The organism is Acinetobacter sp. 161(2023), assembly GCF_037027805.1.
GTDB lineage: Bacteria > Pseudomonadota > Gammaproteobacteria > Pseudomonadales > Moraxellaceae > Acinetobacter.
This window is the reverse complement of record NZ_JAZEYD010000013.1, coordinates 57,672-115,342: the sequence shown is the minus strand read 5'-3', so window position 1 is coordinate 115,342 and position 57,671 is coordinate 57,672. Positions and strand designations below refer to the sequence as shown.

Sequence of the window (57,671 nt, the reverse complement as noted above, 5' to 3'; positions counted from 1 at the left end):
AATTAAAGATCATCCGGACGTTAACGTGATGCATAAAGCATTTGCTGAAAAATCATCTCGTCTTGTGCCATAGACGAGGCTGAAATATGACAATCTTTGCTGCAATCTGGTCGCATGCTTTAAAATTTGTTTTTTATTATCCATTGTTTATGTCATATCTATGGATGATTGGTGCGATCATTTTCTATTGGAAAGAACGTAAGGCTCCCCCTTACGATCAACCAGCTCCTTTAGAAAGTTATCCAAAAGTCGCTGTATTAGTTCCTTGTTTTAATGAAGGGGATAATGCAGAGGAAACCATTAGCCATGCCTTAAAACTGGACTATCCTCATTTTGAAGTGATTGCGATTAACGATGGTAGCTCAGATAATACAGGTGAAGTACTTGATCGTTTAGCAGAACAACATGAAAAATTGCGTGTTGTTCATCTCGCGCAAAATCAGGGAAAAGCAATGGGTCTACAGGCAGGTAGCCTGATGACTGATGCCGAATTCTTAATTGGTATTGATGGTGATGCTTTACTTGATCCACATGCAGCAAAGTGGATGATTCGTCATTTTCTTAAAAACCCAACGATTGCAGCGGTCACTGGTAACCCTCGTATTCGCACGCGATCAACTTTATTAGGCCGTATTCAGGTTGGTGAGTTTTCTTCGATTGTTGGCATGATCAAACGTGCACAACGTACTTTTGGTCGTTTGTTTACCGTATCCGGTGTAATTACGGCTTTTCGTAAAAGCGCTGTTCATCAAGTCGATTATTGGTCACCAAATATGTTGACTGAAGATATCGATATTACTTGGAAGTTACAGCGTGCAGGTTGGGATATTCAGTTTGAACCGAATGCTTTGGTTTGGATTTTAATGCCTGAAACCTTAAATGGGTTGTGGAAACAACGTTTACGTTGGGCAATGGGTGGGGCGCAGGTTTTAATTAAAAACATTGATGTGTTCACTAAGCCAAAATTGAATTTTTTATGGCCGTTAATGTTTGAGCTTTGCTTAACTTTAGTATGGTCATATTTAATGCTGGCAATGGCTTTGTTGTGGTTGGTACATTTTATTTTACCTGTACCCGCATTGGCTGTTGTGAGTTCCCCATTTTTACCGTATGGTACCGGTATTTTATTGGGAGCAACCTGTCTAATTCAGTTTGCTTTAAGCAAATGGATGGATAGTCGTTATGAACCAAATCTAGGAAAAAACTATTTCTGGATGATTTGGTATCCATTGGTCTTTTGGCTAATCACTATTTCAGCAACCATTGTAGCATTTCCAAAAGTCTTACGACGTGGAGATGGGAAACGAGCGCGTTGGGTGAGCCCAGATCGGGGCATTCGCTAGATGAAATGCAAAAGTCATGAGATTTTAAAGATCGTGTTGTATTGATGTCTGGGGAAAAACCACAGCACTCCGTTAGGTAAAGAGAGAAATGAAGACAAATTCGTTGATTATTGATTTACGCCGCCAACTACCATGGCATAAACGCTATGTTTCTACAACAAGCACAGCCATGATGTGGGGTGGTTGGTTGTTGTTGTGGCGTCCATTTTTATTTATTTGGGTATTGGCTGAGTTGCAAAAAACCCATTTGGTACACCGTTTATTTAGTGCATTTGGTGTAGGAATTGAACATGGCATTACAGCATTAATTGCATGTGCAATTTGCTTATTGTTATGGAGCCATTTGCTACCAGAGCGCCGTGTCGCTGGTAGTGCGCTTGACGCAAAACAAACTGATGATTATTCACGCTATTTTGATTTACCTGAACAAGAAATTGAACAGGGCCGTAGCCAAAAAATTACAGTCGTTCACCATAATGAATTTGGTAAAATCATTAGAGTTGAATAAACCAACTAATAAAAAGAAAGCCCACATCATGTGGGCTTTCTTTTTTGCATACTTACTCTTACAAAGTGATAAGTTTCAAACCATGAGTATAGTGTTTGAGTAGGTTTTATTTGCCTTTGAAATCAGGTGGACGCTTTTGTAGCATGGCAAAAACACCTTCTTGAACATCTTCTGTTGTCAGCAAAGGTCGCAGATGGTTTTGCAATTGATGAAAAGCAACCTCGTAGCCTTCATTAATAGCTTCACGTGCAGAGGCAAGGGTGGCCTTCACAGCAAGTGGGGCAGCTTGAGCAATATGTTCCGCAAGTTCTATTGCACGTTTAAGCTCCGTACCTTCTGGGCATATTTCTGTAATCAGGTTCATATCCAAAGCTGCTTTTGCATCAAAATGGTCACCTGTAAGCAAATAGCGCATGGCCTTGGCCCAACCTGCTGCTTGAGTAAAGCGTGCAGTTGCTCCACCAAAAGGTAATATGCCACGTTGGACTTCCATTTGAGCAAACTGAGTATTTTCACTTGCAATAGTAATATCTGCATTAAGAAATAGTTCAATACCCGCCGTATAGCAATAACCTTGCACAGCCACAATTAATGGTTTACTCAGTTTTCGGCCAACAGTACCCCACGGGTTAATTTCTTCATCACTAAAATCAAAAACACCTGTAGCAAGCTTAGGTTGTAATTCAACCAAATCTAACCCCGCCGTAAAATGGTCGCCATGAGCAAAAACAATCGCACAGCGCAGGTCATCGTTATTTTCATATTCGGTGAGTGCACGGGATAAATCTTTAATAAGGTGGCTATCAAAGGCATTGCGTTTTGCTGCCCGATCTAGACCAATTAAAAAGATGTGACCGCGAGTTTCACGGCTGACTTTTCCTTCTTGATTTGACATTTTCTCATGCTCTTTATTTGTCTTTAATTATCTTTTAACCAATCATTTAAAAACGATCAAATATAATTTGTTGATGACTTGGTAAGTAAAAATAAAAGGATGCTGCAAATAATAGATGGAAAGTACAACCTGACGCATAAATTTGTCAGGTTGTATAAGCTTATGCGGAGCGCCGTGAATACATCAATAGCCCTAAACACAACATAGTTAAACCTAAAATAAGATGTGAGCTAAGTTGTTCATGGTTAAACCATGTTCCCCAAAAAGTCGCTAAAACAGGGGTGATAATTGTAATAAGTAGTACCGTCGTTGGCTGTAGTACCTTAATGAGTTGATAGTAAAAAATCATGGCAAGTACAGAAGAAAAGACAGCACTATAGAAGACTGCTAGTGAAATTTTTAGACTTGGAAATTCAGTTGGAAGATGTGACCAAAAGAAAGGTAACAGGCATATATAACCGACCCATGAAACAAGAGTAGCACCTGTCATTTGTGTAATTGGCGGAATATGCGCACCAACAGATTTTACTGCAAAAGTCGATAATACATAAAACAGCATCGCAATCAGCTCTAATATAATACCGATACGGTTGAGCTGGAAACCTGATGAAGATAGTCCTAAAGTAAAGCTCATCCCGACAAGAGCAATACCAAGTCCAAGCCATTGCCATGATGAAAAACGCTCACGCCCTAAAACAAAAGAGCTAATGAGTCCCGATACTAAGGGAGAGGTACCGTAAATAATTGAAATAATAGCGGAGGGGACTTTATCTGCACCCATGTAGCAAAAGGCCATAGAACCAAATAACCCAATGGCGCCAGCGCAATAACTTAAAATAGCTTTTTTACTAAAGATGAGCTTTAAACGAAAAAATCTTAGACACAGCAAAGCAATTGGAATCGCTAAACTAAAACGAATAAATAACCCCCACGCCCAATGAAATTCTTGTACTGTCCAGACGGCTGCAAGAGGGGTAAGCGACCAAATAACAATGACAGCAATAAATTGGCCGGCTGTAGCGAGTCGAGTCGAAGATGCGGATAATGCTACAGCCGGCTGAATCTGTGGGCTGGATGTACTCTGTTGTTCAAATAACGGTTTCATATAAAGCTCCATAAAGTGTTGTTTTCTAGGGTGAACGGACATAAAAAAAGCCGCGTTTTTATGGCGGCTTCTTAAGAAAAATCAGAGAATATATTAAGTAAGTAACTTCTTGATTTTTTTATTCAAAGCGCCAATTTGTCTAAAATAAGGACGTCGCCAATTGACCACACAGAACTTAATCTCTGAGGCGTAGAATTGACGCGCTAGACAAGAATGGGCTTTAGATAAAAACATGATAAATATATTGAAAATATAGATGATATTTTTATAACATATAAATAGAAAAGTACAAATTAGATTCAAGCATGGAATATAGATTTTTTTGAATACGTTAAATTAGTTGTTTGCTTAGTCGCATATTTTTCTCATAATACCTCGTCAAATTAAACTCCATAAGCAGCTGTTCCTATGTCACCTCTAGAAATATTTGCGGTCTTGATTAGCCTCATTGGAGTTGGATTAACCGTCATCCGTAATATGTGGTGTTGGCTGTTTAATTTCTTTGCCTTTGTTTTATATGCCTATTTGTTTTACGAATTTAAGCTGTATGGCGAAACAATTTTGCAGTTCTTTTTTATGGTCGTAAATTTTTATGGCTTTTACTATTGGTTCAAAGGAAAGCAGCAAGATCATGACATTCGTATAGAACCGATAGCTCCTAAAGTTGCAATTTTTCAAATGATTATTGCTGCGGTAGGTGGCTTACTGTTTGGTTTAATTCTTAAAAACTTTACTGATGCTGCAGTACCGATGCTCGACTCACAGCTTGCAGCCTTTAGTTTACTTGCAACGTATTGGACCAGCCGAAAGCATATTGCGACATGGGTACTTTGGGTATTTGTCGATATTATTTATGTGGGCATGTTTATCTATAAAGATTTATTTTTAACAGCCGCATTATATGCAGCATTTGTTTTGATGGCAGCTTATGGCTGGTATCAATGGGAAAAAGTTAAAAAGAAACAGCTTTTAGCCTCTAACCAGCTTTAATTTGGAGAGTGAACATGTTGTTGAGCTTAGATGTTTATAAACAACAACAGTTTGATCTGATTGCTGCAAAAATAATGGCGGAGCCAAAACAGTATTGTGAATTTAGTTCAGTGTCAGATTTCTATAAGGCTGAATGGCTCAAAGATTTCCCACAAGGCAGCCAGGTTTGTGCTACTGGTTTAGATGATGGCGCTGAAGAGTTTTATGCGGTTGTTCAATTTAAACAGCAGTATTTAAAATTTGATATTAAAGAAAGCCTTTCGGCACTGATTTTTCAAGATATGAATGGGAACGTATTTAAGCGTAATTTTTAATTTAAGAAATAAAATCACAAAAAAAAGCGACTTAACGTCGCTTTTTTTAATAAATAAATTTGGAAATCTTATTTGCTGTTTCAACAACGAGGCTTGCGATATCTTCTTTAAATGTTCTTTCATCGTAAGTGGTAATTGGACAACTCACAGAGATAACAGCAACCATTTTCCCGTTTGACTGTTTAAAAATAGGTGCCGCACAGGCTGCCATATCATGATTGTAATGACCCCAGCTCACCATGGTTTTTTGGGTTTTTACATAGACTAATCTTTGTAATAGGTTTTTTAAATTGGTTGGAGTCAGTTCAGAAAAACTATCCCAATCATCAAAGTTACGATAACGCTGACGTACTTCAGTTTCAGGTAAATCAGACAATAGCATTTGACCAATGACGGTTGCATGAGCAGGCCAGCGAGTTCCTAAGCTAATGTTGCTCGTGAAGGTTCCCATCGACTGAATGTTATTTACAAAGACAATATGAGTACCTTCTAAAATTGAAAGGTGTACCGCAAGTTTGGTTTGGTCACGTAATTCTTTCATTAATGGTGTCGATAAATCGAGTAATGAAAGTTTAGATAAACTGTTAAAACCAAGCTCCATGACTTTAGAATCGAGAGCATAAGTTTTTTGAGATGCTTTTCTTAAATAGCCACAAGATTCGAGTGTATAAATCAGACGAAATGCACTAGAACGGTTCACTTCTAAAATTTCAGCAATTTCTGTAATGGTCATTTCTTGCGCTTGTTGGTTAAATGCTTGCAAGATAGCTAACCCCCGTACAAGTCCGGGTACTAAATAACGATCATCATTTTTTGTTGTTTCTGATTCTTGCGAATCTTCTTCAATTGCTATGCTCATTCGTGTCATTTTCCTATAAATAAAACATGATTCAATTTGGGGCATGCTGCTTTATTTTATAACTATTGTAATTGTTAAAAATGCATAAAACAATTTTTATATTTAAAACTTTGTTTCTTGTTTGAAACGTAACAAAATATTTAAAATTAATCAAATATATGAATTTTATGTTTATTTTTACTTTGACAAAAAATGATCAAGGAGATTATGCTTAGCTCATGTTTTGAAAATCAAATTATGTTTTGTATGTAAAACAAAATGAGGACGCAAGGTATGAGTTGGATCTCAATTTGTCAGCAGGGTGACGTTAGCGAAGATGAGCCGAAAGCCATCGAAATTGAAGGAAAGAAAATAGGCGTATTTTTCGTCGATGAAAATTACTTTGCTATCGAAAATGTTTGCCCTCATGCATATGCCTTATTAACTGAAGGATTTATCGAAGATCACACTGTGGAATGTCCATTGCACGAAGCAATTTTTGACATTCAGACAGGTGAGCTAAAAAGTGGACCCGGGTGTAGAAACCTATGTACTTACCCAGTTCGTGTTGAAGGACAGGATATTCAAATTCAACTCTAGTCCTCTCATGTACAAGGAAGCAGAACAATGAAGACATTTAATGAAAAGTTGGCAAGCTGGATTCATGCAACGCCAGCAACTGAAGCAGGCATCAACAATATTCAAGTTCCAGGTCAATCTGAATTGTTGGTTTGGCAAACACGTTATAAAGAACCAACCCTCTACGAACAAGATTTTGTAAAGAACTTGATTCAGGCATTTTCTGCGGGCGCAACAGAGTTAGATGACGTTGTTTCTGCACTTAATCAACAGGGTTTCCGCTGTGAATCTGGTGATGAATGGACTTCTGCAAGTTTTACAGAAGAAATGCAACGTTTAGGTTATTGAGTCAGGGAAGAATAAAATGAACGCAATCGTATCAGCTTCACAAAGTGCTGAAGAATATTTAGAACTTGGTTTACGTGATCAATGGCATCCAGTTTTAGCAAGTTGGGAAGTCGCTGCTAATCCAGTCGGAATTACTCGTTTAGGCGAAAATATTGTGGTTTGGCGTGATGCCGAAGGTCAGGTTCATGCACTTGAAGATCGCTGTCCACACCGCGGTGCTCGTCTTTCACTTGGCTGGAACTTGGGCGACCGAGTTGCTTGCTGGTATCACGGTGTTGAAGTTCGTGCTGATGGTGTAGTTGCTGATGTGCCAGCTGTTCATGAATGTCCAATGACCGGAACTAAATGTCTAAAGAACTACCCAGTAATTGAGCAACATGGCGCAATCTTCATTTGGTTTGGTATCGATGCAAATGAAGAACCAGCGCCGCTTGAGTTTCCAGAGCAACTTGCAAGCGAAGAGTGGAGTGCATTCCTTTGCCAAGCAGACTGGAAAGTAAACCATCAGTATGCAATTGATAACGTGATGGATCCAATGCATGGTAGTTATTTACATGCGACATCGCACTCGATGGCTGATGGTGATCGTACCGCCGAGATGAAGCACCGTACCACCGATAACGGCTTTGTTTTTGAAAAAGAAGGTCAAACAGGTGTGAACTTTGACTGGGTCGAATATGGTTCGACCGGTGCAAGTTGGTTACGTCTTTCAATTCCTTACCGCAAACAATTTGGCCCAGGTGGTGAATTTTGGATTGTGGGTTATGCAACGCCAATTGATGCTAATAATACTCGTGTATTTTTCTGGCGCTGCCGTAAGGTAAGTGGCTGGCAACGTAATGTATGGCGTTTCTTATATCGCAATCATTTAGAGCAGTTGCATTGGGATGTATTGGAACAAGACCGAATTATTTTAGAAAACCTTGCACCAAATGCGCGTGAAAAAGAGTTCCTCTATCAACACGATGTTGGTCTTGCACGTTTACGCCGTTTAATGAAAAAAGAAGCTGAAAAGCAATTAAAGAAAATTGCTGCACTCAATGCATCAAACCGTATCGAGATGCAGGAAGAAGCTCATGGCTAATATAGCGTTGTTGCAAGGCAAAAAAGTTTTAGTGACGGGTGCTGCACGTGGTTTAGGCCGAGATTTCGCTCAAGCCATTGCTGAGGCGGGTGCTGAAGTTGTGATGGCAGATATTTTATCTAACCTAGTACAACAAGAAGCACAAGCTTTACAGAAACAAGGGCTAAACGTTCATGCGGTCAGTGTTGACCTTGCCAATGCAGACTCTATTGAAAGTGCGGTTGCAAAAAGCGTTGAAGTATTACAAGGACTAGATGGCCTTGTGAACTGCGCGGCACTGGCAACCAATGTCGGAGGAAAGAATATGATTGATTACGATCCTGAACTATGGGATCGGGTCATGAATATTAATGTGAAAGGCACATGGCTAATCAGTAAGGCATGCGTTCCCCATTTAAAGCAATCGGCTGCCGGCAAGATCATTAATGTTGCTTCCGATACAGCACTTTGGGGTGCACCGAACCTGATGGCTTATGTGGCAAGTAAAGGTGCAATTGTTGCCATGACGCGTTCCATGGCAAGAGAGTTGGGGCAGTCCAATATCTGTGTCAACACATTGTCACCGGGCCTTACTCTGGTTGAAGCAACCGAGTATGTGCCTCAAGAACGTCACGATTTATATGTCAACGGAAGAGCGATTCAACGTCAGCAACTTCCACAAGATTTAAATGGAACAGCATTGTATCTACTGTCGGATTTGTCCTCTTTTGTGACAGGTCAAAATATTCCGGTCAATGGCGGTTTTGTCTTTAACTAAGGAGTAGTCAAATGATTACAGGGATCGAGATTTTAAAGTTTGGAGTTGAAGATAGAGCCGCTTCAAACAAGTTTTTGGCAGATTTTGGTTTAAGCCAAAGTGTTTCGGATATTGAAGGCACAGATTTATACCAAACCCAAAATGGCAGCAAGATTTATCTATTTAATTGTGATGATGCACGTTTGCCAGTTGCCATTGAGCAAGGTTCAACTTTACGTGAAGTCACGTGGGGTGTTGAAAGCACACAAGACCTAGAAGACTTAGCAGTACGTTTGGCCGATGTAGAAGGTTTTAAACGTACTGAAAATACGGTGCAGTGTCTTGACCCAAATGGCATGACCATTCGTTTTGAACAAAGTTTTGTTAAAGATGTGTCTGAACTCAAAACGGAAGGCATTAACCAATACGGCAATATTCAACGTGTGAATGCAGCAAGTCCTGTCTATGAAAAAGGTCAACCTGTTGCGATTGGACATGTCGTGTTCTTCACACCAGATTTAGTAGCAACGGAAAATTTCTATATTGAAAAAGTAGGCTTTCATTTGTCTGATGCCTACAAAAATCGTGGTGCATTCTTACGTTGCCGCGGTAAAGGTTATCACCATGATTTATTCTTGCTGAGTGTTCCAAATAAACCTGCTGGCTTAAATCACGTTGCTTTTGTAGTACGTGATATTCACGAGGTGATTGGGGGCGGTTTAAATATGAATCGTTCGGAATGGTCAACCTTTATTGGGCCGGGACGTCACCCAATTTCTTCTGCTTATTTCTGGTACGTCAACTCACCATTGGGTGGTGCATTTGAATATTACACCAACGATGATTATTTGACAGAAGAATGGCAGCCACGTGTAGAAGAACACCGTCTAGAGCTTTTCACAGAGTGGGCGATTGAAGGTGGTCTTGATGACACAACTCGCCGTCAGGTGAAGCCTGTTTAACAGGTATTGCTGAACAAGGAAGATGGCTATGGAAAAGATCGTAATTGTAGGTGCCGGACAGGCAGCAGGTTGGGCAGTAAGTACCTTACGTCAAAATGGTTATGTCGGCGAAATTCACGTGGTTTCAAATGAGAATCAAGTGTTTTATGAGCGTCCGCCACTGTCTAAGCAAGTACTTTCAAAAGAAGCAACTTATGAAAGTTTGAATCTGTTTTCTCCTGAGCAAGTTCAAGAATTCAATATTCACTGGCACAAGCCGGAAATTGCGACAAAAGTCGACCGTGAGCAAAAACAGGTTCATCTCGAAAGTGGTCAGGTTTTGCCCTATGACAAATTACTGATTGCAACTGGAAGTCGTGCACGTGTGCCAGTGAATACATGGCAGTTCATTCCAAATGTTGTGACCTTACGTAATGTCTATGACTGTGAACGCTTGGCTAAAATTTTAAAGAATGCAAAGAATGTTGCTGTGATCGGCGGCGGATGGATTGGTCTTGAAATTGCTGCAACTGCACGTAAGCAAGGTAAAGAAGTTCATATTTTTGAATATGGCGACCGTTTATGTGCAAGAAGTGTGAGTCCAGAAGTGTCTGCATTTTTAAAAAATATGCATGAAACTCAAGGTACACAAATTCACTTAGACAGCAAGAGCCTTCATTTAATTGAAGCACCAGATAAAAAAGTTGAAGTAGTAAACCATCCACAAAATAGTCAGTTATTTGACTGCGTTGTGGTAGGTGCAGGCGCTGAAATTGCCAAAGAGTTAGGTGTTCATGCTGGCCTCGATGTGAAAGATGGCATTGTGGTGAATTGTTTTGGGCAAACTTCAGATCAAAACATTTATGCCGCAGGTGATGTCGCAATTCATCCGAGTTTGGGTTATTGCATTCAGTCTTGGGCAAATGCACAAAATCAGGCAATTGCCACAGCGAAGTCGATGCTTGGAATTGAAACTGAATATACCGATATTCCATGGCTCTGGTCTGATCAATATCACTTCAATATTCAGATTTTAGGAACGTATCAGCCTGAAAAAACCAAAGAGTTAGTGATTCGCCAGGGTGGTGAAGATCAGGTGAGTTATTTATATCTGGACCATGAAAATCGTTTGCTGAATATGATTGCCATTAATGACTCGAAGCTAGTCAAACTGGCAAAACGTTGGATGCAAGCCAACACCGTTTTAGATCCAAAACTATTAGCAGATGCTGAATTTAATGTCATGAAGTTAAAACCGTAAACATTAAATCTGGTTCTCATTACCAAATCGAAGGAATGACACATGAGTAATGAAGAAAAAAGTGGATTGAAGCATTGGGTACCTGCTTTTGTCCTTATGGTGTGTGTGGTACTGGCGTTTTTCGACAAGATTAGTATTGCGGTTTTATTTTCAGATCCTCATTTTCAAAGTGCAATGGGAATTGCTGAAGATAAGGCCAAGCTTGGATGGCTCATGACAAGTTTCTTGCTTTCCTATGGTTTTTCATCAGTCTTTCTAAGCTTTTTGGGTGACATTTTTAACCCAAAGAAAATGCTGTTCTGGAGCGTGACCTCTTGGGGTTTACTCATGTTCTGCATGGGCTTTACCACCAGTTACTCAGGCATGTTGATTTTACGTGTGCTACTTGGTTTGGCAGAAGGTCCGTTATTTGCCTTGGCCTATGCCATTGTGAAGCAGACTTACACAGATCGTCAGCAAGCACGTGCTTCAACCATGTTTTTACTTGGAACGCCGATTGGCGCATTCCTCGGGTTCCCAATCACGGCAAATGTTTTGGCGCACCATGACTGGCATACCACTTTTTTTGTGATGGCCGGATTAACACTAATCGCTATTTTCAGCATTGTTTTTGGCTTGCGTAACTTGCAGCTCAAGAAAACTGTTGAAATTGATGGTGAGAGTAAACGTACCAATTTCAAAGGCCATATTACCAATACTAAATTGCTCTTAAGCAACAACGCATTCTGGTTGGTTTGTCTCTTTAACATTGCATTGATGACTTATTTGTGGGGCTTAAACAGTTGGGTTCCTTCTTATCTTATGCAAGACAAAGGATTCAATCTCAAAGAGTTTGGAATGTATTCAAGCTTTCCATTCATTGCAATGTTAATTGGCGAAATCATCGGTGCGTTCTTATCTGACAAGCTAGGCCGCCGCGCCATTCAAGTATTTAGCGGTTTATTACTCGCGGGCATCTTCATGTATGTGATGGTTCTTATGACCCAGCCATTATTGATTATTGCAGCCATGTCTTTAAGCGCGATGGCGTGGGGTTTTGGAGTAGCTGCCGTATTTGCCCTTCTTGCAAAAGTAACCACCTCAAATGTAGGGGCGACTGCGGGCGGAATATTTAACGGTTTAGGTAATTTTGCAAGTGCAATTGCGCCTGTTCTTATCGGTTACATCGTGATGCAAACACATAGTTTTAATTTAGGAATTACCTTCTTGGCTGCTGTCGCTGTCATTGGGTCGTTGTTCTTGGTTCCTCTTTTAAAACGTTATTAATTCACTGTATAGGAGTTTAAAAAATGACTACACAACAATTCGAATCGTGGGTACAACCAGAAAATGCTTCTTTAGAGGATTGGTTAAACACGCGTATTGCTCGCTTTGAGACACGTAAATATGACTTTGAGGCTTTGAAGTTCCAAGCCGATTACGACCCGAAATATCGCCGTGCACAAATGCGTTACATGGGTACGGGTGCAACAGGCGTTGCAAATGACGGCAACACCGTTCCAGCAGAAAACTTCACGTTTTCGACCATGGTGTTGCCACCACAGTGTGAAGGTCCTTTGCACATTCACCACGATGTTGAAGAAGTTTTCTTTATGCTCCGCGGCGAAATTGATTTGTTCATTGAGCACAACGGCGAAAAATTTGAGACCCGTTTAAAAGAGCGCGACCTGATTTCAATTCCACCGGGAATCTACCGTGGTCTGTTTAACCCAGGTCAAGAAGATGCCTTGATGTGTGTGATGTTGGGAACAGGTAAACCAACCATTCCAAACTATCCACCAGAGCATCCATTGTCTCAAATCAAACGTTAATTGTTTGATGAAGTGAATAAAGGAAAGAATTGAAAATGATGACACTCATTGAAAAGTTAGCAGAATTTCCGGTGAAAACCGTCACTGTTCAAGGCCAGCAGCAAGCCTATCGGGAAGCCGGTCAGGGTGAGTACCTTGTGCTGTTGCACGGCATTAGTTCAGGTTCTGCTTCATGGGTAAACCAACTTGAAGTGTTGTCTCATCATTTTCATGTCATTGCCTGGGATGCACCGGGCTATGGCAAATCAGATGAACTTTTAACTGATCAACCCAATGCTACCGACTATGCAAAGCGTTTGGCTGCGTTGTTTGATGTTTTAAAAATTGAAAAAGCAATTGTGGTCGGACACTCATTAGGTGCCTTACAGGCGAGTGCATTTGCTGCACTTTACCCAGAGCGAGTGGAACACTTGGTTGTCGCTAATTTAGCTCAAGGCTACCAACACCACGATGAACAGACACAAATTCAGGTTTTTGAAAAAAGACCAAAAATGTTGAAAGAGTTAGGTGCTAAAGGCATGGCCGAAAGCCGTGGACCTCATTTGATTTATAAACAAGAGCCACAAGCCTTAGCGTTAGTTTCAGAGGTGATGCAACAGTTGACCCTACAGGGTTTCACACATGCATCGTACTTACTCGCATATGACGAAATACGTAATTACTTAACTAATTTAAAAGTCCCATGCACAGTCATTGTAGGGCAGCAAGATCAAATCACTCCTGCGTTAGGTATACAAGAGCTTGCTCAGGAATTGCAGTTGGAACAGCGCTTCGTCATAGAAGATGCAGGACATTTAAGTTATGTCGACCAACCGCAAGCATTTAACCAAATTATGTTGACGATTCAGGAACAATCGTAAGAGAGATTAAGGATTATGAGCTTCCAAGTTGAAGGAAAAGTTGCAGTTGTTACCGGTGGCTCATCTGGGATCGGGCTGGCTGCTGTTGAAATACTGGTTGCAGAGGGTGCAAAAGTAGCTTGGTGTGGTCGCGATGAAGAACGTTTAAATACTTCTAAGCACTATATTTTAGAAAAATATCCGCATGCCAACATTTTTACCAAAGCATGCAATGTATTGAAAAAAGAAGAAGTTCAGCAGTTTGCTAAAGACGTCAAACTCAATTTGGGCAATGTTGATATGCTCATTAACAATGCTGGGCAAGGCCGTGTTTCAAATTTTGAAAATACACAAGATGAAGACTGGATGAAAGAAATCGAGCTGAAATATTTCAGTGTTTTACATCCGGTACGGGCTTTTCTTGACGACTTAAAACAGTCAGCAAATGCCTCAATTACCAATGTGAACTCGTTACTGGCATTGCAACCGGAACCGCACATGATTGCGACTTCATCTGCACGCGCTGCATTGTTGAATTTAACCCATTCTTTGGCGCATGAGTTTACTCAATATGGTGTTCGCGTGAACTCGATTTTACTTGGAATGGTCGAATCCGCGCAGTGGAAGCGCCGTTATGAAACTCGCTCAGACTTAAACCAGTCATGGGAAGAATGGACAGGCAATATTGCTAAAAACCGAGGCATTCCAATGCAGCGTTTAGGCCGTCCTGAAGAACCGGCCCGTGCTTTAGTTTTCTTGGCATCTCCATTGGCATCGTACACCACAGGTGCAGCACTCGATGTCTCAGGTGGTTTTAATAAACATTTATAAATATCAGGTGCTGTCATGAAAAAGTTGATGATGATTGGTTTCGGCGCAATGGCAGCAGAAGTGCATGCACACTTGCCTCAAGATTTGCAACTGAAATGGATTGTCGTGCCGTCTCGTAGCGTTGAAAAAGTGCAGTCACAAGTGTCTTCAGAGATTCAGGTGATTTCAGATATTGAGCAATGTGATGGTGCGCCAGACTATGTCATTGAGGTGGCAGGTCAAGCAGCAGTGAAAGAACATGCTCAAAAGGTTTTAGCGAAAGGCTGGACCATAGGCCTGATTTCGGTTGGAACTTTGGCTGATAGTGATTTTCTAATTCAGCTCAAACACACAGCTGAAGAAAATAATGCCCATCTGCATTTACTCGCAGGTGCCATTGCTGGCATTGACGGTATTTCAGCAGCCAAAGAAGGTGGCTTGCAAAAAGTCACTTACAAAGGCTGTAAAAGTCCAAAAAGCTGGAAAGGGAGTTATGCAGAGCAATTGGTCGATTTAGACCATGTATCTGAACCTACGGTTTTTTTCACAGGAACTGCTCGTGAAGCTGCAATTAAGTTTCCAGCAAACGCCAACGTCGCTGCAACGATTGCACTTGCTGGGCTTGGAATGGATGAAACCATGGTCGAGTTAACCGTTGATCCAACAATCAACAAAAACAAACACACCATTGTGGCAGAAGGTGGCTTTGGACAAATGACCATTGAACTGGTTGGTGTGCCGTTAGCCAGTAACCCAAAAACATCAACTTTGGCTGCGCTTAGCGTGATTCGTGCTTGTCGCAATAGTGTAGAAGCAATACAGATTTAAGAGGGATTTGATCATGGCAAAGGAAATTTATATTGCAGGTGAATGGCGTTTGGGCCGCGGTGCGGTCATCCAAAGCCTGTTTCCGGCAGATCAGTCTGTCAATGCCGAAATTTCGACTGCAACGCTTGACGATGTGAATGAAGCAATTGAAAAAGCTGATCAGGCTTGGCGTCAACCAAGCTGGAGAAACAGTTTGCCGCATGAGCGCGCACGTATTCTCTACAAAGTTGCAGACATTATTGAAGCGCGTGTCGATGAATTGGCAAAACTACAAACACGCGATAATGGTAAGCCTTTAACTGAAACACGTGGTTTGGTGATGAGTGCTGCGGCGACTGCGCGTTATGTTGCAGCGGCATGTGAAACGCTGAATGATGAGTTAACCACTCAACGTGCTCCAGATTTTATGACCATGAGCGTGCATGAACCTGTAGGCGTGGTAGCAGCAATCACACCTTGGAACTCTCCAATTGCGAGTGAAGTTCAAAAGCTTGCTCCAGCTTTAGCAGCTGGAAATGCTGTTGTGTTAAAACCAGCAGAAGCAACCTCACTGATTGCTTTAGAACTTGCCAAAATTTTTGAAGAAGCAGGTTTACCAAAAGGCTTACTCAGTGTGTTAGTTGGCCGTGGTTCTGTGATTGGTGATGCAATTGCTCAACATCCGTTGGTTCGTAAAATCTCTTTTACAGGGGGAACGACCACGGGCCGTCATTTGGCGCATATTGCTGCGGACAAACTTATTACCACTTCGCTTGAGTTAGGTGGTAAATCACCAACCATCGTTTTGCCAGATGCAGATGTCGAACTGGCTGCTAAAGGTGTCGCGTACGGAATTTTTAGCTCGGCAGGCCAAGCGTGTATCGCAGGTTCTCGCTTGTTTATTCATAGTAGTCTTTACGATCAGTTTTTAACGCGTTTGGTTGAAATTACCAAAGGCCTACGTGTGGGCCATCCGGAACAGGCTGGTGTGCATTTAGGGCCACTCGTAAATGAAAAACATTTGCAGTCGGTTGATCGCTATGTGCAGCTTGCTAAAAGCGAAGGTGGTCAAGTTTTGGTTGGTGGCGAAGCATTAACAACTGGTGACTATGCCAAAGGCAGTTATTACTTACCCACTATTATTACGGGTTTAAGTAATAGTGCCCAAACCTGTCAGGAAGAAATTTTTGGCCCTGTTTTAGTCGTCATGAAATATGACAACGAGCAAGATTTGATTGCCCAAGCCAATGATAGTTGTTTTGGTCTTGCAGCTGGCATCTGGACTGAAAGCTACCGTAAAGCTTGGCGGATTGCACGTGTGTTAGAAGTGGGAACAGTGTGGATTAATACCTACAAAAAGTTCTCGATTAGTGCGCCGTTTGGTGGCTTTAAAGACAGTGGGATTGGGCGCGAAAAAGGCCGTTTGGGCATTTTATCGTACATGCAACAAAAGAGTATTTATATGGGGCTGAATGAACAGCCTAACCCTTGGTGCGATTAATAGATTCAAGGACTGAAAACAAATTTTGAGGAACAGACATGACTGAACGTGTAAATGTAGGCGAAGCAATCGCAAGAGTTTTAGAAGCGCACCAAGTTGATAGTATTTATGGTGTTATTTCCATCCACAATTTACCTATTGCCGATGCGGTAGGTCGCCGTGAAAAAATGCGTTTTGTTGCTGCTCGTGGTGAAGCGGGTGCGGTCACCATGGCAGATGCACATTCACGCTTTAAAGGCTTAGGTGTAGCACTGACCAGTACGGGTGCTGGGGCTGGTAATGCGGTGGGTTCACTGATTGAAGCAATGAATGCAGCAAGTCCTGTATTGCATTTAACGGGTCAAGTTGAGCGTGAATATCTCGACCGTGATGCAAGCTTCATTCATGAAACCAAAGACCAACTTACGTTTTTACGTGCATCAAGCAAAGCAGCATTTCGTATTACCAGTCCAGACAATGCTGTTGGCGTGATTCGTGAAGCCATTCGTGTAGCAACCACTGTTCCAATGGGACCAGTAAGTGTTGAATTGCCAATTGATGTACAAGCCGCAGAAATTGATTTGCCACTTAATCTTGGGCCAGTGAAAGCACTTGAGTTGCCACAGGCAGAGCAAGCTGAAATTGATTTTCTTGTGAGTGAAATCAAAAAAGCAAAACGCCCGATTTTCTGGATTGGCGGTGGAACTTTAAATAGCGTTGCCGAAGTTAAAGCAGTTGCAGATTTAGGTATTCCAGTGGTGTCGTCTACACATGCTCGTGGTGTGTTGGCAGATGATCATCCACGTAGCTTAGGTGCTTTCCATAACTCGGCAGATGTTGAGCAGTTACTAAAAGATGCTGACTTAATGGTTGTGATGGGTTCACGTTTACGTAGTAATGAAACTAAAACCTATTCGGTTGAGTTCCCTGAAAATATTATTCAGGTGGATGCAAACCCAATGGCTCAGCAACGTAATTACAAAATCCGAAACTTCATTTGTGGCGATGCCAAAGATGTCTTAACACGTGTGTTAGAACAGCTTCAAGGAACTTCAAAAGTTGATGCTGATTACGATGCTGCTGTAGTAGCTGCTAAACAGGCTGCCATTGATGCACTGCGCAAACAAATCGATCAATACGCTTTAATTTGTGATCACTTGCGTGCAGCCTTACCGCAAGATGGCATTTTTGTACGTGACATCACCATGTCGGGTAGCACATGGGGCAGCCGTTTATTCCCTGTACAAGCACCAAACCAAAACATTCACTCACTCGCGGGTGCGATTGGTTTAGGCCTTGCAACAGCAATTGGTGCTTCGGTTGCTAACCCTGACAAAAAAGTAATTGGTTTAGTCGGCGATGGTGGCTTAATGCTTGGCATTGGCGAGATTGCAACTATGGTGCAAGAAAACACCAACATGGTCTTAATGATTATGAATGACGGTGGTTATGGCGTAATGCGTGGCATTCAAAATAACTACTTTGGTGGTCGTCAGTATTTCAATGAATTGCATACACCAGACTACAAACTTCTTGGCGAATCAATGGGTGTGAAGAGCTGGAAAGTCGGTAGTGCAGATGAATTTAAAACGGTTATTCAAGAGGCTGTCGCTTTTGAAGGACCAACTGTGATCGAGCTCGATATGAACTCGATTGGACCATTAAACTTCGCGGGCCCACCGCAAAAGAAACTGTATTAACCAGTTTGGATGGTTTAGTACATATGCGATGGGAGCTGCTAAGCCATCCTTTTTTTAGATAAAATTTTTTGTCTAAAAAACAATAAAAACTAAGTTTTACAGGTAAAACAAATAAAGTTCCAGCAGGACGCTGGAACTCAATCAAGGATGTAGAGATGAAAAAGACTTCATTGATCATGGCATTCATTGCACCGCTTACGCTGGGGGTAAGCGTCAATGCATTTGCAAAAGATTCATTGCTTGAATGGAAAAGTGATGATGGCACCGACTCATTAAAGTTAGGTGGGGTGGTTCGGTTAAACCAACGCTATGAAGATTGGGAAGGGCCTAACCGTGGTTTTGGTAAGCTCCATTTTGATATTTTCAGGGTAGACCTAAAAGGTAAGTTTGATGATGCCTACATCAACGCCAGTTATATGTTTCAAGACCAACAGAAAACGTCCATTGAAAAAGCATATGTCGGCTATAACTTAGATGCCAATAACAGTATTGAAGCAGGTCTGGTTTATAAGCCTTTCACGATTTATCCTTATCCACAAAATGGCTGGACCTATCACATTCCATTCTTTTTAGGTTATGGCAACAATATTGCACCGGGGATTAACTGGAATTATCACGACAAAGATTGGGATTTAAAACTCGGTTATTACCCGCAAATGTTAGAGACGAACTTGCGTTATTCACCTGAAAGTGCAACTTATGATGACTTGGCAGGAAACGCGTTTCCATCTCAAAAAGCCTATCAAAATGAAAAGCGCAATCAGGTAAATACCCGCATTGTTCGAAAGTTAGAAACTGATTTTGGTAAGCAAGAGTTCGGTGTATCGGGTGCAATTGCTCAGCTACATAATGATATTACCGATAAAGACGGCAAATATTATGCAGTCGGTTTGCATACTGAAAACAACTACAAACGCTTTAATTTACAAAGCTCGGTTATTCACTATCAATATGATGCTAAAAATCCATATGGTGTAAATAGTGATATGACTTTAATGGGGGCAAATGGCCTTACGCCTGCTTATTTCATTGCTTCAGAAGGTACGATTGCCAGTTTAAACCTTGCCTATACTTTGCCTGTCACCAATATGGGTAAGCTAAAATCCATTAAGTTTTATAATGACTATAGTTATCTCGATAAAAAACGTGATGATTGGTCCGATTCGCAAATGAACACCACAGGTATGATGTTTATTGCTTCACCCTTTATGGTTTGGGCAGATTATACGTGGGGTAAAAACTCCAACATTATTGGTGGCTCGACCAACTCAACAGGTTATACCTCGGCCACTTCGCCAAACAGTGATAAATGGCTATACCGCATTAACTTTAATATCGGGTTTACTTTCTAAAGTGAACAGCAATAAAAAACCACGCAACTGGCGTGGTTTTTTAATGAGTTAATATTTTTAATATCTAGATTTCTCAAACTTATTCCAAAATACAAATGCAGTCACAAAGGCCAAAATGGTGAGCGCAAAAATATAATACATCGCACCGATATCACTATATTGACTAAGCCAATGGACTAAAGGCAATGTCAAACCACCCACAATTGCATAAGATAAATTATAAGAAAATGAAATGCCTGAGAAGCGAACAGGTGCGGGGAACATTTTGACCATACTGCTCGACACCATGCCGACAGTACCTGAGCATAAGCCCAACAGCATATATAAACCAAAAATGGTTGAGTGTGCGGCGTGACCTAAACTGTTATAAAAAACTGATGCTGTGAGTGCCACGGCAAGCGCACCGACCATCATGACTTTGCCACAACCAAAACGGTCAGCAAAATAGCCTGCCAAAATACAACCGACCATTTGCATGACAATGGCTGCGCTTTGCATTTCAAAAGTCTGCGCGCGTTCAAAACCAAATGAACCAATCAATAAATTTGGCATGGCTAAAATCACCACCACCACACAGCCTGTTAAAAACCATGTAAATAACATGCCAATCGCTACGGCTGTTTTATGTGTTTTTAACACTTGCTTCACTGGCATTTCTTTAGAAATTTCTTTACGTGACTGCATGGCTTTAAACACAGGTGTTTCTTTTAAATAAGTTCGTAAATAAAGTGCGACTAGACCAAAAATACCGCCTGCAATGAAAGGAATACGCCATGCCCAGTCATGGATTTGCCCTTCACTAAAATTCAGTGAAATCCATAAAGACATCAGCGCGCCTAGTAAAATTCCTAAAGACAGTCCGGCAGTGAGTAAACCATTCGCCAGACCAATTTTTCTTTCAGGTACATGTTCAGACACAAATGTCCACGCGGCTGGAATTTCTCCACCAATCGCAATACCTTGCACCACACGCATGAGCAATAAAAGTAGCGGTGCCAAATACCCAATATTTTCAAAGGTCGGCAATATCCCGATAAATAGGGTAGGCAGTGCCATCAGCAAAATAGAAAGTGAGAATAGTTTTTTGCGTCCGACCAAATCACCAAAATGGGCCATGACGACTCCGCCTAATGGCCTAAAAAAGTAACCTGCTGCGAAAATACCGTAAGTGTTCAGCATGGCCCAAAATGGGCTAAGCGTGCTGGGGAAAAAGAGGTCGGAAATGATTTTGGCGTAAAACACATAAATCACGAAATCGTAAAATTCTAAAGCGCCGCCCAGTGAAGAAAGGGCAAGGGTTCGTTTATCTTCTTTATTAAGATAGTTCGCATCCTGCAAAGTTAAGTCCTGATCCATTTTTTTACTTAGTTGTTGTAATTGAAGTTTGGATATTAATGGAAAAGTGAAGTAAAAGTAAATGGAGGAAATTTGTTCTATGGGGACCTGATTAAGCCTAACGAATAAAAGACAAAATGCTTTAAAACAAAAAACGCATTAGATGAAACAAAAACAGATGTAGGAATGACTTTTCTTTTGAGCCGTTCAGCGACACAATAAAACTTGTCATAGCCAGTTAAATGAGAGATTCAAAGGATGAGTGTAGTTTTACCTGTGGCTAAGCGTGGTGAAGAAATTTTGACGTTGATTGCTGCTCCTGTCTCGGCAAATGAGTTAAACAGTAATTGGCTTTATCAGCTTGCTGATGCTATGCATGCGACAATGCTTGAGCGTAATGGGGTAGGAATTGCTGCACCGCAAGTTTATATTTCTAAACGCGTCATTATTGTGGCGTCTAGACCAAATCCACGCTATCCAAATGCACCTGAAATGGAAGCTGTGGTGATGGTGAACCCTGAAATTTTAGAGTTTTCGAGTGAAACGCTTTTGGGTGAAGAAGGCTGCTTAAGCGTGCCAGATGAACGCGGACAAGTTGAACGTGCAGAAATGGTAAAGGTTAAATATTCAACACTTCAGGGTGAAGTGGTTGAAACGATTTTTCACGGTTTTCCGGCTCGAATTGTTCAACATGAAGTCGATCATTTAAATGGAGTTCTATTTGTAGAAAGAATAATCTAATTTTCTATTTAAAGTTTTGAAAAACGTATAATGAGGTTGAAATAAATAAGTCAACGGAATTACAATACTTATATCGTGATTTTTATTTCACTCAAAAATTATAATTTTAATATTATCAGCGGATTGTGCTGAAAAATTGCTCTAAAGCGCAAATCTCCTCATTTAAGGTTACGGACCATGAAAACCCCTCTCCCAGATTATTTGGCAAATGTGATAGAAGCCTGTGAGGTAGATAATAGCGGGCATCTAGCTGACTATATTCCAGAGTTAGCAAATGCAAATCCAGACCGATTGGCTTTGGCAATGTCTACGGTAGATGGTGAAATTTATTCGATCGGCGATGATGATACTGAATTCACCATCCAGTCGATTTCTAAACCGTTTGTATATGCTTATGTTTTACAACAGCTTGGCATTGATGCGGTACTTGCTAAAGTAGGGGTGGAGCCTTCAGGGGAAGCTTTCAATGAAATTTCATTGGGGAAAGATGGTCGTCCTAAAAACCCGATGATCAACTCTGGCGCAATTACTGTACATTCATTGATTCAGGTCAAACATGGTCTACATAGTGCAGAAATTCTACGCCGTTTCATGAGCGAGCTTGCTGGTCGCGAATTAAGTTTTGATGAGTCTGTTTATGATTCGGAAGTCAAAACAGCCTATCGTAATCTTTCGATTGGCTATATGTTGCGAACAGTAGGAATTTTAGAAACTGATCCAGTCGATATTGTGAATGGTTACATTCGTCAATGTGCAATCATGGTTACAGTTAAAGATCTGGTACGTATGGGCAGTGTACTTGCCAATGGTGGGGTCGACCCTAAAACTGGAAAGCGTCTGTTGAACCGATCTGTGGTTAGACAAGTACTCAGTGTCATGATGAGCTGTGGTATGTATGATGCCGCAGGTGACTGGCTTTCAACTGTAGGTATTCCTGCTAAAAGTGGTGTAGCTGGCGGTATTTTGGGTGTGCTGCCGGGTCAGGTCAGTATTGCTGCTTTTTCACCTCGACTAGATGAGCATGGTCATAGTATTCGAGGTATCGATATTTTAGAGCGGTTGTCTCGTGACATGGGATTGCACCTTATGGAAGGTACACCTTCTGCACAAACCATTGTACAAAGCCATTACCGTACAGGAAAAGATGCGTCATTAAGTGTGTATGTGCTTCGAGGTGTATTGAAATTTACCGAAGCTGAAATGTTGTTGCGTATTTTACAAGACGAGACAACTGACCAAAGCACAATCGTGATTGATTTGACCCAGATTTCACTGATTCACGATGTGGGTAAGCGCATGTTCTTAGAAGGGGTAGATCGTCTAATTGATGATGGTCATACCCTTGTTTTGGTTGATCCTGAACAGCGATTAGATCATGCCAGAACTGGTAAAGATCGAGAACTTCATGTCTATCATGATTTCGATGATTTGCTCGAAAAGCATGACCTACCTGCAAAAAAAAAGACTTATAACGACATCGCCACACTTCTAAACTGCTGAGGTGTTTTTCCTAGGTGTCGTTTAAACATTGCACTGAAAGCACTGGGGTTGTTGTACCCCAGTGACTCGGAAATTTGAGCAATAGATTCACCATTCGCGATTTTACTCAAGGCAAGTGCAATATGCATTTGCTGGACCCATGCCCGATAAGACAGCCCAGTTTCTTTTTGGAACATGCGCATTAAAGTTCTCGAACTCGCACCAATATCATCTGCCCAATCTGTTAAATCTTTTGATTGATTCGGAGCGTGTAATAACGCTTGGCAAATTTTTAATAGTCGTTTGTCTTTTGGCCATGGAATCTGGATAGGCAACAAATTGGCTCGATGAATTTCTTCAAAAATCAGAATTTGCAAAGAACGCGAAAGCTCTTGAGAGGTCGTAATATTAGGTGATTCCTCTCGTTCAATTTCGTTTAAACGAATCAAAAGCTCATGCAAAAGATTGCTTACCCGAATAATAAAGCAATGTTGCCCCATTAAAGCAGCTGCATTTATTTCAACCAAAGCGGTATTTAATTTAACGTGACTGAGTGAAATCACACTGTGCTCGACATGAGCAGGAATCCATAACGCACACATGGGTGGCACAATCCAGACATTATTCGGTGTAAATACCTGAATGTTTCCTGTTGATGCATACAAAAACTGCGCACGTGTGTGCGTATGAGTCGGCGTGATTTCTCGGTAAGAATGCTCGGAAGATAGCCCAATCACAAGTTCAGATAAATCAGACTGAATAAGAGAATCGGACATAATCTATCCTAAAAATTGTCACTTATACGATGATTATTGGAAGATAACTTTATAAGCGACAATTTACAATAAGCACCTTACTTAAAATATTGGAGTTTTTCAGGTATGACGTCTTCAATACAATTGAAAGATGGTATTGCCAATACCGTTGCAAATGATCAGCCTCAAGGAATGATTATTAAAATTGTAGGCGCCGTGGCGGTCGCACATTTACTGAATGATTTGATTCAGGCAGTGCTACCAGCTATTTATCCAATGCTAAAAGCAAACTTTTCGCTGAGTTTTGCGGAGGTTGGCCTGATCTCGTTTGTATATCAAATTACAGGTTCACTGCTTCAGCCTTGGATTGGACTTTATACCGATAAACATCCAAAACCATATCTTCTCCCACTCGGAATGATGGTCACATTCTGCGGCATTATCTTGTTAGCATTTTCACCAAGCTTTACAGTGTTGTTGTGTGCGTCTGCACTTATTGGGGTGGGGTCTGCAACTTTTCACCCTGAAGCTTCGCGGGTGGCACGAATGGCATCGGGTGGGCGCTTTGGTACGGCGCAGTCGACTTTTCAGGTGGGCGGAAACACAGGTACTGCCATTGGCCCATTGTTGGCAGCTTTATTGATTGTTCCATTTGGGCAGCATGCAGTTGCGGGCTTAGTGATATTTGCACTTTTAGCGATTTGGGTTTTATTTGGCGTAAGCCGCTGGACGATTGGTCATGCTAAAAATCAGGTAGCTACACGTGCAAACCAAGCACAGAGTAAATTGCATGGCCGTAAGCTCATTATTGCTTTGAGCACGATTAGTGTGTTGATGTTCGCTAAATTTACCTACATTGCCAGCATTAGTAACTACTTTACTTTTTACTTAATTCAAAAGTTCCATATCAGTATCCAGACCGCTCAATTGCATTTATTTGCATTCTTAGCTGCTGTTGCTTTAGGTACATTTGCAGGTGGTCCAATTGGTGACAAAATTGGCCGTAAAGCTGTTATTTGGGTTTCATTTGTTGGTATGGCGCCGTTTGCATTAATGATGCCGTATGCAAACTTATTTTGGACAACAGTGTTTTCAATTATTGCAGGTTTGGTGTTGTCGTCTGCTTTTGCTGCAATGGTCGTTTATGCACAAGAAGCTGTTCCGGGCCGTGTCGGTATGATTGCAGGTTTAATGTTTGGCCTTATGTTTGGGGTAAGTGGTATTGCCGCAGCAGGGTTAGGGCATTTAGCAGATATTAACGGCATTGAATGGGTATTTGGTTTATGTTCATTCTTGCCATTACTTGGGTTTGCCACCGCATTTTTACCAAACACAAAAGTTAAATAAATGAAAAGACTCTCAGCCGAATATAACTGAGAGTCTTTTTAAGCTAAATATAGTTCCAATTAAAAATACTATTTTTCAATACCAAATTTAAATACGGTAACACTGTTATAAGTTTGATTTGGGTTCAATCGTGTAGACGGGAAAGTCGGTTGATTCGGACTATCTGGAAAATGCTGCGTTTCTAGTGCTAGCGCATCTGCTTGTCGATAGAGTACGCCATTTGCACCAGCAACATTTCCTAGTAAATGATTGGCTGTATACATTTGAACGCTTGGTTCTGTGGTTAAGACTTGCAGTGTCCGTTTAGATTTTGGATCAAAAACATGAGCTGCAAGATTTAACTTTCCTTGAGACTTTTGATTAAGTACCCAAGTTTGGTCATAGCCATATCCATAGGCCAATTGCTGATGATTCGCTCGAATATCTTTTACAATTGCTTTAGGTGTCCGAAAATCAAAAGGCGTACCTGCAACCGAAGCTATTTCACCTGTGGGTAATGAATTTTGATCGGTTACCAATACACGGTTTGCATTAAGTTGTACAACATGATCGAGCACACCATAAGGGTTGTTGCCAGCACCTGACAAGTTGAAATAACTGTGGTTGGTAAGATTGACGACTGTCGGTTGATCAGTTTTGGCTTTATATTCAATTTGGAATTCATTTTGATCTGAAAGACTATAGATCACCTCTACATCTAACTTTCCGGGAAAACCTTGATCTCCATTTGGGCTGGTTAACTTCAGAGAAGCTTTAACTGTTTCACCTTTAGAAACGAGGGGCTTAACTTGCCAAACACGTTTATCAAAACCCGGATTACCGCTATGTAATGAATTAGGTCCATTATTTTTTTCGAGGTTATAAGTTTTGCCTTCCAAGCTAAATTTAGCATTGCCAATACGATTCGCGTAACGACCAATTAATCCACCAAAATGAATGCCTTCCTTGGCATCAGTGACTTCATAGCCTTTTAGGTCATCGAAGCCTAAAACGATATTATTTTGTTTACCTTGTGCATCGGGAGTTAAAATCTGGGTAATTACACCACCAAAGCTAATAAAAGAAACTGAGACTCCTTTGTTATTGCTCATGGTGTATAGATCAACTTTTTGACCGTCTTGAGTCGTGCCATAGGGTTTTATATTTAGTGTTGCTGCATTTGTAATTTGCGCAAAGCTATAAAGGGTGAAACTTAAAATTACTAATTTTTTCATGTTTATACTCTATTTTTTAATCGTAGGATTGGATGAATATAAGATTGATTTTTCGTCTTTTTAAAGAGTTTTTTATTATATATAGTGTTAATGATGATTAGCGCTGTTAACTCTAAGTATTGAACAAACTGGCACTAATCCTATTAGTAAAAATCAACGGTAAGCTATTTTTATGACTCATTCCGACTCGGTTTTAAAGTTTTCGCTTGGTCTTAATGGCTTGTCATTTGACATAGATAATCAAAACATTCAACTCGAACAAGGCTTGGATTTCGTTGAGTCGAACAGTATTCGTCATGGCGTTATTGATGAGCTTGCTATCGAAAAGATGATTTATTTTATTGAAGAGATCATAGAGTCACAGCCACTCAGAAATCTAAAGATAAGTGGTGTAGCTGTTACGTCTGATGCAGCCATGACACAACTCAGTGAGTTATTTTTTAGTGCTAAAAAGCAAATCAACCGTATTGAGCTTGAGCATGGGTTTAATGATTTTATTGAACGTTTGAGCTACTACACAAGCCAAGTAGCCCCTGATCAGCTTTATGTTTTTACCTACTTTGTATTTGTTCGAGAAATGATGCATCACTTAAGAATTGAGGAAATTCAGATCATTTAAGAAATCACTTTCTCAATCTGCCAACTCATCATAAATCCAGTTTAAAAATAGCTCAATTTTAGGAATAAATTGATGGGTTCTTGGGTAAACCAAATGATGAGCAGAAATAGGAATTGTTAGTTCATCTGCAAAAACTCTAACCAACTTTCCAGAGTCCAAATAATTTTGAGTAAGCAAATTACTTTCTAAAACAAAACCTAGCCCATGTGTGGCTGCTTCAAGTGACATATAAGAGCGGTCAAAACTCAAAGTATAGGGAAATTCAGGAATGCTTAAACTCTGATGGGCAAACCATTGGGGCCAAGTAACCAAGGTTGAGCGCGATAAAATCAGTTCTTTTTTTAATAAATCTTGAGGTTTATTTACTGGACTACGTTCAAGTAGTTTGGGGGACGCGAGTACTTCTAGCTTTTCATTACGAATCGTTCTGATTTCTACCCCTGTCCAGTTGGGTAAACCATGACGGATATCAATGTCGATCTTGTCGCGGGTAAAGTGCAAATTTTCATAAGAACATGACAAGTTAACCTGAATCATTGGAAATTTTTCTTTAAATGATTCAAGGCGAGGCAGTAACCAGAGCAAACCAAAACTTGGGGATGAGTGAATATATAAACTGTCTTTCGGGCTTTTATCAGCAGCTTTTTCAGTGGCTAACATCAGGTTATGCAAAATGGTTGTAACGTCTTGAAAATAGCGTTCGCCAGAAGGAGTAAGCGTCACGCCACGGGCACCACGAATAAATAAACTCTGCCCAATCATTTCTTCAAGCTTGGCAATTTGGTGACTCACTGCCGAAGGCGTGAGATTTAAATTTTCTGCTGCCTTGGCAACATTGCCAAAACGGGCAGTTTGTTCAAAAGCTTGTAATGTTTTAATTGAGGGCATCTGGTTGAAATTGTTTTCACTACTATCCATGAAATTATCCGTTTTTCTCCCTAAAACTTATTTAAAAATAGCATAGGCATGAATTTTTTTCATGCCTTGTTGAATTCGAGATGATTGCTGGGCTTTGTGAAAAAAGAGATTCTAAGTCAGAACTCAGGAAATAAAGCGTAAAAGAGGATTGAACATGTTACTACAAGGAAAAGTGGCCTTAATTACCGGTGCAGCATCAGAACGTGGAATTGGGCGAGCAACCGCAGAAATCTTTGTACAACAAGGTGCCAAAGTCATTATTGTTGATTTAGATCTTGCTCAAAGCCAAAACGCTGCAAAGGCACTTGGTGAAGGACATTTAGGTCTTGCTGCAAACGTTGCAAATGAAGAACAGGTCAAAGCAGCTGTTGAACAAGCACTACAGCACTACGGCAAGATTGATATTTTAATCAACAATGCAGGCATTACTCAGCCAGTTAAAACACTCGATATTCAGCGCAATGACTATGACCGTATTTTAGATGTCAGCCTGCGCGGAACACTCATTATGTCGCAAGCCGTGATTCCATCGATGAAAGCAAACGGTGGTGGAAGCATTGTGTGCTTATCTTCAGTTTCAGCTCAACGCGGTGGTGGTATTTTTGGCGGGCCACATTATAGCGCTGCAAAAGCTGGTGTTTTAGGTTTGGCAAAAGCGATGGCTCGTGAGTTTGGTCCCGACCAAATTCGTGTAAATTCACTTACTCCGGGTCTAATCCATACTGATATTACTGGCGGTTTAATGAATGATGACCGTCGTCATGACATTCTTGCAGGTATTCCACTTTGCCGTTTAGGTAAAGCACAAGATGTTGCAAATGCAGCATTATTTTTAGCAAGTGATCTGTCAGCTTACTTAACTGGCGTAACACTCGATGTAAATGGTGGCATGCTGATTCATTAATCACTTGTCATTTAAAAACTAAAAATAGAATGATGGTCACAAGAGGATACTGTGGCCAAATGTAAAGGGATTCGCATGATGGATACAGTATTTTCATCTGAAGTAGATACGGTGGTTCGTAAATCAGCCTATCGAAAAATTGCATTTCGGCTCATGCCATTTTTAATGCTTTGTTATTTTTGTGCCTATTTAGATCGAGTGAATGTTGGTTTTGCCAAACTCCAGATGATGAGCGATTTACAGTTTAGTGAAGCTGTATATGGGTTAGGTGCAGGGATTTTCTTTATTGGTTATTTTCTTTGTGAAGTGCCAAGTAACATCGTACTTCACAAGGTAGGTGCAAGACGTTGGATTGCCCGTATCATGATTACATGGGGCATTTTGTCTGGCTGTTTTGCCTTTGTTGAAACTGAATGGCAATTTTATGCTTTACGTTTTCTGCTCGGTGTTGCTGAAGCTGGTTTGGCTCCAGGCTTATTGCTTTACCTCACTTATTGGTTCCCGTCTTACCGCCGTGCACGGATGACAGTTCTTTGGTTTATCGCGATTCCAATTTCGGGAATGATTGGTGGACCGCTTTCAGGCTTAATCATGGACCGAATGAGCGGTGTACATGGTTGGTTTGGGTGGCAGTGGATGTTCCTCATTGAAGCCATTCCTACTGTGTTTGTTGGCCTATTGGTACTTGCTGTTTTAAAAGATTCAGTGCAAGACGCCAACTGGTTAACTCAAGACGAAAAAAACTTGGTGAAGCAAGAGCTTGCTCAAGATAACCAGCACAAAGAAGGTCATGCTAGTGTTAAAGAGTTCATCGCTGATAAACGCTTATGGTTACTCGCAGGCATCTACTTTTGTGTAGTGATGGGCCAATACGCCATTACCTTTTGGTTGCCTACTCTCATTCGTAACTCAGGCATTAGTGATAATTGGCATATTGGGCTACTTACGAGTCTTCCTTATATGTGCGCGATTGTAGTTATGATTTTGGCAGGACGTAGCGGGGACCATTTTCAAGAGCGCCGCTGGCACTTAATTATCCCGATGTGTGCAGGCGCTTTAGCACTCACATTTGCAACTTTATTCGCTTCAAATCTAACGCTCTCTTTAATTTGCCTTTGCATCGCAGCCTCAGGTGTGCTGACGGCATCCTCTTTATTCTGGATGTTACCGACTAACTTTTTGGGTGGTGTTTCCGCAGCGGCAGGTATTGCGGCAGTGAATAGCTTTGCCAATCTTGCAGGATTTTGCTCACCTTATTTAATCGGTTGGGTCACTACTAACACAGGTTCAAATGCAATCGGCATGTTCTTAATCACAGCAGTATTAATTTTCGGTGCCAGTCTGGTTCTGCGTGTTCCGGCAAAACTGGTTAATCGTTAATAAGGAATAGTAAATGACAATGTTAAATATTGATAAAGCAGGCCAAATTGCCGAGTTGCAACAACGTGCCTACCACATTCGCCAACATGCTTTACGTATGGGGCAAGTACAAGGCCAAGGCTATGTTGGACAAGCTTTAGGTGCAGCAGATCTACTAGCAGTATCTTATTTCCATGCCATGAAATATCAGCCTGAAAACCCTGAATGGGAAGACCGTGACCGTTTTTATCTTTCTATTGGGCACTATGCAATTGCACTCTATGCAGCCTTAATTGAAGCAAAAATTATTCCGCTTGAAGAGCTTGAAACCTACGGTGCAGATGACAGTCGTCTACCAATGTCGGGTATGGCTTCATATACACCGGGCATGGAAATTACAGGTGGTTCATTGGGGCACGGTCTTGGAATAGCAGTAGGCGCATGTTTAGGACTGAAACAGAAAAAGTCGGATGCTTTTGTCTATAACTTACTGTCCGATGGTGAGTTAAATGAAGGTTCAACATGGGAAGCAGTGATGTCTGCTTCTCATTGGAAACTAGATAACCTAATTGCCATTATTGATGTGAATAATCAGCAGGCAGATGGGCACTCATACGAAATTTTAGCGTGTGAACCCATTGTAGACCGTTGGCAGTCATTTGGTTGGTACACCCAACGCGTAGATGGCAATGACATGGAAGCTTTACTTACGGCATTCGACCAAGCACGAAACCATGAGGGAACATGCCCACGTGTCATTATTTGTGACACCAAAATGGGTAAGGGCGTGTCGTTCTTGGAAAGCCGCGAAAAAACTCACTTCATTCGTGTTGATGAACATGAATGGGATGACGCTTTAAATATTTTGACCCACTACGGACAGTAAGGAATACACCATGAGCCAGTTAGCCAATCCACCTAAGAAAAAACTAACCACTTCGGCAATGATTGCTTCTATTGCTGCCGAGGGCCAACCGACCAAACCAGCTCCATTTGGACATGCACTAAATGCCTTGGCAAAAGAGCGTGACGATATCGTAGGTTTGTCAGCAGATTTATCAAAATATACTGATCTGCATATTTTTTCTAAAGAAAACCCAGACAAGTTTTTCCAAATGGGCATGGCAGAACAACTTTTGATGAGCGCAGCAGCAGGACTTGCTCGTGAAGGGTTTGTTCCCTTTGCAACAACTTATGCCGTATTTGCATCACGCCGTGCCTACGATTTTATTTGTATTGCGATTGCGGAAGATAATCTGAATGTCAAAATTGTGGCGGCACTTCCGGGCTTAACTACGGGCTACGGTCCAAGTCATCAGGCAACGGATGATATTGCCATTTTTCGTGCAATGCCGAATTTGATGGTCATTGATCCATGTGATGCCTTAGAAATCGAACAAGCGATTCCACAAATTGCTGCTCATAATGGCCCTGTATATATGCGTCTATTGCGTGGTCAGGTTCCATTAGTGCTCGATAAATACAATTACCAGTTTAAGTTGGGTAAGGCACAGGTGATTAAACCGGGTAAAGACTTACTCATCATTTCCACTGGATTACTGACCATGCGTGCGCTTGAGGCAGCCGAAGAGCTTGAAAAAGAGGGCATTGAGGTTTCGGTGCTGCATGTGCCTACTATTAAGCCGCTAGATGAACAGACTATTTTGGATGAAGTCGCTAAAGGTTGCCGACCTGTTTTAACTGCCGAAAATCATTCAGTCATTGGTGGGTTAGGGGAGGCTGTCGGCTCATTACTTCTAAGAAATGGACAACATCCTCGTTTTGACATGATTGGTTTGCCAGATGCATTTTTAGATGCAGGGGCATTACCCACTTTGCATGATCGATATGGTATTTCAACTGAAGCAGTTAAAGAGAAGGTTAAGTCACATTTGAAGTAAAAGTAATGTGTACTTGATATAAGTAGTATTGAAATAGATTCTTTGAAATCTCTCAATTTATAAAAGTTAAAGGGCTACTGAAAAATAATCCTATTAATAGGTTTCATTTTAATATTTATATATTAAAAATTTAGGCTAGATTTAATATCTAGCCTAAATTTTAGGCCTAAGCTGACATAGGTAGTAAGTATTTATTTAATGATAAATACCCTATAATTTGATTCTTTATTAATTTGAGCAGAGTTTGTATAGAGTTTTTGATTTCTAAATATTCTGGATAAGTCCATCCATTTTTCTTACTACCATGAGCAATATTATTTCTAAACTCTAATAATTTATTTAAATTGCTAAGATCACTTTCAGAAATACATGTATGATCAAATCCTAAACGGAAAAAAATTTTTTTGAGTACGGGAGGTTTTAGATTAGACTCTACATCAACTATTTTATCTACTTTTAGCTTTACTTTAGTCAACATAATATTCTGTATCACTTCAATGAATTCAGTTCTGCGACAAAGTTCTTTAAAATCAGGATCATATTCTTTATTGAATAAAGGGTGTTTTTTATCAGGATTTTTTAATGCTCCAAATGTAGAGTCCAAGGAACTAGCTACCAAATTTGGTATGGTTTTTGAACAATCTAGATCAAGCGAGTTTATTTGGTTAGCACATTTTGTGAGCATTAATTTTGCATGCCCTTCAAAATGAGAATATAAAAGTAAAATTAAGGGTTTTGTTTTAATCATTTGTAAAGACTCATCTTGAGTTTTATTTAGATCATTTTCGAAAAAACGTAATTCTGTTTCTCTCCAAGATAAGTCTTGTTCAAACTCTGATAAAGTTTCATCTAAATTAATCAAAATTAATCTCCAGTAATCTTGATGAAACAAAATCAATACGTTCATTTAATTTGTTTTTTGTATTTTTACCACCACCTGTAGTGATAGGCTTAAAATCTTTATTTAACTTAATGGATACTAATTTTTCGCTAATTTTAGCTAAATGATCGGGGTTCTCACAATCAACCACGTTAATAATCTTTTGTAAAGCTAAGCTGATACTTTCATATTGATAAATAGAAAAGTTTTCATGAATTGAATCGAAATTTTTTGAAGCTTGTCCAAATACTTTTGAACCCAATGTCTTATTTAATATTTTGAAGGTTTTAGCAAAAATAGCCTTTTCAATATTGTAATCAAATTCTATAAAATGTATGTCAGAATCAGGTAGTGATACACGCTCCATATATTCATCAAGAAAATCTGCAATATCATGAGTATAATATTCTCTGAAATTTTTAAATGCTAAAAATCTTAATATAAGTTCTTGTTTGTAAGCATTTATAGTTTTAGCATCAGATATATTGAATGTCGTATCTTGAAAATCCTGATTCTCAACTACTTCATTAAGAAAGTTAGGAAAACTTTCATTTAGAATTCGAATAGTACAATTTCTTAGTTCTTGATCTTCTAAACCTTCTCCACCAGTATTAAGACGCTTAAACATGTGATATCGAATTAATTTATTGCTTTCTTTGCGAATTACTTCCATTCTTATAAATGATCGCTTTAATCTAATTTGATAAGAGGTAGGTAATTCATCAAAAGTAAAACCATTTAATTCTTCGATAACATCACAATCAGATAATTTTAATTTGTCTTTATCTTCAATATTATTATGTGTTGCACCTACTAATTCTCCTCTTAAATGTAAATATGAGGAAATTCTTTGTAAACCATCGATTAGTTCATATTTACCATCTTCAAGCTCAATAACATAAATAGGCGGTACAGGCATTTCTAAAATAAGAGATTCAATAAAGCGTGATTGCTTACCGTTTGACCATCGAAATAATCGTTGAAAATCAGGTGAAATATTTAACTCATTACTTTGATACATATCAAGAATTTCATTAAAAGACACATCCAAATGTGTTGTATGTATCTTGGAAACTTTTTCTTCAATTATCGTTACTAGTTGACTTGGATTAATTTTCATATATGACCTTCTATTTTTTTAAGATAATTACACTTTCAAAATTTTGTTTTTTAGAAACATATTTTGAAGAATTTTTGTTAATATTGGATAAAGATCGAATTGGAAAATCCTCACGCTTAATAAGATTGAAGCCAATATTAATAGACATTTCACTTAAATGAGTTGCGATATCATTAAAAACCTCTTTATAGTAAGAGTTTTGTACAACTAATATAAAAGTTCCATTAAATTTTAATACTCTATATATTTCTTCCAAAGAATTAAACATATTGGAGAAGTATTGAATATGATTTTTATAATAATATGTATTGGATGCTCTAGATTCATGGTTTTTTATTAAATTAATGAAATTATTGCAACTATTACCCCATATAATATTAGGATCGGATATTTGTTTATCAACGGTTGTTGTTCCAATAATACTTCTTCTCAAGTCCTTAAATTCATAATTTAGACGATAGTTTAAAATTGCTAGCTCCGGCTTCATTGAAACTGCATAATCTATTCTTGTGCAGTAAGGAGGTGATGTTAATACAAAGTCGATAGATTGATTTGTTAGTGGGAGAGATGTGGATGAACCTATATAAAAATTTGTATTAACATTAGAAATTGAATTGCAGTTAGATTTTTGCTTTTTAATATATTTTTTAAGTAATTCACTATATTCCTTTAGAATATAGTGTTTATCAATATTTATTTTGTCTTCTTCAAATTTTGCAATTTTAATCCATGTTGGATTAGATGAAGAAAAATTTTCTTTAACTATTTTTTTTGTTAAAAGAAATAAAACTGTTAAATAAAAACACGTTTCTTCAGAATAGTAATTTTCTGGGTGTAGAAGTTTATCGTATGCTAAAGTTATCTCCCTTTGTAAATTTCTAAATATTTTACATGTATCTTCATGAAACCATTGTTTAAGCGGTTCCTCTTCATCAATACTTTTATTAAAATCAATTGTATGTAAAAAATTATCATTAATATTGGTTAGATTTTCACAAGTAACCAAAGATGCTCTACTTATAATAGTCATAACTGGATTAATATCTATTCCAAATGACTGCAAATTTAATGTATTTGCAATTATATTTGTGATTCCAGTTCCAGCCCAAGGGTCTAAAACAACAGAATTTTGTGAATCTATACTTTCTAGAATAGATTTAACAAAATATTTAGAAAAGCCAGCATAGTAAGGGTACAAACCTGCACCCTCAATTTGCTCATGTGAATTAAGTTTAGCTGTATTTAAATTCATAAATTATACAATCGAATCATCTAAATTTGGCCCTAACCAACGCTTCGCTTCATCAAGTGTCCACCCTTTACGTTTTGCATAATCTTCAAGTTGGTCTTGAGAGATTTTGCCCACGTTAAAATATTCACTTTGTGGATGAGAATAATAGAAACCACTTACCGAAGATGGCGGCATCATTGCAAAGTGTTCAGTCAGTTTGGTGCCGATTTTGTCTGTAGAACCTAACCAGTCAAACAACACTGCTTTTTCAGAGTGCTCTGGGCAAGCTGGGTAACCCGGTGCAGGGCGAATACCGACATATTTCTCTTTGATCAGTTCTTCATTGCTGAGCTGTTCATCAGCTTTATAACCCCAGAACTCTTTACGAATGCGTTCATGTAAGTGTTCGGCAAAAGCTTCAGCAAAACGGTCTGCCAACGACTGTACTAAAATTGCAGAGTAGTCATCACCTTTAGCTTTGTACTCATTTGCCAATTCTTCTGCACCAAAAATCGATACAGTGAATCCGCCCAAGTAGTCCTGTTGCTCACGGTCAGTACGAATGTAATCTGCTAAAGACAAGTTTGGTTTACCTGTGACTTTGTCAGATTGCTGACGTAAATGTTCAAATGTGTGCGTAACATTTTGACCAGCTTCATCAAATACGCTGACAGTGTCTGCATCAGTGCGCTGAGCAGGGAACATACCAAATACAGCACGTGCATCAAAAAGGTTGTTGTCGATAATATCTTTCAACATTGCTTGAGCTTGGTTGTACAAATCTGTTGCAGCTTCACCAACCACTTCATCTTCTAAAATTTTCGGGAACTTACCTGCCAAGCTCCAAGAGATGAAGAATGGTGTCCAGTCAAAATATTCTACAAGTGTTGCAAGTGGGTAATTGGTGAGGACTTTTGTTCCCAAAAGATTTGGTTTGGCAGGAACGTAACTCTCATCAATTTTAAAGCCGTTTTTAACAGACTCTGCATAAGTTAGCTTGGCAGCTTTAGGCTGTTTATTGGCTAAACGCTCACGAATTTTGACATATTCAGCACGGTGCTCTTCAATGAACTTTCCACGCATTTCTTTTGAAAGCAGGGTAGTTGCAACGCCTACAGCACGTGAAGCATCGGCAACATAAATCACCGCATCGTTATGGTACTGAGGATCAATTTTTACTGCTGTGTGTGCTTTCGATGTCGTAGCACCACCGATCAATAAAGGAATGTCAAAGCCTTTACGTTGCATTTCTTTAGCAACAAACACCATTTCATCTAAAGACGGAGTAATAAGACCTGACAACCCGATGATGTCACATTTTTCATCAATCGCAGTTTGCAAGATTTTCTCACAAGGGACCATCACACCAAGGTCAACAATGTCGTAACCATTACAGCCGAGTACAACACCCACAATATTTTTACCAATATCGTGTACGTCGCCTTTAACAGTTGCCATCAGGACTTTACCTTTAGATTGACTACCTGTTTTTTCAGCTTCAATGTACGGGTTGAGCCAAGCCACGGCTTGCTTCATGACACGTGCAGATTTCACAACCTGTGGTAAGAACATTTTGCCCGAACCGAACAGGTCACCGACCACGTTCATGCCATCCATCAAAGCGCCTTCAATCACATCTAATGGACGTTTAGCTTTCAGGCGAGCTTCTTCGGTATCTTCATCAATGTAGGTGGTAATACCTTTGACCAACGCATATTCAAGACGTTTTTCTACAGGTTCGTTACGCCATTCAAGGTTTTCTGCTTCGCGTTGAGCACCACTATGACCACGGAATTTTTCAGCGACTTCAAGTAGTTTTTCGGTCGCAAGTTGACCAGATTCACCTTGGTTCTGGTTTAAAACAACATCTTCAACTGCATCTTTGAGTTCTTTAGGAATATCGTCATAAATGGCCATTTGTCCGGCATTTACAATACCCATAGTCATGCCTTGTTTAATGGCATGGTACAAGAACACAGAGTGAATCGCTTCACGAACAGGCTCATTACCGCGGAATGAGAACGAAACGTTCGATACACCACCAGAAATCATGGCATGTGGTAAGTTTTGTTTAATCCAACCTGTGGCCTCAATAAAATCGACGCCATAGTTATTGTGTTCTTCAATACCTGTTGCTACCGCAAACACGTTCGGATCAAAAATAATATCTTCAGCAGGGAAGCCTACATCGTTAACCAAAACATCATAAGAACGTTTACAGATTTCACGCTTACGTGTAGCAGTGTCGGCCTGACCAGTTTCATCAAAGGCCATCACAATAATCGCAGCACCATATTGGCGACACAAGCGAGCTTTTTCGACAAACTCGTCATAACCTTCTTTTAACGAAATCGAGTTAACAACGGGTTTACCTTGTACGCATTTTAAGCCTGCTTCAATGATTTCCCATTTCGATGAGTCAATCATGATTGGCACACGTGAAATATCTGGCTCAGAGGCTACAAGATTTAAGAAATGTACCATCGCATTTTGCGAATCGAGCATCCCTTCATCCATGTTAATGTCGATAATCTGGGCACCAGCTTCTACTTGTTGCTGTGCAACTTCTAAAGCTTCGGCAAAGTTTTCTTCACGAATAAGACGTAAGAATTTTTTTGAACCCGTAACGTTAGTACGTTCACCCACGTTAACGAATAATGAGTCATCATAAATATTGAATGGTTCTAAACCACTTAAGCGGCAAGCTGGCTTAGTTTCAGGAATTTGACGAGGTGCAATGTCTTTTACAGCATTGGCAATCGCACGAATATGGTCTGGTGTCGTACCACAGCAACCGCCAGTAATATTAATCAAACCACTTTCTGCAAATTCTTTTAAGAAGGCAGCAGTTTGCTCAGGTGTTTCATCATATTCACCAAAAGCGTTTGGTAAGCCAGCATTTGGATGGGCAGAAATGAAAGTATCAGCAACATCAGACACAGTTTTAACGTGAGGACGCATGGCATCTGCACCAAGGGCACAGTTGAAACCAATTGAAAGTAAATCACCATGACGCACAGAGTTCCAGAACGCTTCAGCTGTTTGACCTGTTAAGGTACGACCTGAGGCATCGGTAATGGTCCCTGAAATCATGAGTGGTAATTCATAACCAAGTTGCTTAAAGACTTCTTTCACCGCAAAAATTGCAGCTTTACAGTTTAATGTATCAAAAACGGTTTCAATTAGAAGGATATCTGCACCGCCTTCGATCAGCGCATGAGTTGCCTCAATATAGTTTTCTTTTAGCGCATCAAAGGTAATGTTACGAAAAGCAGGGTCATTTACATTAGGTGAAATTGAACAAGTACGCGATGTTGGACCGAGTACACCCCCTACAAAACGTGGTTTATCTGGAGTTGAATATTTTTCACAAGCTGCTTTGGCTAAACGCGCTGCTTCACGGTTAATCTCGGGAACAAGGTCTTCCATGTGGTAATCAGACATTGAAACACGCGTACCGTTAAAGCTGTTGGTTTCGATAATGTCTGCACCAGCATCAAGGTAAGCCTCATGAATGCCTTGAATGATTTCTGGCTGTGTCAAAACTAAAAGGTCATTGTTACCTTTTAAGTCATGTGCCCAATCAGCAAAACGCTCACCACGGTAGTCGGCTTCTTCCAATTTATGGCGCTGGATCATCGTTCCCATTGCACCATCAATAATCAGAATGCGTTTAGCAAGAAGCGCTTTTAGGGTGGCAAGCGTAGACATAGAAAACCCCGATCTTTTATATGAATTTAAAAATGCGGCGCTATTGTAACAGAATAGCAGCACAATTGATGATCTATGACGACCCACCATTCACCGTAAATTAGTCGTAAAAAAAAGTGTTTTCGAACAAATAGAGACTGTTTTTTCATCAAATATTCATAAAATGATCATGATATTGAAATATTTCATCTCCAATATTCCGTTTTATGACAATTATGCTGTTTAAAAAATAAGCATTCGGGTAATTTTATATATATTTTTGCTTTAAAAATAGTCATAAATAAGGAAGATATAAATTGATTTAAATTATTGTATTTTAATAAAAAAATAAATTGGATTGAGGAAAGGTGCATCAACTGAGGTCAAAATATGAAAAATTGACTTCATCAGGCGCCGCTTTGTCATATAATTGTCATAATTTAATTTAAGAATACAGAGGATTTTTTTATCCTCTTACCGTCTGCATGAATTCTAATCTACCCCCTGTTTCGGATTCAAAACTTGCGGCAAACCTGCAAGTCAAATCGACGAATGTACATGTCCCGACACCTAAGTTTTTTATGCCGGTGTTTCTGACGATTATTGTTGCAACACTTATTTATATTGGATTTCAGGTGAGTGCTGATTTAGCACATGTACCACCTTTGAGTCTTTATTCGGTTATCCTTTTATCTACTGCACTCTTGATTGCTTTAGGCTTTGAGTTTGTAAATGGCTTCCACGATACTGCAAATGCAGTAGCAACAGTGATTTACACCAATGCTTTACCTGCACCAGTTGCAGTCATGTGGGCAGGTTTTTGTAATTTTCTTGGGGTAATGGTTGCAAGCGGCGCAGTCGCTTACGGCATTATTGCATTGTTGCCTGTTGAACTGATTATGAACATGGGTAGCGGTGCAGGTTTCGCAATGGTTTTTGCGCTTCTAATTGCTGCGATTCTCTGGAACTTAGGTACTTGGTTCTTGGGTATTCCTGCTTCTAGTTCTCATACTTTGATTGGTTCAATCTTGGGTGTGGGCATTATGAACCATCTGTTGAGTGCATCGACTGGCGTAACGACCAGCGGTGTTGATATGGATCAGGTGATTAAAGTCGGTAAGGCCTTATTATTTTCGCCTTTAATTGGTTTTGCTTTTGCAGCAATTGTATTCTTGTTGGTTAAAACTGTTTTTAAACGCCAATTAGAATTATTTCAGCCGCCAGAAGGTAATAAACCACCACCAGCAATCATTCGTGCAATTTTAATCTTTACCTGTACAGGTGTAAGTTTTGCACATGGTTCTAATGACGGTCAAAAAGGTATGGGTCTCATCATGCTGATTTTGGTTGGTCTGGTGCCGTTGGCTTATTCATTAAATAAAAACCTTGATACACAACAAGTTCAATCATTCCATCAGCTTTCTTCTCAAACTGCCGTATTTTTGAATCAAAATCAGCCAGAATTAACTGATGAAAAAGCACGTCTTATTCTGACTAAATACATTCAAACTAAACAGAAAACTCCAGAAGTAGTGCCTGCATTGGCAAGCATGACTGACCACTTGGGTGAGCGTGTTTCTAGCTATAGCAACTTAAAAGATATTCCAGAAGCTGCAATTAGCGAAATTCGTAATGACATGTATTTAAGCACCACTTCGTTTAAGCGTTTGGATAAAGCGAATGCATTACCAAAAATGGATCAGTCACAAGAAAAACTTGTGAAAGAATACCGTAGTAGCTTAGATTCATTCTTACAATACATTCCAACTTGGGTGAAAGTAGCAGTTGCTTTGGCACTTGGCTTAGGCACCATGGTGGGTTGGAAACGTATTGTTGTGACTGTAGGTGAGCGTATTGGTAAGCATCATATGACTTATGGTCAGGGGATGTCTGCTGAGCTTGTAGCAATGAGTACAATTGCAGCTGCTGACGGTTTAGGTATGCCTGTTTCAACAACACACGTTTTAAACAGTGCTGTTGCAGGTACTATGGTCGCGAATAGATCAGGCTTAAACTTCAATACAGTTAAAACAATTTTATCTGCATGGGTATTTACACTTCCTGCAACAATCTGTTTATCAGGCGGTTTGTACTGGTTATTCTTGCAGTTTGTATAAAAGCATTTAAAACATTAAAGCCACTGTAAACAGTGGCTTTTTTATTTGTTTCTTTTTAAAGTTCAGTCTATTTTCATGTACATTCAATTATAAATTAACAAGTCGTTATAAGGCGTCAAACAGCTTTAAAAGCTGAGCTTAAACTTTTTATATCAGGATAGATTATGGATGCGGTTCAAATAGATCAGCTAAAACAACAATTTCCACTTATTGAGACACTGCAAGCCTATCAAGAGACATTTTGGTTTACACCTCATCGCTATCCTTTAACACAAGCTTTAGAAAAAGTTGGACTCACAGTAGACGATGTAAGTGACGCGGAAGCAAGGCTAGCGCGTTTCGCACCTTATTTGGCAAAGGTATTTCCTGAAACTCAAGCACAACATGGAAAAATTGAATCAGATATCGTTGAAATTCCGAAAATGCAGCAAGCACTTTCTTCAACAGAACAAGTGCAACTGAGTGGAGCATTCTGGCTAAAAAAAGATAGTCATTTACCTATTTCAGGTTCAATTAAAGCGCGTGGTGGTATTTATGAAGTCTTAGCTCACGCTGAAAAATTGGCAATTGAGGCAGGGCTTCTCAAGTTGGAAGACGATTACAGTAAGTTAGATCAAGATTCATTTCGCACGTTTTTTTCTAAGTACCAAATTGCAGTGGGTTCGACAGGTAACCTAGGGCTTTCGATTGGCATTATGAGCGCTAAACTGGGTTTTAGAGTCACAGTTCATATGTCTGCCGATGCCAGACAATGGAAGAAGGACAAACTGCGTTCATTGGGCGTCAATGTTGTGGAATATGCCAGTGACTATGGCGTAGCGGTTGAAGAGGGAAGAAAAGCCGCAGAGCAAGATCCACACTGCTTTTTTATTGATGATGAAAACTCAAAAACATTATTTTTAGGCTATGCCGTTGCAGGAATACGCTTAAAACAGCAATTTGAGCAAAAACAAATTACAGTCGATGCAGAACATCCATTATTTGTTTATTTGCCGTGTGGCGTGGGTGGTGGCCCTGGTGGGGTGAGTTTTGGGTTGAAATTGGCTTTTGGTGAGCATGTACATTGTATTTTTGCTGAACCCACACATTCGCCTTGCATGTTACTTGGTGTCCACACAGGCTTGCATGATCAGATTTCAGTAAATGACATTGGCATTGATAACGTTACAGCCGCAGATGGGCTTGCAGTAGGTCGTGCTTCAGGTTTTGTGGGGCGTGCTATGCAACAGCTAATTGATGGCTATTACACTATTCATGATGAACGTTTGTATGAACTAATAGCACTTTTAAATCAAACTGAAAATATTCAGCTTGAGCCTTCTGCGGTGGCAGGAATGATGGGACCATATTATGTTCAGACGAGTTCTGATTATTTGGCATTACATCAACTATCAGCCGAGAAATTAAAACAGGCAACCCATGTGGTATGGGCGACAGGAGGTGGTATGGTGCCGTCTGACGAAATGCAAAAATATCTATCACACTTTCAAAATAAATAAACACAGAAAAAAGCCCAATTCTAGAATTGGGCTTCAATCAAATTACTTTTTAGATGATTTTCCAAAAGGTAGTTTTTCAGTTGCAAAGCCATAGATTGCAGCAAAAGGCAGGGCTGTACGAGCCAAATAAGCAACACGCCACAATCCGCCGTGGTTGGCACCTTCCATCATCAACTCTAGAGGGTGATCGAGTATGGTTTCAGGGTTCGCGACAGAAGATCCATTTCTTAAGTCATGAATCCAAAGTGCTGCCATAATCGCATTGGTGGTTTCTGGACTAAATGCTTCTACATCAAAAATTTCCGCGCCATTAAAAGCAGCTTTAAGGAGTGGGTTTTTAGTGACCGAATGAGTTGTGGTAGACGGAGCAATATTAATGCTTACATGTTGGCCTTGATGACGGGCAAGAGTTGCACGCCATTGCTGAATACGTTTTGCCAATGCGTAGTTTGGCCCTTGTTCAACGACCAGACAGTCTGCAATACCATAACTTTTACCATTTTCGCTGGTAATTAAATCTTGATACGGCGCTTGGAAGAAACGTTTGAGCGAGAGAGCAGAAACCCCTTTTGCCGCCATTTTTTGTAGCTGTGAACGAGATTTAAATTTCTCTTGAGCAGCCTCTGCAACCTCTTTGGGTACTGCGTAGACGTCGGTTGGAGTACACATAAACATTAAGCTTGTCTCAGGTTTATGTTCACTCACATATTGCATAATACTGTCCATCGCCATTGAGACACGGACATGTTTTTCCCCATCTAAATAAGCAATAGCTGCTAAATCTAACTTTTGTGGAAATTGAACTAACCACTGCGCAATTTCTGGTAATTGAGTTAATAAATTAGCACCTAATTTATCTCTTAATTCGGAGGCTTTTGCTGATGGGTCAACTGATTCAATCGTAGGTGCAATAAGCGTCGCATTTCCTTGCTGAATTGTATGTAAAATTTTGCCCCAAACTCGTGGGTTCGGCAAATCTACGGCAACAATATTCGCTTTCCACTTTGCTAACCAAGGTAAGGGGCCAGCTTCTGATGCTGCACCAAACAGGACCATGGTGCGGTCAGATAAATCAAACCATTCAGGATGAGTAGCAGCCTCACGTAAAGCCTTTGCATGGCTTGGTTCAATAATGCCTGTATTTTCCCATTTTTGAATTTGGTCAAGTAAGCTTTGTCCGTTCAGTTTTTGTCCTTTATATGGAACATACCATTCTGGTACAGCTTCACTTTCGCCTTTAAACCTTACTGTATTTAAAGGTGTCGAAGAGGTGATGTGAAGCGCATCTTTTAAAAGATAGTGCTTACCATCGCGAAAATAGTCAAAAAGATGATGAGCCTTATGCAATCCCTGTTTTGCAATGGTAATTGGATTGTTGTTATTAGAAAGTCCATGTTGAACAAGTGATTTAAAGTAAGTTGGATAATTTTTACGCCAGTTTTTTTCAGTCAAAATCTGTTGAGCAGTTTTATTATCTACAATAGATAAAGCTTCAGACAAAATCTCTTGGCCTGTGCGAGAGGTACTTTGTTTTTTTGTTGAAGCGTGTACTGGGAATTGTAGACCTTCGTCTGGACTCTGGCTGGACATAACATATCTCACTTGTACGGTAGTATTAATATACAGGTGTATACATTATCTATGCCAATTAAAAGAAACGAGTGGCAATAACTGACAAAATGAAAATTAAATTATTTTTGTGACAGAGATTGTTTGAGTGGATATTTATGATAATTTGATCTCATTTTCACCCCATTTTTTTTCACATTTTTAGAACATTTTTATAGACTTACGTTACATAAATGATTATTTTGTATGAAGCAAATACATCAGTTTTAAGCTGAAGATAAAATGTTCAAAATGTATCAATAAAAAAGATACGATGATGAGTAAAAACTAGACTTTTTTATTAAAAGATAAGAAAAGTCGGATGGAATAAGAAAGAATTGGGGTGAAACTAGATGGAAGACAACATAAGATTGTCTTTTAAAAATTTTGGGGATATGGTGATTTTTTTGCACCATAATTTTCTAGTTTCATCCCATCTATTTTTGGGTTGGAATCCACCATTTTCGAACTCACTTTATCATTCAATTAAACTCTATTTCTTTAACGTAACTTCAAAATTACTTTAAAAGAAACTATCTCTAACAACGGCCTTTCTTGGCTTGGCCTGGTGGACAAAAGTCTCCGGGATGATTGTGATAAGGTGAATCTGGATCAATCACAATACTACCTTCCCGTGTATGAACTGCACAGGCTGATAATGACATTGTGAAAATTGCTGCTATACAGAGAAATAATGCTTTCATCATGTTCTCACTTTTTTATCATTCTCCTTTGTACTATAGAAATATATTGACTATTTTTCGATCTACTTTTCGTTAAAAATATATTTACTAATTCCAATTAAAAGAAACTAATCAGATCTTAAAATTGTTCGAAAGCCAACATGGGTTGCTGCTAAATCAAAGTCTTGCGGATAACGACTACTGTTTCGATAACGTGAACAATAATTTTGAGCACACAGAAAAGATCCGCCTTTAATTACATATTGTGTACTCGCAATTTGTTGTTGTCTTAAATCAGAATAATTTCCCATATGTTGGTCATGAGCCCCTTGATAAGGAGAGGATGTCCACTCCCATACATTTCCAATCGTATCAAATAGTTTGAAATCGTTTGGCATAAAACATCCAACGGGTGCTACATCTTTAAAGTGATCTTGATTTAGGTTTTGAAAAGGGAAGTCGCCTTGCCAATAATTTGCTTGTGGATGTTGGTGTTCATCGGTAGGAGCTTGATGTAAGGGCGTATCAGTTTTTGAATTGGCCTTAGCTGCATATTCCCATTCTAGTTCCGTTGGTAAGTCATGTCCGAGCCAGACTGCATAATGTTCAGCATCGTTTTTACTTACATATCGCACAGGCTCATTTGGATTAGCTACAGCACCATTACTGCCATTTGGCGTTTTCCATGTATAACCTGATTTTAGCTGCCACCATTGCTGTGGATGATGAGGGTCTGGTGAGAAAACAGCAGCCTGCTTTTGTTTTTCGGCATCGGTAATATAGCCTGTTGCTTTCACGAAACTTGCAAATTGAGCAACGGTAACTTCAGTCTGATCAATCCAGAATCCTTTGACTTCTCGTTGTTTCTTTCCAAAATTCAGTTCATCGGGATAGGCTTTCTCAGAACCAAAATTAAAATGCCCATCGGCAATTAAAACCATTCCAGCTGTAGGCTGTTTGAGCCAACCTTGGGGTAGTCCAGAGTAGTTTTTACACTTTTCAATAGAACCTAGGTCAGCTAAAGATGTTGGCTGTTGAGGCGAGGGTGCTGATTCAGAAACTTGTGAAGATTGGCTACAGCCCGTCATAAAAGACAGGCTGATTGTGGTAACTAAAAATAGTTTTAATCTCATTTGGCGTTATATTCCTGAACACCATTTTTCTCAGTATATTTTTGATAGACTGATAACAGCTCTTGTACTTTTGCTGGGTAAAGCTGAGCAACATTGTGATTTTCTCCACGATCAGTGGCAATGTTATACAACTCCCAAGTTCCTGTACCTAATTCAGGACGTCCTTGAACTGCAATTTTCCATTCTCCTTGTTTGGCATATTTACTGCCATGTAATTCATCGGCAAAACTAAAATTTGTAGGGCGAATGGTAGTGGTTTTATTTTCAAGTAAAGGTTTCCATGAAATACCTGATGGCGTATTAATGGTACGGCCATTGTATTGGCCTTGAGGTAATGGAATATGAGCGTATTCTAGTAAAGTTGGGAAAACATCGAGTACTGATGCAAAACTGTGGTTGGTTTCTTCTGCTTTTTTCTGGTTCGGTAATTTCACAATAGCAGGCGCTGTGGTTGCACCTTCGCCAGCGGTATCTTTCCATAAATGAAAAGGTGCCGCGCTGACCTCGGCCCAACGTGGTCCAATATAGTGATACGAAGTCGGTGTACCCACATTTGCTACAGAGTTATCAAAACCAGATTCACTGCCATATCCACCACGAATAAAACCTTCGGCACCATTGTCTGAAACAAAGAAAATTAAGGTATTGTCATAAAGATTATTTTGTTTGAGGTATTGAATAATTCGGCCCACATTGGCATCGAGATTTTCTACCATACCTGCATAGATTTCCATTTTACGGGCTTCTAGTGCTTTTTGTTCGGCTGTTAATTCATTCCATTTTCCATATTTTTGTGGAGCATTTTGAGTTGCAATCGGTTCGGCTGCTTCAAAGTTTGCCGGGATAATACCAAGCTGTTTTTGGCGTGCGATACGCGCATTACGAATTGCATCGTAACCAACATCGTAAACTCCACGGTATTTTTCACGGTATTCAGCAGGTGCCTGAATTGGCCAGTGAGGCGCCGTATAGGCAGCATAAGCAAAGAACGGTTTGCCACTATTTTTGCCTGAGTCTAAGTAGCTCAGTAATTTATCGGTAAAATAATTTGTCGAGAAAAAGTCATCAGGCAAAGCTGAAACAGGAATAACTTGACCATCTTCTGTATAAGTTGAATTTCGCTTGAAGGCACTTGGGGCTTGCTTAAAGTGATGATCTAGACCTTGTAATAAGGTAAACGAATGATCAAAACCTTTTGCGTGTGCATTTGTTTCAGGAGTTAGCCCTAAATGCCATTTACCGCTGATGTACGTGCGGTAACCATTATCTTTAAGTACTTGAGCGATGGATAGAGAACGGTCATTTAAATATCCCTCGTAGCCTGGTTGTCCTTTCAAATGTTCTGGTGTGAGTTCAGCCATTGCCCCAATGCCCGCTAAATGGTGATCAGTACCAGAAATGAGTTGAGAGCGTGTTGGAGAACAGGTCGGGGCAGTATGATAATCCGTTAAAAGGCGACCTTCTTGAGCCAAACTATCAATATGAGGGGTGTGAATTTCACCACCAAAAGCCCCTAAGTCTGAATAGCCTAAGTCATCAGCCATAATAAATAAAATATTCGGTTGCTTAGGCGTGCTTACGACATTTTCTTGATTATCGTTGTCATTACATGCAGCCAAAGATAAGCTAAATAAAGCAATGGAAAGGCTAGATAAAATTGCTTTGTACTTCATTGTATCATCTGAATTATTAAAAGAATTGGCAAGAGTTTAATCAGATGGTTTTTGCAATCAAAACAAAGAAATGATCAAAGATAATCAGAAAAAAGACTGAGAATTTATAGTAATAAACAAATGAGAAAAAAAGAAAAGCCCACAAGGGGCCATTCTTTAATTTATTTTGTTTAGAAAGGAAGGCGAGTAAGTTGGTCTAAGAAATGCGGAATAACTTTTGGTTCAAGTAAAATTGTTACGATGACACCATAAGCTGCACCCCACAAATGCGCACTATGGTTGATATGACTATTGCCGCGTTTACCAGCCCAAATGCTGTACGCTATATATAAAATTGCAAAAATAATAGCGGGTACAGGAATGAAAAATACGAAAATCAGCTTCCATGGCTGAAATAGAATATAAGCAAATAAAACAGCCGAAACAGCACCCGAAGCACCTAGACTGGCCCAATTCGCATCATTTTTATGTTGTAGGTAGCTTGGTAAAATTGCGAAAATTAAACCACCTAAATAGAACAACACAAAACCCATGTCATAAAAATATTGGCGATAAAAACTTTCAATAATACTGCCAAAGAAGAATAGGGTAATCATATTGAAAAGTAGATGTGTTCCATCGGCATGGATAAAGCCATGGGTAATGAAGCGATCAATTTGTCCACGTTGCATTGCAGGTGGCCAAAAAATCAGCCGGTTCATCACGTTTTGGTTGCTAAAAGCAATTAAAGAGATAATGACCGTAATAATAATAAGAGTAACTGTATGGTTAAATGGCAAATGCAACATAAGAAATATTTAAAAAATGATCAATACTGGTTCAATAATGCCATTAAAAACTTAAGTTGAAACCCTGTTGTGTATAAATCCGACAAATTTAGTTGATTTTTTTTAAATCCACCTCATCTTCGGTTAATATAAAGGCATCAGCTTGAGGAATATTGTTATGTCGACTGAGAACACCAACACTGCTGTTGCAGAAGAAATTCCAAACCTTTTGATTACACCATCTGCACAAGAGTATTTGCACGATTTATTAACGAAGCAAAATACTCCGGGAATTGGCGTTCGAGTTTTTGTTGAACATCCGGGTACGCCACGTGCAGAATGTTGCATGGCATATAGTGCGCCAGAAGAAGTGATCCCAACGGATTATAAACAGGACTATCCTGATTTTCCTGCCTATATTGATGCACCATCTATTCCTTATCTTTTAGATGCTGTAATTGATTACAACAAAGACCGTTTTGGTGGTCAGCTTACTTTCCGTGCACCAAATTCTAAGGTTCCACGTGTTGGTCCAGATGCATCAATTGAAGAACGTATTACTTACATTCTTCAAGCAGAAATTAACCCAGGTCTTGCAGGGCATGGCGGAAATTGTAGCTTGGTAGAAGTACAAGATGATGCAGAACATGGTTTAACCGCTGTATTGAAATTTGGTGGTGGTTGCCAAGGCTGTTCTGCAATTGACGTGACCTTGAAACAGGGCGTTGAAACTACATTAAGAGAGCAAATTCCTGAGCTTCAACGTGTGGTTGACCAAACTGACCATACGCAAGCTGAAGGTGCTTATTTCAAATAATCAAATTATTTGAAAAGTGACATAAAAAAGCCTCGCAATGAGGTTTTTTTATTATTCAATATAAATAATGATAATTATTATCAATATCATTTGTAATTTTATTTAGATTTGTTACAATGCCGAACTTAAAATGAGAGATGTTTAATAAATCAATATATTGGGAATACTTATGTCGAAGCGTATTATCCAGTCAGTGCTTTCTGTTTCAGTACTGGCAAGTATGATGTCTATGGCTTATGCTGCACAAAATGAGCAAGAACAAGCTGAACAAGCATTAGAAAAGCCTGCTGAACCTGTGAAATTGGAAACAATTTTCGTAACAGCTGAAGAGCAAGTGAAGCAATCGCTCGGTGTATCGGTTATTACCAAAGAAGATTTAGAAAAACTACCAGTTCGTAATGATATTTCTGACTATGTACGTCGTATGCCGGGTGTTAATTTAACAGGCAATAGCGCAACGGGGCAGCGTGGTAATAATAGACAAATTGATATTCGTGGAATGGGTCCAGAAAATACGCTTATTTTAGTGGATGGAAAACCAATTAACTCTCGTAATTCAGTTCGTTATGGCTGGAAAGGAGAGCGTGATACACGAGGTGATTCAAACTGGGTACCAGCCGAAGCAATCGAATCAATTGAAGTTTTACGTGGACCAGCCGCAGCTCGTTATGGTTCGGGTGCAGCAGGTGGTGTAGTCAACATCATTACTAAAAAAGTGACGAATGAAACCCATGGCTCAGTAGAGTTTTATACTTCACAACCTGAAGACTCAAAAGAAGGTTCATCAAATCGTGTTGGTTTTAACGTAAGTGGACCACTGATTAAAGATGTTTTGTCATATCGTTTATATGGTAATTACAATAAAACAGAAGCTGACGATGTCGATATTAATAAATCAATAGGCAGTAACGCAGCTGGCCGTGAAGGCGTTAAAAATAAAGATATTTCAGGACGTTTAGCTTGGCAAGCAACAGACCAACAAACTGTCTTGCTCGATGTCTCTTCTAGCAAACAAGGTAATATTTATTCTGGTGATTCTCAGTTAAATGCAAATGCTGAAGCCGATGCGATTCTTTCGGAACTTATTGGTAAAGAAACCAATACCATGTATCGCGATAGCTATGCGCTAACGCATGAAGGGGATTGGTCTTGGGGTAAGAGTAAGTTAGTTGCTCAATATGATAAAACTCACAACAAACGTCTTCCTGAAGGTCTGGGTGGTAGCACAGAAGGAAAAATTAATAATCTGGATAACAAAGTCACTTCACGCTTAGAGACTCTTCGTTTAAATGGTGAAGCCAATATTCCTTTTGAATATTATGTACCACACGTATTAACACTCGGTACTGAATGGGTTGAGGACAGATTTAAAGACAATGTTTCAACAAATCAGGGTACAGACAGCAGCGGTTCAGGTTATGGCGATCAATTAGCTAAAAGCAATCGCAGTAAAATGGAATCACGTATTGCTTCTGCGTATATCGAAGATAACTTAAAACTTACCGACAGCACCGATGCCGTATTAGGTTTGCGTTTCGATGATCACAGCAAATCTGGTTCTAACTGGAGCCCAAGCTTAAACGTTACTCAACGACTCAATGATTATTTCACTTTAAAAGGTGGGGTAGCAAAAGCTTATAAAGCTCCAAACATGTATCAAAATGCCGAAGGATACTTACTCAGTACGAACGGCAATGGTTGCCCAGCCAATATTGAGTCACGTTGCTTGTTGCAAGGTAATGGTGATTTAAAACCAGAAACTTCGGTAAACAAAGAGCTTGGTATCCAGTTCCAAAAAGACATCGTGAATGCGAGCTTAACGTGGTTCCGTAACGACTATAAAGATAAGATTGTGGCTGGTACAAATGTTGTTGGAACAGTTGATGGTTCAAGCACCAATGCAAATACAGGAGCTGTAACTAATACCAAGTGGAATATCTTACGCTGGGAAAATACGCCTAAAGCATTAATTCAAGGTTTTGAAGGAAGTCTGGGGTTAGACTTTGGCGACATTCGTTGGACCAATAACTTTACTTACATGATGGACTCTAAAGATAAGCAAACGGGTAACCCATTATCTTTAGTTCCAAACTATACGATTAACTCAATTTTTGATTATGACATTACAGATCAGTTAGATGTAAATTTTGTCTTCACTCAATATGGCCGTCAAAAATCTCGCCAGTTTGCTGAAAATAGACTCGAATTGGGCATTGGTTCAGGTGGAACAAATTCTGCGATTAAGCCAAGTACTGTAAAAAGCTATAGTACTGCTGGAATTAATGTTGGTTATAAATTTTCAGACAATATTAGTACGCGTGTTGGCGTAAGTAACTTGTTTGATAAACAAATTTTAAGAGACAGTAATTCGATCAGCCAAACCTACAATGAGCCAGGTCGAGCTTATTACGCTTCTTTAAAATATTCTTTCTAATCAAGATAAATAACAAAGGCGCTTTAAGCGCCTTTGTTATTTAAAATATCTAATGCTTTTTCAGAATAATAAAATTTTTCTAGGTAAACACGAGCACGACGTCTTAAATGTCCCGTTGTAACTAATTGCTGTAATACAGGCACAAGCAACTGAGTCAGTTCATGTTGTACTAGGCTTTCATTAATATTGAGATCACGCAGTAATAAGTCAAAATTACGTTCCTGATTACGCACATACCAAGTGTAAATACCATCATGGACTTGTTGTTTCAGGTAATCAGTTTGGCGAATGTGATCCCAAATCTCGTGTCCTAAACCTACAGTTTTTGATAAATCTTGAACTTCTACATAATTTTTCAAAACAGAAAGTGGCATAGATTTAACTTTATGCCAAACATTTGCCTGAAAATGATAGAGCTTATCATTGTCAAAATGTTGGTTTAAAACGCGCTCACTCATTTGACTCAGTTTTAAAATATTCTTTTGCAAATAATGATTAATCGTGTCGTCTAGATTTGAATCAGTCACTGTTTCTAGAACAGATTTCCCCATTTTCATAAAACGACCTACACCCGGCACACGTTTTGACATAGATTCATCTAAGTAATCATGCATCGTTTGTTGAATCAGTTGAGTCAAAAGCGCTGAAAATGCAGGATTATTAACAATCGTTTTAATAATTTTTTTACGATGCTGTTCTTTACTTGCAACATATTGCGCAATTCCGTCAATTGTTAAAACAGGAATAACATCTTCAATTGTTGTATTTTCATTGGCTGGATGAATTAGTGCAAAGCGAATATGTTCTGCAATTTGTTCAAGCAAAAAATCAGAAGCAGGAGTTTCTAAAATCTGTTTTTGAATGAGGTGCTGAATTTGTTCAAAGGTCCAGAGGTGTTGTAGTTGCCGACTACCCAACCAATGATAAAATTGCTCAAATTCTTGTTGAATGATTTGGGGCTGAGCAAATTCCTCATCTAAAAAATCAAGATGAGCTTCAATGAGTTTTTCTATAAGCGGTTGGGTAGACATAAGGTCTCACAAGTCCGAAGTTTTATTTAAGGTGTGGTCGTTTTTGAAGTCTGATTTGTTTCTACTTTAAGTAAAAACGGTACATATTGTTGAATAACCAGCTGCTCAGCTTCCAATATTGGCATATGGCCGACATTTTCTAAAATAACCGGAGGCTGGGCATTCTTTAAAAGTCGTTTTAGTTCACTTGCTACTTCTACGTTAATAATCTTATCTTGCTTACCCCATAGAATGAGTGTCGGTGCATCGATTGTTTTCGTGAGCACTGCAAATGAATCGGGCGTGTAGACTTTATTGAGTGCAATAAGCTGATCAACCAGTTTTTGCGTTTGAGGCGCTTGATTAATCATGAGCTTTTCTTGAGCTTCCAGAAACTCTTTAGGGATAAATGGCGGGTTAAACATGGTTTGCTTTAACAAATAGTTAAAGTCTCCCTTTTTAGACACTAACAGCTGTTTTAAGTAGACAGGATCTTTTAAATAAATTGTATTTGCAGAACGGAAAATACCACCACTATCAACCAAGAATAGACTTTTGGTTTCAAATGGATATTGTCCAGCATAGAGTAGGGCAATTGAGCCACCAAGTGAGTGGCCAGCAATATGGATTGGACCTTTTAAATTTGCGGCTTCGACAAAACGTCGTAATTTTTCAGCAAGATTAGGAACTGAATAATCAAAGTCTTGCGTAACAACAGTTTCACCACTGCCAGGTAAATCTGGAATAATTACATGATAATTTGCTGTAAGATAACGGGCGACACGGTTCCAGTTATCACGACTCCCACCTAATCCATGGATGAGTAACAAAGTAGGTTTAGTGGTAGAGCCACCTTCACTATATGACCATTTTACATCGCCAACTTTTAAATTTTTACTGTGTAAACCTGCCCAACTGCGCTCTTGCTGCAAAATATTCTGAAAGTTTATATCCATCGTATCAGCTGCTTGCGTCTGAAAAACACCTGTTATTGTTGTAAGGCTACAAGCCAAGGCAATTGCCATAGCTGTTTTCTTTATGGTCGTTTTGGTTGATACAAACAGCGTCGTCATAAGATTTCATCCTTGAGACATAAGCGAGTTTAAGAATTATTGAAAAAACTTGCTAATGAGTCATTTGCCAAATGATCAAAAGGAGAAAAATTATAGTCAATCCATTTGCGAAAGTATGTCTATTTTTTCACTAAACAGTAGAAAATGTGCAGTAAATTCTACATTCAAATAGAGGAGGTATTTTTAAAATTTTTATGGAAAAGGATTTAATTTTTTGTCAGTGACATTCAAATTTTGACACATTAAAATGATTTCCAACCTTGGAAGAACAATGGAAATATAAAATGCCTACTGCGCAAGAAGTTTTAGATCGTCTGAAAGCGGGTAATCAACGATTTGTAAATGGAAATACTTCCCTTGCAAAAACCTTATCGCATCATGAACGTGCTGAAATGGCAAAGGATCAAAATCCGTTTGCGATTGTATTAGGTTGTTCAGATTCGCGTGTACCCGCAGAAATGGTATTTGACCAAGGTCTTGGTGACTTATTCGTAATTCGTGTTGCGGGTAACGTCGTTGCACCTTCACAAGTCGGTAGTGTTGAGTTCGCGGCAGAGCGTTATGACTGCCCAGTTGTTGTTGTATTAGGACATAGTCATTGTGGCGCGATTCAGGCGACCATTGATACATTAATGAACCCTGATCAGCCACCATCATCTAACTTAATGTCGATTGTGAACCGTGTTCGTCCATCAGTTGAAATTTTAATGCAAACTGATTTAAAAAATGATTTGAAGAAACTTTCATGTCATGCGGTACGTTCAAACGTTTTTGCTTCGGTAAATCAATTACGTCACGGTTCAAGTGTGCTTGAAAGCTTGATTGCACAAGGTAAATTAATTGTTGTTGGCGCTGAATATTCGCTAGAAACTGGTGAAGTTACTTTTTTTGATTTCTGATTATATTAAAAATAATGCTTAAAGATAAAAGGTGCCTACAGGGCACCTTTTATATATGGATAAGCTAAATTAAGTAACTTTGACTGCGCTTGAGCATTGGGATGAATCAAGTCATTTTGCATAAGCTGTTTTTGCCCTGCGACACCATCAAGCAAAAATGGCAGTAACTTCACCTGATATTTTTGGCTGACAACTTTATAATTATTTTCAAAAGCTTTGCTATAGGCAGTTCCATAATTAGGCGGAATTTTCATTCCAAAAAGAACAACTTGAGCTTTTTGCTTTTGGCTCAATTGAACTAGTTGAGCCAGATTTTGTTGAATCATTTGTGGTGGTTGACCACGTAAACCATCATTCCCACCTAATTCAATGACTACTACATTTGGCTGGTAGGTCTGTAATAACTTAGGTAATCGGGCTAAAGCTCCGCTAGTTGTTTCTCCACTAACACTTGCATTGACCACTTTGTGTTGTTTGGGATACTGTTGGTCTAAACGTTTTTGCAGTAATTGTACCCAACCTTGTTTGGGATCAATTCCGTAACCGGCACTAATACTATCTCCTAAAATTAAAATAGTTTTCGCCGATACAAGCATGGGCAGCATACTTAATGAGATGAGCATGATGCTTTTGGAACCAATCAAAAAAGATTTATACATTTGTACTTCGACCCTGATTCTGAATACATAGGACTTTTTACATCATGCCACAACCCATCATTGCTGCCCATCAAGTTACACAAACTATTCAGATTAACCAAAATCAGTTTACGATTTTAAAAGATATCGATTTAGAGATTTTTGAAGGGGAGCAGGTGGCAATTACTGGGCGTTCTGGCTCAGGTAAATCAACATTACTGGGAATTTTGGCAACTTTAGATCAACCATCTGAAGGTGAAGTTTGGTTGTGCGGTCAAGCTGTTCATCAATTAACAGAGGAACAACGTGCCCAAATCAGAATGCAGCATATTGGTTTCGTATTTCAGTCTTTTCAACTTTTACCTCAGTTGAGTGCGCTTGAAAATGTAATGTTGCCCTTACGATTACGTAAGGATTTTGATTATAAAACCGCCGAGAAAAAAGCTTTAGATTGGTTGCATCGAGTAGGTCTTAGTCGACAAGTTGAACAAACACCTAAAGTCTTATCTGGAGGGGAGCAACAACGTGTGGCGATTGCACGAGCTCTTATTGCAGAACCACAAATTATTTTTGCGGATGAGCCTACTGGAAACTTAGATGGTCAGACAGCACAAGAAATTGAAAGTTTGCTCTTTGATTTAAATCGAGAGTTAGGTACGACTCTGATTTTAGTGACCCATGATCGTAATTTAGCAACCCTTTGTCAGCGTCATGTTGAGTTAGATGATGGCCGACTAAAGACAGTACAGGGTGGTTAAATTATGCGTAATCTTTTAAAACCGCTCTTCCTACAAAGTTTTCGTACGGGTGGATTATATCTACTGATCATTGCTCTATCGCTTGCGATTAGTGCAACCACAGCCCTGAAATTTAGTAATGACCAAGTGAAAAATGCTGTCAGTTTACAAGCTTCGCAAATGTTGGGTGCTGATTTAGTTCTGTCGAATAATGAACCTATCGAACAGTCGTGGAAAAAAAGGGCAGAGCAGTTGGGTCTGAAACAAACCAATGTGACCATGTTTAGTTCGATGGCGCATACCCAAGATCAGTTTGTCATGGTCAATGTAAAAGCGATAGAACCTGCATTTCCACTAAGAGGACAGCTTGAAATTGCGCCAAAAACTCAAGCGATTCAATCTGGTGAAGTTTGGCTAAGTCAAAGAGCAGCGGACTTACTAAAAGTAAAAAGGGGAGATACTGTTTCTATTGCCGATGGTACCTTTCGTTTTAGTGGCGTGATTGTGCGTGATTCAAATCAGGAACTCGGTTTTTCAGGTTTTTCTCCAACGGTTATTATTCATCAAGCTGATATTGCCAAAACTCATGCAATTCAAACTGGCAGTAGAATCGATTATCGACTGTTAATGTCTGGTCAACCTGAACAAGTTCAGGCATTTTCAAAGCAATTTAAGCAACAGCATCAACCTTCTAAAGAACCAGATGAAACGGCAGGTTTGCGTTTACGTGATGCGAGTGAATCAAATAGTCGGTTATTACGCCCACTTGAAAACCTAGATACCTTTTTGCAATTAGCCAATATTTTAACGATTTTGTTGTGTGGAATTGCCATCGCTTTAACGAGTCAAAGATATGTTCAGCAAAACCAAGATCATATTGCACTTCTCAGATGCTTAGGAGCCAGTAAGTTCCAAATTTTATGGGCCTATATTGGATTGCTTGGTATTGTCAGTACGATTTCAATTGTGATGGGCAGCCTATTAGGTTTAGTCATGGGGTATGGATTGCTGCAACTTATGCTGCAATTAATTCCTCAATTAGAGTTAAGTTTTTCGCTAATACCACTTTTACTTGGGCCTTTACCAATCGCTATTTTTACGAGTGTGATTGTGCTGCTCGGTTTTATTTTGCCAAGTATTTGGGAGCTTTTAAATACGCCTCCAATTCGGGTAATTCGCGAAGAAGCCAAATCTCGTAAATCTTTATTCTTTATGTTTTTTGCTGGTATTAGTAGCCTGATTGTCTTTAGTTTGGTGTTGAGTGAAAACTTGATGCTCAGCATTATGGTTCTGGCTGCGATTATTGTTCTTTGTATTTTGCTGTATATCGTTGTTTGGCTATTGCTTCG

53 protein-coding genes (2 of these 53 cut by a window edge) are annotated in these 57,671 nt (G+C 39.5%); 34 read left to right on the top strand and 19 right to left on the bottom strand.

Features of this window, described 5'->3' with window-relative positions; all coding sequences use genetic code 11:
- From pgaB to pgaD, 3 genes are all read left to right on the top strand, one after another.
- Nucleotides 1–73, top strand: partial view of a poly-beta-1,6-N-acetyl-D-glucosamine N-deacetylase PgaB gene (gene pgaB / locus WA249_RS13820; protein WP_336169500.1) — the 3' portion only. Its footprint begins 1,922 nt before the window's first position; only the last 73 of its 1,995 coding nucleotides appear in the window; the start codon falls outside the window, past its left edge; its stop codon occupies nt 71–73.
- A gap of 13 nt (nt 74–86) precedes the next feature.
- Nucleotides 87–1,343, top strand: coding sequence for a poly-beta-1,6-N-acetyl-D-glucosamine synthase (gene pgaC, locus WA249_RS13815; protein WP_336169498.1), 1,257 nt, complete (start codon nt 87–89; stop codon nt 1,341–1,343).
- 88 nt (nt 1,344–1,431) lie between these two features.
- Nucleotides 1,432–1,851, top strand: a complete 420-nt coding sequence (pgaD, locus tag WA249_RS13810) for a poly-beta-1,6-N-acetyl-D-glucosamine biosynthesis protein PgaD (RefSeq protein ID WP_336169496.1) — start codon at nt 1,432–1,434, stop codon at nt 1,849–1,851.
- A 106-nt stretch (nt 1,852–1,957) separates the two neighbouring features.
- Here the strand turns inward: pgaD and WA249_RS13805 are convergent, their stop codons facing one another.
- Together WA249_RS13805 and WA249_RS13800 are read right to left on the bottom strand one after the other, a co-directional pair.
- Complete coding sequence (locus WA249_RS13805) at nt 1,958–2,746, bottom strand: crotonase/enoyl-CoA hydratase family protein (RefSeq protein ID WP_336169494.1); 789 nt, start codon at nt 2,744–2,746, stop codon at nt 1,958–1,960.
- A gap of 160 nt (nt 2,747–2,906) precedes the next feature.
- Nucleotides 2,907–3,851, bottom strand: coding sequence for a DMT family transporter (locus WA249_RS13800; RefSeq protein WP_336169492.1), 945 nt, complete (start codon nt 3,849–3,851; stop codon nt 2,907–2,909).
- A 408-nt stretch (nt 3,852–4,259) separates the two neighbouring features.
- On the opposite strand from WA249_RS13800, the gene pnuC reads away from it, so the two are divergent.
- On the top strand, nt 4,260–4,841 hold the full coding sequence (pnuC, locus tag WA249_RS13795) for a nicotinamide riboside transporter PnuC (RefSeq protein WP_336169490.1): 582 nt from the start codon (nt 4,260–4,262) through the stop codon (nt 4,839–4,841).
- Between the two features lie 14 nt (nt 4,842–4,855).
- The gene (locus WA249_RS13790; protein WP_336169488.1) at nt 4,856–5,155 is read left to right on the top strand and encodes a hypothetical protein; all 300 of its coding nucleotides are present in this window, start codon (nt 4,856–4,858) and stop codon (nt 5,153–5,155) included.
- A gap of 46 nt (nt 5,156–5,201) precedes the next feature.
- Here the strand turns inward: WA249_RS13790 and WA249_RS13785 are convergent, their stop codons facing one another.
- Entirely contained in the window at nt 5,202–6,014 is an 813-nt protein-coding gene (locus tag WA249_RS13785) for an IclR family transcriptional regulator (protein WP_191899636.1), read from the bottom strand.
- A 273-nt stretch (nt 6,015–6,287) separates the two neighbouring features.
- Here WA249_RS13785 and WA249_RS13780 point away from each other — a divergent pair, with 273 nt between their 5' ends.
- The 14 genes from WA249_RS13780 (at nt 6,288) to WA249_RS13715 (ending at nt 19,741) form a co-directional block, all read left to right on the top strand.
- Nucleotides 6,288–6,593, top strand: a complete 306-nt coding sequence (locus WA249_RS13780) for a non-heme iron oxygenase ferredoxin subunit (protein WP_009386591.1) — start codon at nt 6,288–6,290, stop codon at nt 6,591–6,593.
- A gap of 27 nt (nt 6,594–6,620) precedes the next feature.
- Complete coding sequence (locus WA249_RS13775) at nt 6,621–6,920, top strand: recombinase-like helix-turn-helix domain-containing protein (RefSeq protein ID WP_016141937.1); 300 nt, start codon at nt 6,621–6,623, stop codon at nt 6,918–6,920.
- Between the two features lie 16 nt (nt 6,921–6,936).
- A complete protein-coding gene (locus tag WA249_RS13770; RefSeq protein ID WP_336169485.1) occupies nt 6,937–8,004 on the top strand; it encodes an aromatic ring-hydroxylating dioxygenase subunit alpha in 1,068 nt (355 codons plus the stop codon).
- Nucleotides 7,997–8,761: an SDR family oxidoreductase gene (locus tag WA249_RS13765; RefSeq protein WP_336169483.1), complete on the top strand. Its 765-nt coding sequence runs from the start codon at nt 7,997–7,999 to the stop codon at nt 8,759–8,761. Before WA249_RS13770 ends, WA249_RS13765 begins: the two co-directional genes overlap by 8 nt.
- 11 nt (nt 8,762–8,772) lie before the next feature.
- The gene (locus WA249_RS13760) at nt 8,773–9,702 is read left to right on the top strand and encodes a VOC family protein (RefSeq protein ID WP_336169481.1); all 930 of its coding nucleotides are present in this window, start codon (nt 8,773–8,775) and stop codon (nt 9,700–9,702) included.
- Nucleotides 9,703–9,730: 28 nt separating this feature from the next.
- Entirely contained in the window at nt 9,731–10,942 is a 1,212-nt protein-coding gene (locus WA249_RS13755) for an NAD(P)/FAD-dependent oxidoreductase (RefSeq protein WP_336169480.1), read from the top strand.
- Between the two features lie 42 nt (nt 10,943–10,984).
- On the top strand, nt 10,985–12,208 hold the full coding sequence (locus tag WA249_RS13750) for an MFS transporter (RefSeq protein ID WP_336169478.1): 1,224 nt from the start codon (nt 10,985–10,987) through the stop codon (nt 12,206–12,208).
- Between the two features lie 23 nt (nt 12,209–12,231).
- A complete protein-coding gene (locus tag WA249_RS13745; RefSeq protein ID WP_336169476.1) occupies nt 12,232–12,753 on the top strand; it encodes a cupin domain-containing protein in 522 nt (173 codons plus the stop codon).
- A 35-nt stretch (nt 12,754–12,788) separates the two neighbouring features.
- Nucleotides 12,789–13,613: an alpha/beta fold hydrolase gene (locus WA249_RS13740; RefSeq protein WP_336169473.1), complete on the top strand. Its 825-nt coding sequence runs from the start codon at nt 12,789–12,791 to the stop codon at nt 13,611–13,613.
- A gap of 15 nt (nt 13,614–13,628) precedes the next feature.
- The gene (locus WA249_RS13735) at nt 13,629–14,423 is read left to right on the top strand and encodes an SDR family oxidoreductase (RefSeq protein WP_336169471.1); all 795 of its coding nucleotides are present in this window, start codon (nt 13,629–13,631) and stop codon (nt 14,421–14,423) included.
- Between the two features lie 15 nt (nt 14,424–14,438).
- Nucleotides 14,439–15,230, top strand: coding sequence for an aspartate dehydrogenase (locus WA249_RS13730; RefSeq protein ID WP_336169469.1), 792 nt, complete (start codon nt 14,439–14,441; stop codon nt 15,228–15,230).
- Nucleotides 15,231–15,243: 13 nt separating this feature from the next.
- The gene (locus WA249_RS13725; RefSeq protein WP_336169467.1) at nt 15,244–16,710 is read left to right on the top strand and encodes an aldehyde dehydrogenase; all 1,467 of its coding nucleotides are present in this window, start codon (nt 15,244–15,246) and stop codon (nt 16,708–16,710) included.
- A gap of 38 nt (nt 16,711–16,748) precedes the next feature.
- Nucleotides 16,749–18,389, top strand: a complete 1,641-nt coding sequence (locus WA249_RS13720; protein WP_336169465.1) for a thiamine pyrophosphate-binding protein — start codon at nt 16,749–16,751, stop codon at nt 18,387–18,389.
- Nucleotides 18,390–18,544: 155 nt separating this feature from the next.
- A complete protein-coding gene (locus WA249_RS13715; protein ID WP_336169463.1) occupies nt 18,545–19,741 on the top strand; it encodes a hypothetical protein in 1,197 nt (398 codons plus the stop codon).
- A 57-nt stretch (nt 19,742–19,798) separates the two neighbouring features.
- On the opposite strand, the gene WA249_RS13710 is transcribed toward WA249_RS13715, so the two are convergent.
- On the bottom strand, nt 19,799–21,097 hold the full coding sequence (locus WA249_RS13710; protein WP_336169462.1) for an MFS transporter: 1,299 nt from the start codon (nt 21,095–21,097) through the stop codon (nt 19,799–19,801).
- Between the two features lie 237 nt (nt 21,098–21,334).
- Between WA249_RS13710 and def the strand changes: the two genes are divergently transcribed.
- The gene (gene def, locus WA249_RS13705; protein ID WP_336169460.1) at nt 21,335–21,817 is read left to right on the top strand and encodes a peptide deformylase; all 483 of its coding nucleotides are present in this window, start codon (nt 21,335–21,337) and stop codon (nt 21,815–21,817) included.
- A 177-nt stretch (nt 21,818–21,994) separates the two neighbouring features.
- Nucleotides 21,995–23,317, top strand: a complete 1,323-nt coding sequence (locus WA249_RS13700; RefSeq protein WP_336169458.1) for a glutaminase — start codon at nt 21,995–21,997, stop codon at nt 23,315–23,317.
- Here WA249_RS13700 and WA249_RS13695 read toward each other — a convergent pair.
- Complete coding sequence (locus tag WA249_RS13695; RefSeq protein ID WP_336169456.1) at nt 23,284–24,072, bottom strand: AraC family transcriptional regulator; 789 nt, start codon at nt 24,070–24,072, stop codon at nt 23,284–23,286. The genes WA249_RS13700 and WA249_RS13695 overlap by 34 nt on opposite strands.
- 105 nt (nt 24,073–24,177) lie before the next feature.
- On the opposite strand from WA249_RS13695, the gene WA249_RS13690 reads away from it, so the two are divergent.
- Nucleotides 24,178–25,398, top strand: a complete 1,221-nt coding sequence (locus tag WA249_RS13690) for an MFS transporter (protein ID WP_336169454.1) — start codon at nt 24,178–24,180, stop codon at nt 25,396–25,398.
- 68 nt (nt 25,399–25,466) lie between these two features.
- Here WA249_RS13690 and WA249_RS13685 read toward each other — a convergent pair whose 3' ends face one another.
- A complete protein-coding gene (locus tag WA249_RS13685; RefSeq protein ID WP_336169452.1) occupies nt 25,467–26,612 on the bottom strand; it encodes an aldose epimerase family protein in 1,146 nt (381 codons plus the stop codon).
- 172 nt (nt 26,613–26,784) lie between these two features.
- On the opposite strand from WA249_RS13685, the gene WA249_RS13680 reads away from it, so the two are divergent.
- Nucleotides 26,785–27,231, top strand: a complete 447-nt coding sequence (locus WA249_RS13680; protein ID WP_336169450.1) for a hypothetical protein — start codon at nt 26,785–26,787, stop codon at nt 27,229–27,231.
- Between the two features lie 12 nt (nt 27,232–27,243).
- On the opposite strand, the gene WA249_RS13675 is transcribed toward WA249_RS13680, so the two are convergent.
- Complete coding sequence (locus tag WA249_RS13675) at nt 27,244–28,119, bottom strand: LysR substrate-binding domain-containing protein (RefSeq protein ID WP_336169551.1); 876 nt, start codon at nt 28,117–28,119, stop codon at nt 27,244–27,246.
- 184 nt (nt 28,120–28,303) lie between these two features.
- Here WA249_RS13675 and WA249_RS13670 point away from each other — a divergent pair, with 184 nt between their 5' ends.
- The 4 genes from WA249_RS13670 (at nt 28,304) to WA249_RS13655 (ending at nt 32,313) form a co-directional block, all read left to right on the top strand.
- Complete coding sequence (locus WA249_RS13670) at nt 28,304–29,053, top strand: SDR family NAD(P)-dependent oxidoreductase (protein ID WP_336169448.1); 750 nt, start codon at nt 28,304–28,306, stop codon at nt 29,051–29,053.
- A gap of 78 nt (nt 29,054–29,131) precedes the next feature.
- A complete protein-coding gene (locus WA249_RS13665) occupies nt 29,132–30,433 on the top strand; it encodes an MFS transporter (protein ID WP_336169549.1) in 1,302 nt (433 codons plus the stop codon).
- A gap of 19 nt (nt 30,434–30,452) precedes the next feature.
- Nucleotides 30,453–31,298 (top strand): transketolase, encoded by an 846-nt coding sequence (locus tag WA249_RS13660; protein ID WP_336169547.1) that lies wholly within the window; start codon nt 30,453–30,455, stop codon nt 31,296–31,298.
- A gap of 10 nt (nt 31,299–31,308) precedes the next feature.
- Entirely contained in the window at nt 31,309–32,313 is a 1,005-nt protein-coding gene (locus tag WA249_RS13655) for a transketolase family protein (RefSeq protein ID WP_336169447.1), read from the top strand.
- Between the two features lie 166 nt (nt 32,314–32,479).
- On the opposite strand, the gene WA249_RS13650 is transcribed toward WA249_RS13655, so the two are convergent.
- From WA249_RS13650 to metH, 4 genes are read right to left on the bottom strand one after another with little or no spacing between them, the layout of a single operon-like run.
- Entirely contained in the window at nt 32,480–33,175 is a 696-nt protein-coding gene (locus WA249_RS13650; protein ID WP_336169445.1) for an MAE_28990/MAE_18760 family HEPN-like nuclease, read from the bottom strand.
- Nucleotides 33,168–34,313 (bottom strand): DUF262 domain-containing protein, encoded by a 1,146-nt coding sequence (locus WA249_RS13645; protein WP_336169443.1) that lies wholly within the window; start codon nt 34,311–34,313, stop codon nt 33,168–33,170. Before WA249_RS13645 ends, WA249_RS13650 begins: the two co-directional genes overlap by 8 nt.
- Before the next feature lie 10 nt (nt 34,314–34,323).
- Nucleotides 34,324–35,565: a DNA methyltransferase gene (locus WA249_RS13640; protein WP_336169442.1), complete on the bottom strand. Its 1,242-nt coding sequence runs from the start codon at nt 35,563–35,565 to the stop codon at nt 34,324–34,326.
- A 3-nt stretch (nt 35,566–35,568) separates the two neighbouring features.
- Nucleotides 35,569–39,255, bottom strand: a complete 3,687-nt coding sequence (gene metH / locus WA249_RS13635; protein WP_336169440.1) for a methionine synthase — start codon at nt 39,253–39,255, stop codon at nt 35,569–35,571.
- A 464-nt stretch (nt 39,256–39,719) separates the two neighbouring features.
- Here metH and WA249_RS13630 point away from each other — a divergent pair, with 464 nt between their 5' ends.
- Nucleotides 39,720–41,351 carry an inorganic phosphate transporter gene (locus WA249_RS13630; RefSeq protein ID WP_336169438.1) on the top strand — a complete coding sequence of 544 codons (1,632 nt, stop codon included), beginning with the start codon at nt 39,720–39,722 and terminating at the stop codon, nt 41,349–41,351.
- Nucleotides 41,352–41,515: 164 nt separating this feature from the next.
- Complete coding sequence (locus WA249_RS13625) at nt 41,516–42,850, top strand: D-serine ammonia-lyase (protein WP_336169436.1); 1,335 nt, start codon at nt 41,516–41,518, stop codon at nt 42,848–42,850.
- 42 nt (nt 42,851–42,892) lie between these two features.
- Here WA249_RS13625 and WA249_RS13620 read toward each other — a convergent pair whose 3' ends face one another.
- The 5 genes from WA249_RS13620 to WA249_RS13600 form a co-directional block, all read right to left on the bottom strand.
- Nucleotides 42,893–44,440 (bottom strand): hypothetical protein, encoded by a 1,548-nt coding sequence (locus WA249_RS13620; RefSeq protein ID WP_336169434.1) that lies wholly within the window; start codon nt 44,438–44,440, stop codon nt 42,893–42,895.
- A 557-nt stretch (nt 44,441–44,997) separates the two neighbouring features.
- Entirely contained in the window at nt 44,998–45,162 is a 165-nt protein-coding gene (locus WA249_RS13615; RefSeq protein ID WP_005303324.1) for a hypothetical protein, read from the bottom strand.
- Nucleotides 45,163–45,269: 107 nt separating this feature from the next.
- Nucleotides 45,270–46,274: an SUMF1/EgtB/PvdO family nonheme iron enzyme gene (locus WA249_RS13610; protein ID WP_336169432.1), complete on the bottom strand. Its 1,005-nt coding sequence runs from the start codon at nt 46,272–46,274 to the stop codon at nt 45,270–45,272.
- Nucleotides 46,271–47,947, bottom strand: coding sequence for an arylsulfatase (locus WA249_RS13605; protein WP_336169430.1), 1,677 nt, complete (start codon nt 47,945–47,947; stop codon nt 46,271–46,273). Before WA249_RS13605 ends, WA249_RS13610 begins: the two co-directional genes overlap by 4 nt.
- Nucleotides 47,948–48,117: 170 nt before the next feature.
- Nucleotides 48,118–48,735 (bottom strand): rhomboid family intramembrane serine protease, encoded by a 618-nt coding sequence (locus tag WA249_RS13600; RefSeq protein WP_336169428.1) that lies wholly within the window; start codon nt 48,733–48,735, stop codon nt 48,118–48,120.
- 157 nt (nt 48,736–48,892) lie between these two features.
- Between WA249_RS13600 and nfuA the strand changes: the two genes are divergently transcribed.
- Entirely contained in the window at nt 48,893–49,531 is a 639-nt protein-coding gene (gene nfuA, locus WA249_RS13595; RefSeq protein WP_336169427.1) for a Fe-S biogenesis protein NfuA, read from the top strand.
- A 169-nt stretch (nt 49,532–49,700) separates the two neighbouring features.
- Nucleotides 49,701–51,965 carry a TonB-dependent siderophore receptor gene (locus WA249_RS13590; protein ID WP_336169426.1) on the top strand — a complete coding sequence of 755 codons (2,265 nt, stop codon included), beginning with the start codon at nt 49,701–49,703 and terminating at the stop codon, nt 51,963–51,965.
- A gap of 23 nt (nt 51,966–51,988) precedes the next feature.
- Here the strand turns inward: WA249_RS13590 and WA249_RS13585 are convergent, their stop codons facing one another.
- On the bottom strand, nt 51,989–52,996 hold the full coding sequence (locus WA249_RS13585) for a hypothetical protein (protein ID WP_336169425.1): 1,008 nt from the start codon (nt 52,994–52,996) through the stop codon (nt 51,989–51,991).
- Between the two features lie 26 nt (nt 52,997–53,022).
- Nucleotides 53,023–54,048: an alpha/beta fold hydrolase gene (locus tag WA249_RS13580; RefSeq protein WP_336169424.1), complete on the bottom strand. Its 1,026-nt coding sequence runs from the start codon at nt 54,046–54,048 to the stop codon at nt 53,023–53,025.
- Nucleotides 54,049–54,332: 284 nt separating this feature from the next.
- Between WA249_RS13580 and WA249_RS13575 the strand changes: the two genes are divergently transcribed.
- Nucleotides 54,333–54,947, top strand: a complete 615-nt coding sequence (locus WA249_RS13575) for a carbonic anhydrase (protein ID WP_016138926.1) — start codon at nt 54,333–54,335, stop codon at nt 54,945–54,947.
- A gap of 35 nt (nt 54,948–54,982) precedes the next feature.
- On the opposite strand, the gene WA249_RS13570 is transcribed toward WA249_RS13575, so the two are convergent.
- The gene (locus WA249_RS13570; RefSeq protein ID WP_336169423.1) at nt 54,983–55,606 is read right to left on the bottom strand and encodes an arylesterase; all 624 of its coding nucleotides are present in this window, start codon (nt 55,604–55,606) and stop codon (nt 54,983–54,985) included.
- 44 nt (nt 55,607–55,650) lie between these two features.
- On the opposite strand from WA249_RS13570, the gene WA249_RS13565 reads away from it, so the two are divergent.
- Nucleotides 55,651–56,343 (top strand): ABC transporter ATP-binding protein, encoded by a 693-nt coding sequence (locus WA249_RS13565; protein ID WP_005802976.1) that lies wholly within the window; start codon nt 55,651–55,653, stop codon nt 56,341–56,343.
- 3 nt (nt 56,344–56,346) lie between these two features.
- Nucleotides 56,347–57,671, top strand: the 5' portion of a protein-coding gene (locus WA249_RS13560) for an ABC transporter permease (protein ID WP_336169422.1). The gene runs 1,135 nt beyond the window's last position; only the first 1,325 of its 2,460 coding nucleotides appear in the window; the start codon lies at nt 56,347–56,349; its stop codon lies off the right edge, out of view.

Excerpts from the sequence above, each read along its gene's own strand:
- WA249_RS13710 (WP_336169462.1), bottom strand. The coding sequence starts at position 21,097 with ATGGATCAGGACTTAACTTTGCAGGATGCGAACTATCTTAATAAAGAA.
- WA249_RS13565 (WP_005802976.1), top strand. The coding sequence starts at position 55,651 with ATGCCACAACCCATCATTGCTGCCCATCAAGTTACACAAACTATTCAG.
- WA249_RS13750 (WP_336169478.1), top strand. The coding sequence starts at position 10,985 with ATGAGTAATGAAGAAAAAAGTGGATTGAAGCATTGGGTACCTGCTTTT.
- WA249_RS13670 (WP_336169448.1), top strand. The coding sequence starts at position 28,304 with ATGTTACTACAAGGAAAAGTGGCCTTAATTACCGGTGCAGCATCAGAA.
- WA249_RS13805 (WP_336169494.1), bottom strand. The coding sequence starts at position 2,746 with ATGTCAAATCAAGAAGGAAAAGTCAGCCGTGAAACTCGCGGTCACATC.
- WA249_RS13665 (WP_336169549.1), top strand. The coding sequence starts at position 29,132 with ATGGATACAGTATTTTCATCTGAAGTAGATACGGTGGTTCGTAAATCA.
- WA249_RS13600 (WP_336169428.1), bottom strand. The coding sequence starts at position 48,735 with ATGTTGCATTTGCCATTTAACCATACAGTTACTCTTATTATTATTACG.
- WA249_RS13720 (WP_336169465.1), top strand. The coding sequence starts at position 16,749 with ATGACTGAACGTGTAAATGTAGGCGAAGCAATCGCAAGAGTTTTAGAA.
- WA249_RS13685 (WP_336169452.1), bottom strand. The coding sequence starts at position 26,612 with ATGAAAAAATTAGTAATTTTAAGTTTCACCCTTTATAGCTTTGCGCAA.
- WA249_RS13630 (WP_336169438.1), top strand. The coding sequence starts at position 39,720 with ATGAATTCTAATCTACCCCCTGTTTCGGATTCAAAACTTGCGGCAAAC.
- WA249_RS13675 (WP_336169551.1), bottom strand. The coding sequence starts at position 28,119 with ATGCCCTCAATTAAAACATTACAAGCTTTTGAACAAACTGCCCGTTTT.
- WA249_RS13780 (WP_009386591.1), top strand. The coding sequence starts at position 6,288 with ATGAGTTGGATCTCAATTTGTCAGCAGGGTGACGTTAGCGAAGATGAG.
- WA249_RS13755 (WP_336169480.1), top strand. The coding sequence starts at position 9,731 with ATGGAAAAGATCGTAATTGTAGGTGCCGGACAGGCAGCAGGTTGGGCA.
- pgaD (WP_336169496.1), top strand. The coding sequence starts at position 1,432 with ATGAAGACAAATTCGTTGATTATTGATTTACGCCGCCAACTACCATGG.
- WA249_RS13700 (WP_336169458.1), top strand. The coding sequence starts at position 21,995 with ATGAAAACCCCTCTCCCAGATTATTTGGCAAATGTGATAGAAGCCTGT.
- WA249_RS13570 (WP_336169423.1), bottom strand. The coding sequence starts at position 55,606 with ATGTATAAATCTTTTTTGATTGGTTCCAAAAGCATCATGCTCATCTCA.
- WA249_RS13655 (WP_336169447.1), top strand. The coding sequence starts at position 31,309 with ATGAGCCAGTTAGCCAATCCACCTAAGAAAAAACTAACCACTTCGGCA.
- WA249_RS13615 (WP_005303324.1), bottom strand. The coding sequence starts at position 45,162 with ATGAAAGCATTATTTCTCTGTATAGCAGCAATTTTCACAATGTCATTA.
- WA249_RS13690 (WP_336169454.1), top strand. The coding sequence starts at position 24,178 with ATGACGTCTTCAATACAATTGAAAGATGGTATTGCCAATACCGTTGCA.
- pgaC (WP_336169498.1), top strand. The coding sequence starts at position 87 with ATGACAATCTTTGCTGCAATCTGGTCGCATGCTTTAAAATTTGTTTTT.
- def (WP_336169460.1), top strand. The coding sequence starts at position 21,335 with ATGAGTGTAGTTTTACCTGTGGCTAAGCGTGGTGAAGAAATTTTGACG.
- WA249_RS13695 (WP_336169456.1), bottom strand. The coding sequence starts at position 24,072 with ATGTCCGATTCTCTTATTCAGTCTGATTTATCTGAACTTGTGATTGGG.
- WA249_RS13800 (WP_336169492.1), bottom strand. The coding sequence starts at position 3,851 with ATGAAACCGTTATTTGAACAACAGAGTACATCCAGCCCACAGATTCAG.
- WA249_RS13610 (WP_336169432.1), bottom strand. The coding sequence starts at position 46,274 with ATGAGATTAAAACTATTTTTAGTTACCACAATCAGCCTGTCTTTTATG.
- WA249_RS13775 (WP_016141937.1), top strand. The coding sequence starts at position 6,621 with ATGAAGACATTTAATGAAAAGTTGGCAAGCTGGATTCATGCAACGCCA.
- WA249_RS13715 (WP_336169463.1), top strand. The coding sequence starts at position 18,545 with ATGAAAAAGACTTCATTGATCATGGCATTCATTGCACCGCTTACGCTG.
- nfuA (WP_336169427.1), top strand. The coding sequence starts at position 48,893 with ATGTCGACTGAGAACACCAACACTGCTGTTGCAGAAGAAATTCCAAAC.
- pnuC (WP_336169490.1), top strand. The coding sequence starts at position 4,260 with ATGTCACCTCTAGAAATATTTGCGGTCTTGATTAGCCTCATTGGAGTT.
- WA249_RS13730 (WP_336169469.1), top strand. The coding sequence starts at position 14,439 with ATGAAAAAGTTGATGATGATTGGTTTCGGCGCAATGGCAGCAGAAGTG.
- WA249_RS13740 (WP_336169473.1), top strand. The coding sequence starts at position 12,789 with ATGATGACACTCATTGAAAAGTTAGCAGAATTTCCGGTGAAAACCGTC.
- WA249_RS13745 (WP_336169476.1), top strand. The coding sequence starts at position 12,232 with ATGACTACACAACAATTCGAATCGTGGGTACAACCAGAAAATGCTTCT.
- WA249_RS13765 (WP_336169483.1), top strand. The coding sequence starts at position 7,997 with ATGGCTAATATAGCGTTGTTGCAAGGCAAAAAAGTTTTAGTGACGGGT.
- WA249_RS13585 (WP_336169425.1), bottom strand. The coding sequence starts at position 52,996 with ATGTCTACCCAACCGCTTATAGAAAAACTCATTGAAGCTCATCTTGAT.
- metH (WP_336169440.1), bottom strand. The coding sequence starts at position 39,255 with ATGTCTACGCTTGCCACCCTAAAAGCGCTTCTTGCTAAACGCATTCTG.
- WA249_RS13660 (WP_336169547.1), top strand. The coding sequence starts at position 30,453 with ATGTTAAATATTGATAAAGCAGGCCAAATTGCCGAGTTGCAACAACGT.
- WA249_RS13625 (WP_336169436.1), top strand. The coding sequence starts at position 41,516 with ATGGATGCGGTTCAAATAGATCAGCTAAAACAACAATTTCCACTTATT.
- WA249_RS13725 (WP_336169467.1), top strand. The coding sequence starts at position 15,244 with ATGGCAAAGGAAATTTATATTGCAGGTGAATGGCGTTTGGGCCGCGGT.
- WA249_RS13590 (WP_336169426.1), top strand. The coding sequence starts at position 49,701 with ATGTCGAAGCGTATTATCCAGTCAGTGCTTTCTGTTTCAGTACTGGCA.
- WA249_RS13785 (WP_191899636.1), bottom strand. The coding sequence starts at position 6,014 with ATGAGCATAGCAATTGAAGAAGATTCGCAAGAATCAGAAACAACAAAA.
- WA249_RS13640 (WP_336169442.1), bottom strand. The coding sequence starts at position 35,565 with ATGAATTTAAATACAGCTAAACTTAATTCACATGAGCAAATTGAGGGT.
- WA249_RS13790 (WP_336169488.1), top strand. The coding sequence starts at position 4,856 with ATGTTGTTGAGCTTAGATGTTTATAAACAACAACAGTTTGATCTGATT.
- WA249_RS13770 (WP_336169485.1), top strand. The coding sequence starts at position 6,937 with ATGAACGCAATCGTATCAGCTTCACAAAGTGCTGAAGAATATTTAGAA.
- WA249_RS13620 (WP_336169434.1), bottom strand. The coding sequence starts at position 44,440 with ATGTCCAGCCAGAGTCCAGACGAAGGTCTACAATTCCCAGTACACGCT.
- WA249_RS13605 (WP_336169430.1), bottom strand. The coding sequence starts at position 47,947 with ATGAAGTACAAAGCAATTTTATCTAGCCTTTCCATTGCTTTATTTAGC.
- WA249_RS13575 (WP_016138926.1), top strand. The coding sequence starts at position 54,333 with ATGCCTACTGCGCAAGAAGTTTTAGATCGTCTGAAAGCGGGTAATCAA.
- WA249_RS13645 (WP_336169443.1), bottom strand. The coding sequence starts at position 34,313 with ATGAAAATTAATCCAAGTCAACTAGTAACGATAATTGAAGAAAAAGTT.
- WA249_RS13680 (WP_336169450.1), top strand. The coding sequence starts at position 26,785 with ATGACTCATTCCGACTCGGTTTTAAAGTTTTCGCTTGGTCTTAATGGC.
- WA249_RS13580 (WP_336169424.1), bottom strand. The coding sequence starts at position 54,048 with ATGACGACGCTGTTTGTATCAACCAAAACGACCATAAAGAAAACAGCT.
- WA249_RS13760 (WP_336169481.1), top strand. The coding sequence starts at position 8,773 with ATGATTACAGGGATCGAGATTTTAAAGTTTGGAGTTGAAGATAGAGCC.
- WA249_RS13735 (WP_336169471.1), top strand. The coding sequence starts at position 13,629 with ATGAGCTTCCAAGTTGAAGGAAAAGTTGCAGTTGTTACCGGTGGCTCA.